This is a genomic window from Pseudomonas sp. Irchel s3h9 (assembly GCF_900187475.1).
In the GTDB taxonomy this organism is placed as follows: domain Bacteria; phylum Pseudomonadota; class Gammaproteobacteria; order Pseudomonadales; family Pseudomonadaceae; genus Aquipseudomonas; species Aquipseudomonas neuropathica.
In genome coordinates this window covers 1-57,671 of record NZ_FYDH01000016.1, presented here as the reverse complement: position 1 = coordinate 57,671, position 57,671 = coordinate 1, and the positions used below count along the sequence as shown (strand labels likewise).

Annotated in this window: 52 protein-coding genes (1 of these 52 running past the window's edge); 18 read left to right on the top strand and 34 right to left on the bottom strand. The window is 59.7% G+C overall.

Annotated elements, in window-relative coordinates; translation table 11 throughout:
• On the top strand, positions 1 to 681 hold the 3' portion of the coding sequence (locus CKW26_RS23715) for an OmpA family protein (RefSeq protein WP_038357819.1). Its footprint begins 108 nt before the window's first position; 681 of the gene's 789 nt are visible here — the last part of the coding sequence; the start codon falls outside the window, past its left edge; it ends in the stop codon at positions 679 to 681.
• Positions 682 to 1,042: 361 nt separating this feature from the next.
• Here CKW26_RS23715 and CKW26_RS23710 read toward each other — a convergent pair whose 3' ends face one another.
• The 15 genes from CKW26_RS23710 to CKW26_RS23635 all read right to left on the bottom strand — a co-directional run bounded on the left by CKW26_RS23710 (position 1,043) and on the right by CKW26_RS23635 (position 18,092).
• On the bottom strand, positions 1,043 to 1,372 hold the full coding sequence (locus tag CKW26_RS23710) for a hypothetical protein (protein WP_095050376.1): 330 nt from the start codon (positions 1,370 to 1,372) through the stop codon (positions 1,043 to 1,045).
• Positions 1,369 to 2,274, bottom strand: coding sequence for an alpha/beta hydrolase (locus CKW26_RS23705; protein WP_095050375.1), 906 nt, complete (start codon positions 2,272 to 2,274; stop codon positions 1,369 to 1,371). The genes CKW26_RS23710 and CKW26_RS23705 overlap by 4 nt, the downstream gene beginning before the upstream one ends.
• Positions 2,275 to 2,421: 147 nt before the next feature.
• Positions 2,422 to 3,672 carry a flavohemoglobin expression-modulating QEGLA motif protein gene (locus tag CKW26_RS23695; protein WP_175559644.1) on the bottom strand — a complete coding sequence of 417 codons (1,251 nt, stop codon included), beginning with the start codon at positions 3,670 to 3,672 and terminating at the stop codon, positions 2,422 to 2,424.
• A gap of 60 nt (positions 3,673 to 3,732) precedes the next feature.
• Positions 3,733 to 4,287 (bottom strand): hypothetical protein, encoded by a 555-nt coding sequence (locus CKW26_RS23690; protein WP_095050373.1) that lies wholly within the window; start codon positions 4,285 to 4,287, stop codon positions 3,733 to 3,735.
• A gap of 157 nt (positions 4,288 to 4,444) precedes the next feature.
• Positions 4,445 to 5,158, bottom strand: a complete 714-nt coding sequence (locus tag CKW26_RS23685; RefSeq protein ID WP_095050372.1) for a TetR/AcrR family transcriptional regulator — start codon at positions 5,156 to 5,158, stop codon at positions 4,445 to 4,447.
• Between the two features lie 105 nt (positions 5,159 to 5,263).
• Complete coding sequence (lysS, locus tag CKW26_RS23680; RefSeq protein ID WP_095050371.1) at positions 5,264 to 6,766, bottom strand: lysine--tRNA ligase; 1,503 nt, start codon at positions 6,764 to 6,766, stop codon at positions 5,264 to 5,266.
• 114 nt (positions 6,767 to 6,880) lie between these two features.
• Positions 6,881 to 7,976, bottom strand: a protein-coding gene (gene prfB, locus CKW26_RS23675) for a peptide chain release factor 2 (protein WP_102900567.1) whose coding sequence is annotated in 2 segments (ribosomal slippage) — positions 6,881 to 7,903 and positions 7,905 to 7,976 — 1,095 coding nt in all. Because the reading frame shifts where the segments join, the coding sequence is not laid out codon by codon here.
• A gap of 576 nt (positions 7,977 to 8,552) precedes the next feature.
• A complete protein-coding gene (locus tag CKW26_RS23670; RefSeq protein ID WP_095050370.1) occupies positions 8,553 to 9,554 on the bottom strand; it encodes a PleD family two-component system response regulator in 1,002 nt (333 codons plus the stop codon).
• Positions 9,555 to 9,602: 48 nt separating this feature from the next.
• Positions 9,603 to 10,613: a chemotaxis response regulator protein-glutamate methylesterase gene (locus CKW26_RS23665; protein WP_095050369.1), complete on the bottom strand. Its 1,011-nt coding sequence runs from the start codon at positions 10,611 to 10,613 to the stop codon at positions 9,603 to 9,605.
• On the bottom strand, positions 10,610 to 12,898 hold the full coding sequence (locus CKW26_RS23660) for a hybrid sensor histidine kinase/response regulator (protein WP_095050368.1): 2,289 nt from the start codon (positions 12,896 to 12,898) through the stop codon (positions 10,610 to 10,612). Before CKW26_RS23660 ends, CKW26_RS23665 begins: the two co-directional genes overlap by 4 nt.
• Positions 12,895 to 13,578, bottom strand: a complete 684-nt coding sequence (locus tag CKW26_RS23655; RefSeq protein WP_095050367.1) for a chemotaxis protein CheW — start codon at positions 13,576 to 13,578, stop codon at positions 12,895 to 12,897. Before CKW26_RS23655 ends, CKW26_RS23660 begins: the two co-directional genes overlap by 4 nt.
• Positions 13,575 to 14,846, bottom strand: a complete 1,272-nt coding sequence (locus tag CKW26_RS23650) for a CheR family methyltransferase (RefSeq protein ID WP_095050366.1) — start codon at positions 14,844 to 14,846, stop codon at positions 13,575 to 13,577. Before CKW26_RS23650 ends, CKW26_RS23655 begins: the two co-directional genes overlap by 4 nt.
• Complete coding sequence (locus CKW26_RS23645) at positions 14,843 to 15,379, bottom strand: chemotaxis protein CheW (protein WP_095050365.1); 537 nt, start codon at positions 15,377 to 15,379, stop codon at positions 14,843 to 14,845. Before CKW26_RS23645 ends, CKW26_RS23650 begins: the two co-directional genes overlap by 4 nt.
• Entirely contained in the window at positions 15,379 to 17,001 is a 1,623-nt protein-coding gene (locus CKW26_RS23640) for a methyl-accepting chemotaxis protein (RefSeq protein ID WP_095050364.1), read from the bottom strand. The genes CKW26_RS23645 and CKW26_RS23640 overlap by 1 nt, the downstream gene beginning before the upstream one ends.
• A 368-nt stretch (positions 17,002 to 17,369) precedes the next feature.
• Positions 17,370 to 18,092, bottom strand: coding sequence for a tellurite resistance TerB family protein (locus tag CKW26_RS23635; protein WP_095050363.1), 723 nt, complete (start codon positions 18,090 to 18,092; stop codon positions 17,370 to 17,372).
• Between the two features lie 177 nt (positions 18,093 to 18,269).
• Here CKW26_RS23635 and CKW26_RS23630 point away from each other — a divergent pair, with 177 nt between their 5' ends.
• From CKW26_RS23630 to CKW26_RS23590, 9 genes are all read left to right on the top strand, one after another.
• A complete protein-coding gene (locus CKW26_RS23630) occupies positions 18,270 to 19,184 on the top strand; it encodes a LysR family transcriptional regulator (RefSeq protein WP_053117503.1) in 915 nt (304 codons plus the stop codon).
• Positions 19,185 to 19,315: 131 nt separating this feature from the next.
• Complete coding sequence (locus CKW26_RS23625) at positions 19,316 to 20,773, top strand: gamma-aminobutyraldehyde dehydrogenase (protein WP_095050362.1); 1,458 nt, start codon at positions 19,316 to 19,318, stop codon at positions 20,771 to 20,773.
• Positions 20,774 to 20,856: 83 nt separating this feature from the next.
• Positions 20,857 to 22,008, top strand: a complete 1,152-nt coding sequence (gene ydcS / locus CKW26_RS23620) for a putative ABC transporter substrate-binding protein YdcS (protein WP_095050361.1) — start codon at positions 20,857 to 20,859, stop codon at positions 22,006 to 22,008.
• 364 nt (positions 22,009 to 22,372) lie between these two features.
• Positions 22,373 to 23,410 (top strand): ABC transporter ATP-binding protein, encoded by a 1,038-nt coding sequence (locus CKW26_RS23615; protein WP_095050360.1) that lies wholly within the window; start codon positions 22,373 to 22,375, stop codon positions 23,408 to 23,410.
• A gap of 1 nt (position 23,411) precedes the next feature.
• Positions 23,412 to 24,347, top strand: a complete 936-nt coding sequence (locus CKW26_RS23610; RefSeq protein ID WP_095050359.1) for an ABC transporter permease — start codon at positions 23,412 to 23,414, stop codon at positions 24,345 to 24,347.
• Entirely contained in the window at positions 24,337 to 25,164 is an 828-nt protein-coding gene (locus CKW26_RS23605) for an ABC transporter permease (protein ID WP_095050358.1), read from the top strand. Before CKW26_RS23610 ends, CKW26_RS23605 begins: the two co-directional genes overlap by 11 nt.
• Positions 25,165 to 25,324: 160 nt before the next feature.
• On the top strand, positions 25,325 to 26,749 hold the full coding sequence (locus CKW26_RS23600; protein ID WP_095050357.1) for a gamma-aminobutyraldehyde dehydrogenase: 1,425 nt from the start codon (positions 25,325 to 25,327) through the stop codon (positions 26,747 to 26,749).
• Between the two features lie 225 nt (positions 26,750 to 26,974).
• The gene (locus CKW26_RS23595; RefSeq protein WP_095050356.1) at positions 26,975 to 28,459 is read left to right on the top strand and encodes an APC family permease; all 1,485 of its coding nucleotides are present in this window, start codon (positions 26,975 to 26,977) and stop codon (positions 28,457 to 28,459) included.
• A 598-nt stretch (positions 28,460 to 29,057) separates the two neighbouring features.
• Positions 29,058 to 29,564, top strand: coding sequence for a Bro-N domain-containing protein (locus CKW26_RS23590; protein WP_095050355.1), 507 nt, complete (start codon positions 29,058 to 29,060; stop codon positions 29,562 to 29,564).
• 49 nt (positions 29,565 to 29,613) lie between these two features.
• On the opposite strand, the gene CKW26_RS23585 is transcribed toward CKW26_RS23590, so the two are convergent.
• Positions 29,614 to 29,799 carry a hypothetical protein gene (locus CKW26_RS23585; RefSeq protein ID WP_007908956.1) on the bottom strand — a complete coding sequence of 62 codons (186 nt, stop codon included), beginning with the start codon at positions 29,797 to 29,799 and terminating at the stop codon, positions 29,614 to 29,616.
• Between the two features lie 392 nt (positions 29,800 to 30,191).
• Between CKW26_RS23585 and CKW26_RS23580 the strand changes: the two genes are divergently transcribed.
• Positions 30,192 to 31,820, top strand: a complete 1,629-nt coding sequence (locus tag CKW26_RS23580) for a glucan biosynthesis protein D (protein WP_095050354.1) — start codon at positions 30,192 to 30,194, stop codon at positions 31,818 to 31,820.
• Between the two features lie 202 nt (positions 31,821 to 32,022).
• Here the strand turns inward: CKW26_RS23580 and CKW26_RS23575 are convergent, their stop codons facing one another.
• The 3 genes from CKW26_RS23575 to CKW26_RS23565 form a co-directional block, all read right to left on the bottom strand.
• A complete protein-coding gene (locus CKW26_RS23575; protein ID WP_095050353.1) occupies positions 32,023 to 33,129 on the bottom strand; it encodes an NADH:flavin oxidoreductase/NADH oxidase in 1,107 nt (368 codons plus the stop codon).
• Positions 33,130 to 33,420: 291 nt separating this feature from the next.
• Complete coding sequence (gene recJ, locus CKW26_RS23570) at positions 33,421 to 35,130, bottom strand: single-stranded-DNA-specific exonuclease RecJ (protein ID WP_095050352.1); 1,710 nt, start codon at positions 35,128 to 35,130, stop codon at positions 33,421 to 33,423.
• Positions 35,131 to 35,185: 55 nt separating this feature from the next.
• Positions 35,186 to 35,728: a YaeQ family protein gene (locus CKW26_RS23565; protein ID WP_007908961.1), complete on the bottom strand. Its 543-nt coding sequence runs from the start codon at positions 35,726 to 35,728 to the stop codon at positions 35,186 to 35,188.
• Positions 35,729 to 35,874: 146 nt separating this feature from the next.
• On the opposite strand from CKW26_RS23565, the gene CKW26_RS23560 reads away from it, so the two are divergent.
• Positions 35,875 to 37,074: a CaiB/BaiF CoA-transferase family protein gene (locus CKW26_RS23560; RefSeq protein WP_095050351.1), complete on the top strand. Its 1,200-nt coding sequence runs from the start codon at positions 35,875 to 35,877 to the stop codon at positions 37,072 to 37,074.
• The gene (locus tag CKW26_RS23555) at positions 37,001 to 37,981 is read left to right on the top strand and encodes a TIGR02285 family protein (RefSeq protein WP_177409282.1); all 981 of its coding nucleotides are present in this window, start codon (positions 37,001 to 37,003) and stop codon (positions 37,979 to 37,981) included. Before CKW26_RS23560 ends, CKW26_RS23555 begins: the two co-directional genes overlap by 74 nt.
• 176 nt (positions 37,982 to 38,157) lie before the next feature.
• Here the strand turns inward: CKW26_RS23555 and CKW26_RS23550 are convergent, their stop codons facing one another.
• From CKW26_RS23550 to xerD, 7 genes are all read right to left on the bottom strand, one after another.
• A complete protein-coding gene (locus CKW26_RS23550; protein ID WP_093436783.1) occupies positions 38,158 to 38,439 on the bottom strand; it encodes a DUF3509 domain-containing protein in 282 nt (93 codons plus the stop codon).
• 164 nt (positions 38,440 to 38,603) lie between these two features.
• Positions 38,604 to 39,011: a response regulator gene (locus tag CKW26_RS23545; protein ID WP_095050349.1), complete on the bottom strand. Its 408-nt coding sequence runs from the start codon at positions 39,009 to 39,011 to the stop codon at positions 38,604 to 38,606.
• Positions 39,012 to 39,128: 117 nt separating this feature from the next.
• On the bottom strand, positions 39,129 to 40,502 hold the full coding sequence (locus CKW26_RS23540) for a transporter substrate-binding domain-containing protein (protein ID WP_095050348.1): 1,374 nt from the start codon (positions 40,500 to 40,502) through the stop codon (positions 39,129 to 39,131).
• A gap of 120 nt (positions 40,503 to 40,622) precedes the next feature.
• Entirely contained in the window at positions 40,623 to 42,032 is a 1,410-nt protein-coding gene (gene thrC / locus CKW26_RS23535; protein ID WP_093436796.1) for a threonine synthase, read from the bottom strand.
• Between the two features lie 66 nt (positions 42,033 to 42,098).
• Entirely contained in the window at positions 42,099 to 43,403 is a 1,305-nt protein-coding gene (locus CKW26_RS23530) for a homoserine dehydrogenase (RefSeq protein WP_095050347.1), read from the bottom strand.
• A gap of 131 nt (positions 43,404 to 43,534) precedes the next feature.
• Positions 43,535 to 44,266: a bifunctional protein-disulfide isomerase/oxidoreductase DsbC gene (dsbC, locus tag CKW26_RS23525; protein ID WP_095050346.1), complete on the bottom strand. Its 732-nt coding sequence runs from the start codon at positions 44,264 to 44,266 to the stop codon at positions 43,535 to 43,537.
• A 242-nt stretch (positions 44,267 to 44,508) separates the two neighbouring features.
• Positions 44,509 to 45,405, bottom strand: a complete 897-nt coding sequence (xerD, locus tag CKW26_RS23520) for a site-specific tyrosine recombinase XerD (protein WP_095050345.1) — start codon at positions 45,403 to 45,405, stop codon at positions 44,509 to 44,511.
• Between the two features lie 107 nt (positions 45,406 to 45,512).
• On the opposite strand from xerD, the gene CKW26_RS23515 reads away from it, so the two are divergent.
• Entirely contained in the window at positions 45,513 to 47,321 is a 1,809-nt protein-coding gene (locus CKW26_RS23515; RefSeq protein WP_095050344.1) for a sodium:proton antiporter, read from the top strand.
• A 119-nt stretch (positions 47,322 to 47,440) separates the two neighbouring features.
• On the opposite strand, the gene CKW26_RS23510 is transcribed toward CKW26_RS23515, so the two are convergent.
• From CKW26_RS23510 to ffh, 6 genes are all read right to left on the bottom strand, one after another.
• Positions 47,441 to 47,854, bottom strand: coding sequence for an acyl-CoA thioesterase (locus CKW26_RS23510; protein ID WP_093436815.1), 414 nt, complete (start codon positions 47,852 to 47,854; stop codon positions 47,441 to 47,443).
• Positions 47,855 to 47,945: 91 nt separating this feature from the next.
• A complete protein-coding gene (gene rplS / locus CKW26_RS23505) occupies positions 47,946 to 48,296 on the bottom strand; it encodes a 50S ribosomal protein L19 (RefSeq protein ID WP_003175895.1) in 351 nt (116 codons plus the stop codon).
• Positions 48,297 to 48,341: 45 nt separating this feature from the next.
• Positions 48,342 to 49,094 (bottom strand): tRNA (guanosine(37)-N1)-methyltransferase TrmD, encoded by a 753-nt coding sequence (trmD, locus tag CKW26_RS23500; RefSeq protein ID WP_095050343.1) that lies wholly within the window; start codon positions 49,092 to 49,094, stop codon positions 48,342 to 48,344.
• 2 nt (positions 49,095 to 49,096) lie between these two features.
• A complete protein-coding gene (rimM, locus tag CKW26_RS23495) occupies positions 49,097 to 49,633 on the bottom strand; it encodes a ribosome maturation factor RimM (RefSeq protein WP_093436819.1) in 537 nt (178 codons plus the stop codon).
• Between the two features lie 5 nt (positions 49,634 to 49,638).
• Complete coding sequence (gene rpsP / locus CKW26_RS23490) at positions 49,639 to 49,890, bottom strand: 30S ribosomal protein S16 (RefSeq protein ID WP_016986371.1); 252 nt, start codon at positions 49,888 to 49,890, stop codon at positions 49,639 to 49,641.
• Between the two features lie 311 nt (positions 49,891 to 50,201).
• Positions 50,202 to 51,578, bottom strand: a complete 1,377-nt coding sequence (ffh, locus tag CKW26_RS23485; protein ID WP_007908988.1) for a signal recognition particle protein — start codon at positions 51,576 to 51,578, stop codon at positions 50,202 to 50,204.
• A gap of 210 nt (positions 51,579 to 51,788) precedes the next feature.
• Between ffh and CKW26_RS23480 the strand changes: the two genes are divergently transcribed.
• From CKW26_RS23480 to CKW26_RS23465, 3 genes are all read left to right on the top strand, one after another.
• The gene (locus tag CKW26_RS23480; protein WP_095050342.1) at positions 51,789 to 52,601 is read left to right on the top strand and encodes an inner membrane protein YpjD; all 813 of its coding nucleotides are present in this window, start codon (positions 51,789 to 51,791) and stop codon (positions 52,599 to 52,601) included.
• Between the two features lie 12 nt (positions 52,602 to 52,613).
• A complete protein-coding gene (locus tag CKW26_RS23475) occupies positions 52,614 to 53,855 on the top strand; it encodes a transporter associated domain-containing protein (protein WP_095050341.1) in 1,242 nt (413 codons plus the stop codon).
• Between the two features lie 315 nt (positions 53,856 to 54,170).
• Positions 54,171 to 55,487, top strand: coding sequence for an MFS transporter (locus CKW26_RS23465; RefSeq protein ID WP_095050339.1), 1,317 nt, complete (start codon positions 54,171 to 54,173; stop codon positions 55,485 to 55,487).
• Between the two features lie 120 nt (positions 55,488 to 55,607).
• Here CKW26_RS23465 and purT read toward each other — a convergent pair whose 3' ends face one another.
• Together purT and CKW26_RS23455 are read right to left on the bottom strand one after the other, a co-directional pair.
• The gene (purT, locus tag CKW26_RS23460) at positions 55,608 to 56,789 is read right to left on the bottom strand and encodes a formate-dependent phosphoribosylglycinamide formyltransferase (RefSeq protein ID WP_093436840.1); all 1,182 of its coding nucleotides are present in this window, start codon (positions 56,787 to 56,789) and stop codon (positions 55,608 to 55,610) included.
• Between the two features lie 100 nt (positions 56,790 to 56,889).
• Positions 56,890 to 57,357 (bottom strand): VUT family protein, encoded by a 468-nt coding sequence (locus CKW26_RS23455; protein ID WP_095050338.1) that lies wholly within the window; start codon positions 57,355 to 57,357, stop codon positions 56,890 to 56,892.
• 166 nt (positions 57,358 to 57,523) lie between these two features.
• Between CKW26_RS23455 and CKW26_RS23450 the strand changes: the two genes are divergently transcribed.
• A partial coding sequence (locus CKW26_RS23450; RefSeq protein WP_141231873.1) for a transposase occupies positions 57,524 to 57,671 on the top strand: 148 nt, incomplete at its 3' end.

Here is a 57,671-nt window from a genome sequence, read left to right as displayed (position 1 = left end):
GGCCTGCAAGCCAACCCACAGGCGAGCAAAGTCGCGGCGCTGGAAACCAAAGACGCCAGCGATTATCTGGACAAAGCCGACAAGGCCTACCTGGACAAGCAAGACGCGGCCAAGGTTGACCAACTGGCCTACCTGACCAACCAGCGTGTGGAAGTGGCCAAGCAGACCATCGCCCTGCGCACCGCTGAAAACAATCTGAAGAACGCCGCCGCCCAACGTGCCCAGGCGCGTCTGGATGCCCGTGATCAACAGATCAAACAGCTGCAGGACAGCCTGAATGCCAAGCAGACCGATCGCGGTACGCTGGTGACTTTCGGTGACGTGCTGTTCGCCACCGACCGTGCCGACCTCAAGTCCAGCGGTCTGGTCAACATCAACAAACTGGCGCAGTTCCTTCAGGAAAACCCGGATCGCAAAGTGATCGTCGAGGGTTATACCGACAGCACCGGGACCGCCAGCCACAACCAGTCGCTGTCCGAGCGTCGCGCCAACTCCGTGCGCACCGCACTGGTGAAAATGGGCGTTGATCCAGCGCGCATCGTCACCCAAGGCTACGGCAAGGAATACCCGGTTGCCGAGAACGGCAGCGTGTCTGGCCGTGCGATGAACCGTCGTGTGGAAGTAACCATTTCCAACGACAACCAGCCAGTGATGCCACGTTCGGCTGTTAGCTCGAACTAAGCGTCACGCGGTAATGCAAAAGCCCCGCCTGAGTGATCAGGCGGGGCTTTTTTTGTGGGGACTGAAATCGCAGCCCCTCACCCCAGCCCTCTCCCGAGGGAGAGGGAGCCGATTTGTGGTGCTTTCAGAATTTGTGTTCGACACGATGGATCAGGCTGGTTTTTTTTGTGCGGACTGAAATCGCAGCCCCTCACCCCAGCCCTCTCCCGAGGGAGAGGGAGCCGATTCGCGGTGCGTTCAGAATTTGGTTCGACACGATGGATCAGGTCGGCGTAACTCGAATGACACCTCGGTCAGTCCCCTCTCCCTCTGGGCGGTCCGACGTTTCGGGAGGGTTAGGGTGAGGGCTGGTCCTGCAGAATCACTGCTCAAGCTTCTGCGGGGTTTCTTCGCCCATGCAGCGCACGGCTTTTTTCTGTGCGTTGATCAGCACACCGGTCAGACCTTTCTGCTCGGTATCGAACAACACCAGCACCCCATCAATGCACTGCGCCACCTGCGCCGCCGGGTCCAGCGAGACTTTGTAGTCTTCACCCGGAACAGTCTTGAGCATGGTGAATTCGTTGAGCAGCAACGCATCCTCGGGTTTGGCGAAGTGCAGGTAGCCGTAGTACCACAGCGCCCCGACGGTGCCGAGGATGCTGCAGATACCGGTGATGATCAACGGGATGGCGTTACGTTCTTCACTCATTGCGGACTCTCATCTTCAGAATTCGGGGGTTGCGGATAATTGGGGATTTCGCCGAGGCGGCGCAGGCCGTTGAAGTGCTCGGGGTCGTCGAGATAGCGCAGCATGACTTGGCGCCAGACCGGGTCGCCGAATGTCTGCACATGACCGCCACGGGTCAGTTGCAGCACGCGCGGTGGCGGCGCAGCTTGATACAGACGGATGCCGTTGGACAGCGGCACCAGTGGATCGTCGATGCTGTGGAAGATCAGTTTCGGCACACCGTTGAGTTGCGGCATCGAGTTGATCGCGCTGTCGCTGTCCGGCACCAGCCAGGACAATGGCACCTGGAACGGCCAGGTCAGCCACGAGGTGCTCAGCGCATACTGGCCGACGCTGCGGTAACTGGCGGGCACGCCGTCGAGCACCAAGGCCTTGAGCTGTTTTTGCCGCTCGGGATGCTGCACCAGCCAATGCACCGCCATCGAACCGCCGAGGCTTTGGCCGAGCAGGATCAGCGGTTTGCCTTTGACTTCCGGCGCCTTGTCGAGCCAGGCGAATGCGGCGTCGATGTCCTGATAGATCGCCGGCAGGCTCGGTTTGCCCTCGGACAAGCCATAACCGCGATAGTCAACCAGCAGCACTTGATAGCCGTTTTTCGGCAGCCACCAACTGCCGCCCAGGTGCATCGGCAGATTGCCGCCATTGCCGTGCAAGTGCAGCACGGTGCCTTTGACCTCTACGCCGGGTTTGGCCGGCAGCCACCAGGCGTTGAGCTTCAAGCCATCCGCCGTGACCAGCGTGACGGTGCGGTATTCGAGCTTGGCTTTTTCCGGGGTGAAGATCTGGCCCGGCTCAGGGTAGAACAACAGCGAACTACAACCGCCGAGGGTCAGGAGCAGGCAAATGATGCCGAGGATTCTCATCCGGTGAAACCTCGCAAAAATTCAGGTTCAGATCGTTCCCACGCTCTGCGTGGGAATGCATCCCGTGACGCTCTGCGTCACAGTGGACGCGGAGCGTCCATGGCGGCATTCCCACGCGGAGCGTGGGAACGATCGGTCTGTAGTGGGCTAGAGGATATTGGAGTAATCCGCTTCGATCCGGTCCAGGCTCAAATGGTTGAGGAAGTTGGAGAAGCACATCCACGCCGACAACGCATTCAAATCGCGGAACTGGTCCGGCAGATACTTCGGCGGCACCACCAATCCTTCATCCACCAACTGGCGCAAGGTACGCATGTCTTCCAGCGTGGTCTTGCCGCAGAACAACAACGGAATCTGCTCAAGCTTGCCCTTACGCACGGCCAACTGAATGTAGTTGTAAACCATGATAAAGCCCTTGAGGTAGGACAAGTCTTTGGTGAATGGCAGCCCCGTCGGCGTCGATCCACGGAAAACCCGACTGGCATTGCCGTAACTTTCCGCCATCTCGAAGCCCTGCTCACGGAAGAATTCGAAAACCTGCAGGAAGTCCGCGCCCTCCTCGACCATGTGAATGGCGCGGGTGCGGTTGGTCAGTTTGCGCAGGCGGCTCGGGTAGGAGGCGAAGGTGATGATTTCCATCAGGATCGCCAGGCCTTCCTGGGTCACCGTCGACGACGGTGGGCCTTTGGACAGGAAGGTGCAGATCGGCTGGTTCAAACCGTTGAGCGTGGTGCCCACGTGGACCAGGCCTTCGTGGACTTCCAGCGCGCGCACGTCACGGTCGTTGAACATCGCGTCGGTGCGGATCTTGATGTAGTCCGCACCGGCCGCCGCGTCAGCAACAATACCGTCGGACTCGAACACGCGGATGGTTTCTTCGGCCTCGCCGAACACCTTGTTCAAACGGGTCTGCAGCAAGTGCACAGCGTCTTTGGCGGTGAGGATTTTCGGTTCATCCTTCAAATCGCCACGGCCATCGATGTTATTCAGGTAGTCGGACATCATCAGGCCGAGGTCGGCCAGGGTCGGGTCACCGGCGTGGAACGCATCGGACGCGGCGCCATACAACTCTTGGGAGATCAGACCGAAATCTTCGGTGCCGCGCGCTTCGAGCATGCGCACCACCATGCGGTATTCCTTGCACATGCGCCGCATGATCTGCCCGACCGGGTTGAACTGGCCAAGCTGGCGGGTGATGTCGCGCTCGATGTTCTGGAATTCCAGTTTGACTTTGCTCGAATCAAAACTCAGCGGCCGATTGAGGTAATAGTCGCGATCCACCGCCGGCATTTCCTTGCCTTTGGCCTTGAGGAACCCTTTGCGAATGTTCTCGTCCCACTTGACCGCGTCGAGCACACGGATCGGCGTCTGCGCCAGCACAATGCGATCGGACAACATGCGTATCGTCTGCTGGTAATCGTCCACCCGAAACTCCTGTAGAAAACCTGACGTAATGAATTATTGGGCGCGGGCCTGGCGCTGGTAGCGCACGGCTTCAACGAAGACGTCGGAATTGGCCGGATCGTCGAGGTAAGCAAAGACCTTGTCGAGATTACTGTCGACTTGCACGCCGTCGCCATCGTCGGTCTGGAAGGCCTGACCGTCGAGGGCTTTTTGTTTGATCGCCTGGTTGATCTGCTCGAGATCGAGGTTGTAGACCACCAGTTCGTGTTTGTCGGTGAGTTCGAAGCCGGCGATGGTGAAGTGGCCACCGTACTGCGCCGGGACTTTCGCCGACAGATACCAGCGGTTGCCATGGCGCGACACGGTGAAGGGATAGGCTTCGCGTTCGCGGGGTTTGGCCTTGAAGTAAGTGACAGCCTGATAGCGGTCGTTGCCCAGGCGCGTCAACTCAAGGTTCATCGGCTCGCCCCAGGCGTTGGTGCTCGACCATTTGCCGAGCAGGCCCTTGGGCGCCGGGTCACTGGCGGTCAGCGGCTCCTTGAAAGTCACCAGACAGCCACTGAGCAGCAGGAACGACAAGGCGATCAGCACGCCACGCCAGGCTTTCATTCAATACTCCCTATGAACATTGGCCGCCCTCATGGTGATCGATCGTTCCCACGCTCTGCGTGGGAATGTATCCACTGACGCTCTGCGTCATGTCGACGAAGGGACGCGGAGCGTCCCCGGCGGCATTCCCACGCAGAGCATGGGAACGATCTTGTGGTCAGACCGACGCAAGCACCAGGTGCATATAGCGCGTCAGAATGCCGAGCATGTCCTCTTCGGCCAAAGGCTCGGCGTCGTTGAGCAGGCCCTGATATTCCATCCGACCGATAATCGCCGTCAACACCTTGGCATCCTGTTGCGGTTCACGCGAGCCCAACACCTGGAACAACTGGCAGGTGCCCTGCAACAGAATCTGCTGATGCGAGCGCACCAGAATCGCCAGACGCGGGTTGAGCAGCGCTTCCTGACGGAACGCCTGCTCGGCCATCAAATGCTCACGACGGTTAACCAACTGACGATGCACGTAATCGGCCATCAACCGTGCAATGTCATCGGCTAGTTGCGAGCGCGATTCGGGGCTGCCGTCACCGCTGACAACCATGTCACGCAGCAGACCTTCATTGTTGACCCATAGCTTGGCCATGTACGCCGCGCTGCGTTCAACGTATTGAGCGAAGGTATCGGTGAGCAGGTCATCGATGTCCTTGAAGTAGTAGGTGGTCGCCGACAACGGCACACCAGCCTCGGCGGCCACTGCACGGTGACGCACGGCACGCACGCCGTCGCGCACGACAATCCTCATCGCCGCGTCGAGAATGTCCTGCCGACGCTGCTCACTGCCCTGTCGGCTGGCCTTGCGACCCTGGTACTGAACACTTTCAGCGACCGCAGTGGCGATACCCGCTGCACCCTCTTGAGCTATTGCACCCATCACGACAGAACTTCCTCTGCTATTGCAAAATTAACCAATTGATACATTTGTACCAGACAGGCAATAAAAAGCCGCCTGTTTTAGGCGGCTTTTTAACTGAAACGTTTACGCTTGCGGTCGCATGTGCGGGAACAGGATCACATCGCGAATCGACGGCGAGTTGGTCAGCAACATCACCAGACGGTCGATACCGATACCTTCACCGGCCGTTGGCGGCATGCCGTACTCCAGCGCGCGAACGAAGTCGGCGTCGTAGTGCATGGCTTCGTCGTCGCCGGCGTCCTTGTCGGCCACCTGCGCCATGAAGCGCTCGGCCTGGTCTTCCGCGTCGTTCAACTCGGAGTAGGCGTTGGCGATTTCACGGCCGCCAATGAACAGCTCGAAGCGGTCGGTGACGTTCGGGTTGTCATCGTTGCGACGGGCCAGCGGCGACACTTCAAACGGGTACTGGGTGATGAAGTGCGGCTGTTCCAGTTTGTGCTCGACCAGTTCTTCGAAAATCATCACTTGCAGCTTGCCCAGACCTTCGAAGCCCAGCACCTTGGCGCCGGCCTTCTTGGCGATGGCGCGGGCCTTGTCGATGTCGTTCAGATCATCGGCGGTCAGCTCAGGGTTGTACTTGAGGATCGAGTCGAACACCGACAGACGTACGAACGGCTCGCCGAAGTGGAACACCTTGTCGCCGTACGGCACGTCGGTGCTACCCAGTACCAACTGCGCCAGTTCGCGGAACAGTTCTTCGGTCAGGTCCATGTTGTCTTCGTAGTCGGCGTACGCCTGGTAGAACTCCAACATGGTGAATTCCGGGTTGTGACGAGTCGAAACGCCTTCGTTACGGAAGTTGCGGTTGATCTCGAACACTTTCTCGAAACCACCGACCACCAGACGCTTCAGGTACAGCTCCGGCGCGATACGCAGGAACATTTCCATGTCCAGCGCGTTGTGGTGGGTTTCGAACGGCTTGGCCGCAGCGCCGCCCGGAATGGTCTGCAGCATCGGCGTTTCGACTTCGAGGAAGTCGCGCTTCATCAGGAAGCTACGGATGTGCGCGATCACTTGCGAACGTACGCGGAAGGTCTGACGCACTTCGTCGTTGACGATCAGGTCAACGTAGCGCTGGCGGTAGCGCTGTTCGGTGTCGGTCAGGCCGTGGTGCTTGTCCGGCAGCGGACGCAGCGATTTGGTCAGTAGACGCACGCTGGTCATTTCAACGTACAGGTCACCCTTGCCGGAACGCGCCAGGGTGCCTTCGGCGGCAATGATGTCGCCCATGTCCCAGGTTTTCACCGCGGCCAGGGTGTCTTCCGACAGGGTTTTACGGTTGACGTAGACCTGAATGCGACCGGTCATGTCCTGGATCACCATGAACGACCCACGGTTGAGCATGATGCGACCGGCAACCTTGACCGGGATTGCAGCCCCTGCGAGCTCTTCCTTGGTCTTGTCCGCGTACTGTTTCTGCAGTGCGTCGCAGTAGTTTTCGCGGCGGAAGTCGTTCGGGAAGGCGTTGCCCTTGGCGCGCTCGGCAGCCAGCTTTTCCTTGCGCAGGGCGATCAGGGAGTTTTCTTCCTGTTGCAGGGCTTGCGGGTCGAGTTGTTGGTCGCTCATGTCTTTAGATATTCCATCAGGTTCGTTGCCCCCGGGCCTTGCGGCCCGGGGATCGCCAGCAGGGCTGGCTCCTACAGGGATCGTACTGAATCAGCCGATGCTGTATTGCGTCTTTTACAGGCCCGATTTCAGGCTGGCATACAGATATTCGTCGATATCGCCGTCGAGTACCTTGTCGCAGTCGCTGCGTTCGATGTTGGTGCGCAGATCCTTGATCCGCGACGCATCGAGCACGTACGAGCGAATCTGGTGACCCCAGCCGATGTCCGACTTGGTGTCTTCCAGCGCTTGCGACGCGGCGTTGCGTTTCTGCATTTCCTGCTCGTACAACTTGGCCCGCAGCATTTTCATGGCGGTGTCCTTGTTGGCGTGCTGGGAACGTTCGTTCTGGCAGCTGACCACGGTGTTGGTCGGTACGTGAGTGATACGTACGGCCGAGTCGGTGGTGTTTACGTGCTGACCACCGGCACCGGAGGAACGATAGGTGTCGATCCGCAGGTCTGCCGGGTTGATTTCGATTTCCACCTTGTCATCGATCTCTGGCGAGACGAAAACCGCGGAGAACGAGGTGTGACGACGGTTGCCGGAGTCGAACGGGCTCTTGCGCACCAGACGGTGTACGCCGATCTCGGTACGCAGCCAGCCAAAGGCGTATTCGCCCTTGATGTGCACGGTCGCGCCTTTGATACCGGCGACTTCACCGGCCGACAGTTCCATGATGGTCGCGTCGAAACCGCGTTTATCCGCCCAGCGCAGGTACATGCGCAGCAGGATGTTGGCCCAGTCCTGGGCTTCGGTGCCGCCGGAACCGGCCTGGATGTCCAGGTACGCGTTGTTCGGGTCCATTTCATGGCTGAACATGCGGCGGAATTCCAGCTTGGCCAGATTTTCCTCGAGACGGGCCAGCTCGGCGACGACATCGCCCACTGCGCCTTCGTCGTTTTCTTCGACGGCCATGTCCAGCAGGTCGCGGCAATCGGCCAGACCGCCGTTCAGTTCGTCGAGGGTATCGACGATCTGCGCCAGCGCAGCGCGCTCGCGACCCAGTTCCTGGGCGTATTCAGGTTTGTTCCAGACGCTCGGATCTTCAAGCTCGCGATTGACTTCGGTCAGACGCTCATGCTTTTGATCGTAGTCAAAGATACCCCCGAATAGTTTCGGAGCGCTCGGACAGGTCCTTGATGGTGTTCAGGATCGGGTTGATTTCCATGACGGGCAGCACTCGTTGGCGAACTTTTGAAAGCCGGCGAGTATAACGTAATCAGGCTGTGACGGCAGCCCGTCTGGCGGGTGTGGGGATCATTAAAGCCTTTGCCCTCACCCTAACCCTCTCCCAGAGGTAGAGGGGACTGATTGGGGGATGTTCGGGAGGTACACCGACGTGAAAGGGCTTTGCCGAATCCATGATCGCCAAGGATTTCAGGCGGAAATTGGCGCATGGGCCTGCCCCTCACCCTAGCCCTCTCCCGGAGGGAGAGGGGACTGATTGGGGGATATTCGGGAGGTACGCCGACGTGAAAGGGCTTTGCCGAATCCATGATCGCCAAGGATTTCAGGCGGAAATTGGCGCATGGGCCTGCCCCTCACCCTAGCCCTCTCCCGGAGGGAGAGGGGACTGATTGGGGGTGTTCGGGAGATACGCCGACGTGAAAGGGCTTAGCTGAATCCGGAACTGCCAAGCTTGAAGATCCATAATCGATTCGTTCGATCAGGTCGATGTACAGCGCCAGACACCTCCGTCGGCCCCCTCTCCCTCGGGGAGAGGGCTGGGGTGAGGGGAAAGCCGTTACTCGATCCCAACCTGATTACGCCCACTGTTCTTCGCCAGATACAACCCACGATCCGCCGCCGAAATCAGCAACCGACAATCACTACCCGCCTGCGGCACCATGGTCGCCAGGCCAATACTGATGGTCAGGCTCGCCCCTTCCGCCGGGGTGTTGTGCGGGATTTTCAAGGATGCCACGGTCTGGCGCAGTTTCTCCGCGACCAGCCGCGCGCCGCCCGGCGAGGTGTTCGGCAGCACCAGCACAAACTCCTCACCGCCATAACGCGCCGGCAAATCCGACGGTCGTGCGCTGGCCTCGCGGATCGCCGTAGCGACCTTGCGTAACGCTTCGTCGCCTTCAACGTGACCAAAGCTGTCGTTGTAGGACTTGAAGTAATCGACGTCGATCATCAACAGCGACAATTGAGTCTGATCCCGCAGCGAGCGGCGCCACTCCAGTTCCAGGTACTCGTCGAAGTGGCGGCGGTTGGACAGCCCGGTCAGGCCGTCGGAGTTCATCAGCCGTTGCAGCACCAGATTGGTGTCGAGCAATTGCTGCTGGCTGACCCGCAGCGCGCGGTACGCGGCATCCCGCTGCAGCAAGGTCATGTACGAGCGCGAGTGATAGCGGATGCGCGCCACCAGTTCGATGGTATCCGGCAGTTTCACCAGATAATCGTTGGCCCCGGCCGAAAACGCCGCGCTCTTGATCAGCGGGTCTTCCTTGGTCGACAGAACGATGATCGGGATGTCTTTGGTCGCCGGGTGATTGCGGTATTCGCGCACCAGGCTCAGGCCATCGAGGCCGGGCATCACCAGGTCCTGGAGAATCACCGTCGGTTTGATCCGCACCGCCTGGGCAATGGCCTGCTGCGGGTCGGAGCAGAAGTGGAAGTCGATGTTTTCTTGATTCGACAGCCCACGGCGCACCGCTTCGCCGATCATCGCTTGATCGTCCACCAACAACACCATGGCGGCGTTTTCGTCGGTTTTAATGTCGTCGATCTGTAAGTCATTCATGGGCGGTCACCTGAGTACTGCGGGGGCCAGGATTGCGGATAAACCTGTTCATTTGGGAAAAACCTCCAGCAATCGTGGCGCTATCTTTTCCAGTGCACGGATTTCAACCGCGGCATCAATCGCCGCGGCGGCTTTGGGCATGCCGTACACCGCACTGCTTTGCTGATCCTGCGCGATGGTCAGGTAACCCTGCTGGCGCATGAGCTTAAGCCCTTGCGCGCCGTCGCGTCCCATCCCGGTCAATAAAACCCCGATCGCGTCGCCATTCCAATAACTGGCGACACTGTCGAAAAACACATCGATCGAGGGGCGGTAGATCTCGTTGACCGGCTCGGCGGTGTAGGCCAGCGTGCCGTTTTTCAATAAGCGAATATGGTGATTGGTGCCGGCCAGCAGCACCGCGCCGGCCTGCGGCGGTTCGCCCTCGCGGGCCAGACGCACATCGAGGCCGCTGGCGCTGGCCAGCCATTCGGCCATACCGGCGGCGAACACCTGATCGACGTGCTGCACCAGCACAATTGCCGCCGAGAAGTCACGGGGCAGGCCTTTGAGCAAGACTTCCAGCGCTGCCGGGCCGCCCGCAGACGATCCGATCGCCACCAGCCGCTTGCACGAAGCGGAGCTGCGCTGGGGTGTAGGCGCCGGGCGTGAGCGTTGCGGCTTGTCGCCGATCAGCCAGCCAATATTGAGGATTTTACGCAGCAACGGCGCCGCCGCTTCCTGCGCATTGCCGGCGCCGAGAGCCGGGGTATCGACCACGTCCAGCGCGCCGTGCCCCATGGCTTCGAAGACCCGGTGCACGTTCTGCTGGCGATCGACCGTCACAATGACGATCGCGCACGGGGTTTCGGCCATGATCCGGCGCGTGGCTTCGACGCCGTCCATCACCGGCATGATCAGGTCCATCAGGATCAGGTCCGGAGTATTTTCAGCGCACAGTTGCACTGCCTCGGCACCGTTGCGGGCGACCCAGACCACCTGATGCGCCGGCTCGAAGGCCAGCGCCCGGCGCAGGGCCTCCACCGCCATGGGCATGTCGTTGACGATGGCGATCTTCATGCCCGCGCTCCTCCAATAAGCTCGACCACTGCGTCGAGCAGGGCGTCGTCATGAAAACTGGCTTTGGCTAAATAATAGTCGGCGCCGGCATCGAGGCCACGGCGGCGGTCCTCTTCCCGATCCTTGTATGACACAACCATTACCGGCAGCGATTGCAGGCGGTTGTCGCGGCGCAGCAGGGTGACCAGCTCGATGCCGTCCATGCGCGGCATGTCGATGTCGGTGATCAGCAAATCGAAGTCCTCCGAACGCAGCGCGTTCCAACCGTCCATGCCGTCCACCGCCACCGCGACGTCGTAGCCGCGATTGAGCAGCAGTTTGCGTTGCAGTTCGCGCACGGTCAGCGAGTCGTCGACCACCAACACCCGCTTGCGCGCCGCCTCGGCGGCTTGATTGCCATGACGCGCGATGCGCTCAAGGCGCCCGGTATTGAGCAGTTTGTCCACCGAGCGCAGCATGTCTTCGACGTCGACAATCAACACCACCGAACCGTCGTCAAGCAAAGCGCCGGCGGAGATGTCCTGCACTTTGCCCAGACGCTCATCGAGTGGCAAGACCACCAGCGTGCGCTCGCCAATGAAGCGCTCCACGGCAACGCCATAAACCGCATCACGCTCGCGGATCACCACGACTTTAAGGGTTTCGCCGGTGTTCTGGCTGGCCGGGCGGTTGAGCAACTGGCTGGCCGCAACCAGCCCGACGTGCTGGCCTTCGTGCCAGAAATGCTGACGGCCTTCGACCTGCACGATGTCCTCCGGCGCCAGATCGCACATGCGTTCGATGTGCGCCAGTGGGAAGGCGTAGGCCTCTTCGCCAACTTCCACCACCAGACTGCGTACCACCGACAAGGTCAGCGGTACCTCCAGATGAAAGCGACTGCCCTCGCCCGCCGTCTGCTCCAGCACCACCGCACCGCGCAACTGGCGAACCATGTGTTGAACAGCATCGAGGCCGACGCCCCGCCCGGACACTTCGGTGACCGTGTCGCGCAGGCTGAAACCGGGGAGAAACAGGAACGTCAGCAGTTCTTCCTCGCTCAACTGCGCCGCCGTTTCCGCTGGGGATAGCTGCCGCTCGACAATGCTGCGGCGGACCTTTTCCAGATCGACGCCATTGCCGTCATCGCTCAATTCCAGCACCAGCAGGCCGGCCTGATGCGAGGCGCGCAGGCGGATCAGGCCCTCTTCTGATTTGCCTTTAAGCAGACGCTGCTCAGGGGTTTCAATACCGTGATCGACGGCGTTGCGCAGCAAATGGGTGAGCGGCGCTTCGAGTTTTTCCAAGACATCGCGATCGACCTGGGTTTTCTCGCCTTCGATCTCCAGCCGCACCTGCTTGCCGAGGCTGCGGCCCAGATCGCGGACCATGCGCACCTGACCGGTCAGCACGTCCGCAAAGGGCCGCATGCGGCAGGCTAACGCCGTGTCATAGAGCACTTGTGCGCGCTGGCTGGCCTGCCAGGCGAACTCGTCGAGTTCGGCGTTTTTCTCGCTCAGCAATTGCTGGGATTCGGCGAGCAAACGCCGCGCGTCTTCCAAGGCTTCGAGCGCTTCAAGGCTCAGCGCGTGTTCCTTGAGGTGCACGTTGAGATTTTCCAGCGCACGCAAGCCGTTGTTCTGCATGCGTTTGAGGCGCTGCATGGTCGCCAGATGCGGTTTGAGGCGCTGGGTTTCCACCAGCGACTTGCTCGATAGATCGAGCAAACTGTTCAGCCGTTCAGCGGTGACCCGCAGCACCCGCTCGCCACCTTCGGTGGTGCGTTTGCTTTTGCGTGGCGCCGATTCAGAGGTTTCGACCGGGGCTTCGATGATCGGCGCTGGCGTCAGTTCAAATACGGGCGGCGCTTCAAGTTGCAACTCGGCCATCGGCGGCGCAACGAACGCTGCCAGCGGCGTCGACGGATCGAGCAAACCCGCCATCAACGCCACATAAGTTTCAATATCGCTCGGCTGCGGCGCATTGGCCGGTGTAGCGATGCGCATCAGCAAATCGGTGCCCTGCAACAGCGCATCGATATGTTCGGGCCGCAGCAACAAGCGCCCTTCCTGCGCGCTGACCAGGCAATCTTCCATGACATGGGCGACGCTGACGCCGCTGTCGATGCCAACAATTCGCGCCGCGCCTTTGAGCGAATGCGCCGCGCGCATGCACGATTCCAGTTGATCGGCCTGGGTCGGGTTGCGCTCCAGGGCCAGCAATCCGGCGCTGAGCACTTGGGTCTGGGCTTCGGCTTCGAGGCTGAACAGCTCAAGCAGCGAGGCGTCGCGCATTTGCTCGGGGGTCATGTGAGGCTCCGGGTCACGGCGGACAGCAGCTGTTCTTCATCCAGCCAACGCAGGCTACGACCGCGATACTGCAGAACACCACGGGTGTATTTGGCACTGGCTTGCACGCCGGACTGCGAGGCGGCATCAAGAATGCGCTCGTCGATGGCATGAATACCGTCGACCTCATCCACCGGCACCACCACCGGCCCGCCATGGGCGGCGATGATCAGCATGCGCGGCATGATGCGCGCGCCGGTGGCTGGCGCGGCGTTGCCATCCAGATCGAGCAATTCAACCAGCGACAGGCACGCCACCAACGCGCCGCGCACATTGGCCACACCGAGCAATGCGCGTGAGCGCTGGTGCGGCAACGAGTGAATCGCCTGCAGTGGCGCGACTTCGACGAGACTGCGCGTCGCCAGCCCCAGCCATTCTTCACCGAGCCGGAACATCAGTAGCGAGCGGGTTTTCACGTCGCTTTCCACAGCGATCGCCACCGGGTCGCGTTCGTCCTGCTGCAACGCATAACGGTCGAGCAGGCGCGTGGCGGCGGCGGAATACACCGAACAATTGCGGCAATGAATGTGGTCGTCGAGCAGCGGACAGGACTTGTCGCCATGAATGCCGATGCGGTTCCAGCAATCGTCGATCGCCCGGGCGTCTTCATGGGTGACGTTCAAGGTGTCGGACGGGATCATCGTTTACGCTCACTGTCGGCAGTGCGGCCGCTGCGAGCGGCGCGTTCCTGCAATCGTCTGGCACCCGTTGTATCGCCCTGAGCCTGCAGCAGCGCGGCCAGGTGCATCAACGCTTCGGGATGTTGCGGTTCGAGGTACAACGCTTTGCGGTAGAAACCCTGAGCTTCGAGGGTCAGGCCGGCGACATCGCTGAGCAAGCCGAGCCAGTAAAACACCTGGGCCACCGGTTCGTGGCTGCGCAAATACTGTTCGCAGGCAGCGCGGGCCTCGGCACTTTTGCCTTCGTTGGCCAATGCAGCGATGTTGGCCAGCAGGGTCGCCGCGTCCGGGTTGGCACTTTTGCTGGCGGTCGGCAGTGGCGTTACGGCGGCAAACGGTCGAGTGCGCACCGGTGCTGGCTGCGTGCTGCGAGGCGGTTGGCTGACCGGCACCACGATGGGCTTGGGCGTTGGCAACGGCTCGGGGTGCGGATCGCTATGGCGACTGAACGCGAAGGATTGCGGGATACCGATCGAACGCATGCCCAAACGTCCGAGCAAACTGCCCTCGGCCGGGCCGATAAACAGCACGCCATCGAAATGCGTCAGGCGCTTGAGCACCTCGAACACCAGTTTTTGCGTCGGCTGATCGAAATAGATCAGCAGATTGCGGCAGAACACGAAATCGAACGCCGGCTCGCTGGCCAGCAGCGTCGGATCGAGCACATTGCCGACCTGCAAACGCACCTGCTCACGCACGTCGTCATTGACCCGATGGCCGTCCTGCTCAGGCGTGAAGTGCCGTTCGCGAAAGTCCAGTTCCTGGCCGCGAAACGAATTCTTGCCGTACAGCGCGCGCCGGGCCTTCTCCACCGACAGCGGGCTGACGTCCATGCCATCGACCTTGAACTGATGCGGTTTGAGCCCGGCATCGAGCAAGGCCATGGCAATCGAATAGGGTTCTTCGCCGGTGGAGCATGGCAGGCTGAGGATGCGCAGCGCACGCATGTTATTCAGCTCGGCGAGGCGATTGCGCGCCAGCTTGCCCAGCGTGGCAAACGATTCCGGGTAACGGAAAAACCACGTTTCCGGAACGATCACCGCTTCGATCAGCGCCTGTTGTTCGTCTCGCGAACCTTGCAGCAGTTGCCAATACTCATCGGCATGCGCCGCTTGCGAGAGTGTCGTGCGCTGGCGTACGGCGCGTTCGATGATCGCCGGCCCTACCGACGTCACATCGAGGCCGATGCGTTCCTTGAGAAAGTCGAAAAAACGCTGATCGCTGCTCATGCCTGCGCCTCAAGCTGCGCCGGACTCAGCGGCGGATCGGGGAACAGCAAAGTACGCACGGCGTCATCGAGCAAGTCGTTGACCCGTACCCATTGCACCAATCCCTGGGCATCTTCACGCACCGGGCCGAGGTAAGGCGCCGCGCGGTTGTCGAGGCCGTAAGGCTGAAACTCTTGCGGATGGCAACGCAGGGTGTCGGTGGCCTGTTCGAGAATCAACCCGAGCCATTGCGCGGGTTGCGCTTCATCCGGCCGATAATTGACCAATACCAGACGGGTGCTGGTGCGCGCCTCGGCGGTATGGCCGAAGGTCAGCGCACTGAGGTCGATCACCGGCACCACCGCACCGCGATAGGCAAATACGCCAGCAACCCACTGCGGCGCCCGGGCGATTGGCTTGAGCGGCAGGCGCGGCAGCACTTCCGCCACTTCGGTGGCGCGCAAGGCGTAGCGCTCGCTGCCGATGCGAAACAGCAGGAACAACGCCGGCTTCGCCACCTGCGCGGCGCTGCGTTTGGCGATGATTTCGCTCATCAGACTTTGAATCGCGAAACGCCGCTGCGCAGCCCGACGGCTACCTGGCTCAGTTCGTCGATGGCGAAACTGGCCTGACGCAACGACTCGACGGTCTGGCTGCTGGCGTCGCCCAACTGCACCAGCGCGTGGTTGATCTGCTCGGCACCGGTGGCCTGAGCCTGCATGCCTTCGTTGACCATCAACACCCGCGGCGCCAGCGCCTGCACCTGATGGATGATCTGCGACAGCTGCTCGCCGACCTGCTGCACCTCGGACATGCCACGGCGCACTTCTTCGGAGAACTTGTCCATGCCCATCACCCCGGCTGATACCGCCGACTGGATTTCGCGCACCATCTGTTCGATGTCGTAAGTGGCGACAGCGGTCTGATCCGCCAGGCGTCGCACTTCGGTGGCGACCACGGCAAAACCGCGGCCGTACTCACCGGCCTTCTCGGCTTCAATCGCCGCGTTGAGCGACAACAGGTTGGTCTGGTCGGCAACCTTGACGATAGTCACCACCACCTGATTGATGTTGCCGGCCTTCTCATTGAGGATCGCCAGTTTGGCGTTGACCAGATCGGCCGCACCCATCACCGAGTGCATGGTGTCTTCCATTCGCGCCAGGCCTTGCTGGCCGGAGCCGGCAAGCACCGAGGCCTGATCGGCGGCGGTGGACACTTCGGTCATGGTGCGTACCAGATCGCGCGAGGTAGCGGCGATCTCGCGCGAAGTCGCGCCGATCTCGGTGGTGGTCGCGGCGGTTTCGGTGGCGGTGGCTTGTTGTTGCTTGGAGGTGGCAGCGATTTCGGTCACCGAGGTGGTGACCTGCACCGAAGAACGTTGCGCCTGGGATACCAGCGCAGTCAGCTCGGTCATCATGTCGTTGAAGCCGGTTTCGACGGCGCCGAACTCGTCCTTGCGGTCGAGATTGAGACGCGAACTGAGGTCCCCGGTGCGCATGATTTCGAGAATCTGCACAATGCGGCTCATCGGCGCCATGATCGCGCGCATCAGCAACAGACCGCATAGGCCGGCGGCCAGGACGGCGACCAACAGGGAAATGAACATGCTGACTTTGGCGGCCGCCACGGCATCGTCGATATTGTTCATGGCCTGATCGGCGACTCTCTTGTTCTCGCCGATAATGTCGTTGAGCTTCATGCGCCCGGAATACCAGGCTGGCGTCAGCTTTTCGTGGAACATCCTGACCGCGTCCGCTTCCAGGTTGCGCTTGTGCAGGTCCAGCACGGCATCCTGAATCTGGAGGTAGGCGTCGTGGTACTTCTCGAACGCGGCAAACTCGACACGATCCTCCTCGGTTGCCATGGTCTTGCGATAGTTCCCCATCTGCTCCTGCAAACGCGCCTCGAAAGCCTTGTAGTCGGCCGCGTCCTCGCTGGAAACCCCCTGACCTTCCTTGAGTCCGAGCAGTTCTTGCGTCTGCATGTAACTGTCGACCCAGGCGCCACGGATCATCGAGCTGTAATAGACGCCGGGAATCGCGTCATCACGCACGCTGTTTTCACTGGCCTCGATCTTCAACAGTCGCGAATACGAAACGACGACCATCAGCAACATGATGGCGATAATCACCGCAAAGCTCGCCAAAATGCGTTGGCGCAACGTCCAGTTCTTCACAGTGATTCCTCGTGCCTAGTCGAAATGCGGGGAGTATAGCCGAGGGCGGTGTTTCATTTATAAGACGCTTTGTAACCCTCGGGCCTGTCCGCCTTGGTCGCGGGAGGGCTCTGGGCTGGGACTGTCCGACAATTGCGGGTGGGCGTGCCAGTGGGGTAATGGCAAAAAGAGGCGATAGATCGGCCATGGCGTATGCAGTGAGGCTGAAACAACATCGCGAGCAGGCTCCGTGCACGCCGGAATAACCTGTGGGAGCGAGCCTGCTCGCGAAGAGGCCGGAAGGGTCAACATTGATGTGGTCTGACCCGGTGCTTTCGCGAGCAGGCTCGCTCCCACAGGGGATTTGCGATTGTTGAAGCACGCCGTCTCTACACAGAAGCCAACCGCACCTGCTTCTCCAACTCCACCTTCAACCCCGGCTCCAGCTTCAACTGCCGCGCCAGTTCATCCAGATAGCTCTTCTCCATGAAGTTCTCCTCATCCACCAGCATCACGCTGGCGATGTACATCTCAGCCGCCATCTCCGGCGTGCTCGCGGCGCGGGCCACGTCAGTCGGGTCGAGAGGTTTATTGAGTTCCGCGTGCAGCCAGTGTTGCAGTTCCTGGTCGTTGTCGAGTTTGGTGAATTCGCCTTCGATCAGTTGGCGCTCACGGTCATCGATGTGGCCGTCAGCCTTTGCGGCGGCGACCAGCGCCTTGAGAATGGCTTGGCTGTGTTGCTCGGCTTGCGCGGGTGGAAGGCGATCAAGGGTTTGTGGTTCGCGTTGTGGTGCGGTGCCTTTTTGCGCGTTGTAGTTGCCGTAGGCTTTGTAAGCCAGCACACCGAGCGCCGCGAGGCCACCGTAGATCGCGACTTTCCCGCCGACCTTGCGCACTTTCTTGTTACCGAGCAACAAGCCCATCGCGCCGGCCGCCAATGCGCCACCACCTGCGCCTGAGAGCAAACCGCCAAGGCCACCGGAGCCTGAAGCGCCGCTGAGCAAACCGCCCAAGCCACCGCTGGCCGATTTGTTCTGCGAACCACCGGCCTTGTTCTGCAACAGATCCTGGCCGGACTTGAGTAGTTGATCGAGCAATCCACGGGTGTTCATGTTCCGCCTCCAAAACAGGGGTTATCCGGATCTATAAGGCCTCCAGCCTAGTTCGAAAGTGCCCCAGCCCTGCTTGCGAGTGTGCTTCCAGATGTTGCTCAGTACGCCCAAGCCGTTCGTGAAAATAGATATACACTCAGGCCAATCTATAAAAACCGCCCACTGGGTAGCCTCTTCATGATGACCCTGCGTCAGATCCGTCACTTCATCGCCGTGGCCGAAACCGGCTCGATCTCCGCCGCCGCGCAAACTGCATTCATTTCCCAATCGACTCTGACGCTGGCGATCCAGCAACTGGAAGAGGAAATCGGCGTCAGCCTGTTCAGCCGCCACGCCAAGGGCATGACGCTGACACACCAAGGTCATCAATTCCTACGCCAGGCGCACCTGATTCTGGCGACCGTGGATAACGCCAAACGCAGCCTGCAACAGAGCACTGATCAGGTTGCCGGGCAGTTGATCATCGGCGTGACCAGCCTCGTCGCCGGTTATTACCTGGCGGATCTGCTCACCCGTTTTCAGCGCGCGTATCCCAATGTCGAAATCAGAGTGATGGAAGACGAACGCCCCTACATCGAGCATTTGCTGGTCAGTGGCGAGATCGATGTCGGCGTATTGATCCTCTCCAACCTCGAAGATCGCCACGCTTTGCAGACTGAAGTACTGACTCACTCGCCCCACCGTTTATGGTTGCCAGCCCAGCACCCGCTGCTGGAACACGACAGCATCAACCTCGCCGACGTCGCCCGCGAGCCGTTAATTCAGCTAAACGTCGATGAGATGGATCGCAATGCCCAGCGATTGTGGCGCGGCGCCGGGTTGCAGCCAAAAATCACCTTGAGAACCGCCTCGACCGAAGCGGTGCGAAGTCTGGTCGCCGCCGGTCTGGGCGTATCGATTCAACCCGACATGACTTACCGCCCATGGTCGCTGGAGGGCGACATCATCGAAGCGCGTCCCATCGCCGACCTCAATCAGACCTTGGACGTGGGCCTGGCCTGGCGACGTGGCACTGCGCGCCCCGCTCTTGTCGACCCATTCCTGACCGTAGCCCGTGAGCAACCCCACGGCGGGCGCAAGCCATCTATTTAATCGAATGCTGCCTTCAGTATTTAGTATTTGTCGACCTCGGAGCCGCGCACTAGTCTTGCTGCATCTATAAGACGGTCGGCTCCCGGTTTCAGGGAGCAACAATGGCCACACAAGAAAAGAGATCGCGGAAAATGGCTGGCGCGCAGACCCCGATGTGTACCGCGTTGTTGATTGACGGCGAACTGGTCGCCGGGGAAGGTTTTGTCGAGCCGATTCTCAATCCGGCCACCGGCGAAATCCTCACGCACATCGCCGAAGCCAGCACCGAGCAAGTCGAAGCCGCCATCCTCGCCGCCCACCGCGCATTTGCCGAGTGGTCGCGCACCACGCCTCAGCAACGTTCGAACCTGTTGCTCGAGATCGCCAACGCCGTGGAAAAACACGCCGACCACCTCGCCCGCCTCGAATCGCTGAACTGCGGCAAGCCGTTGCACCTGGCGCGTCAGGACGATTTGACGGCGACCGTCGATGTGTTCCGTTTCTTCGCTGGCGCCGTGCGCTGCCAGACCGGTCAGCTCAGCGGCGAATACCTGCCGGGCTACACCAGCATGGTGCGTCGCGATCCGATTGGCGTGGTCGCCTCGATTGCGCCGTGGAACTACCCGATCATGATGGCCGCGTGGAAAATCGCCCCGGCCCTCGCCGCCGGCAACACGCTGGTGTTCAAACCGTCCGAACACACGCCGCTGTCGATCCTCGCTCTGGCGCCAGCGCTGGCCGAAATCCTCCCGCGCGGGGTCATCAACATCATCTGCGGTGGCGGCGAAGGCGTTGGCAGCCATTTGGTCGGCCACGCTAAAGTGCGCATGGTGTCGCTGACCGGCGATATCGTTACCGGGCAGAAAATCCTGCAAGCCGCCGCGAAAACCCTCAAACGCACGCACCTCGAACTCGGCGGCAAAGCCCCGGTGATCGTCTGCAACGACGCCGACATCCAGGCCGTGGTCGATGGCGTGCGCACTTACGGTTACTACAACGCCGGGCAGGACTGCACCGCTGCCTGTCGGATCTACGCGCAGGCCGGGATTCACGACAAATTGGTCGCCGAACTCGGCGCCGCCGTCAGCAGCCTGCGCTTCGCCGGCAAACGTGATGCCGATAATGAGATCGGCCCGCTGATCAGCACCCGCCAGCGCGACCGCGTCGCCAGTTTCGTCGAGCGCGCCCTCGGCCAGCCGCACATCGAACGCGTGACCGGTGCGGCGGTGCACTCCGGTGCCGGTTTCTACTATCAGCCGACGCTGCTCGCCGGTTGCAAACAGAGCGACGAAATCGTCCAGCGCGAAGTGTTCGGCCCGGTGGTCACGGTGACCCGTTTCGACGAACTCGCCCAAGCCGTCGACTGGGCCAACGACTCCGAATACGGCCTCGCCTCGTCGGTCTGGACACAGAATCTGGACAAGGCCATGCAGGTTGCCGCGCGCTTGCAGTACGGCTGCACCTGGATCAACAGCCATTTCATGCTGGTCAGCGAAATGCCCCACGGCGGGCTGAAGCGCTCCGGTTACGGCAAAGACTTATCCAGTGATTCGCTGCAGGACTACAGCGTGGTGCGGCACATCATGGCCCGCCACGGCCAGCATCTCTGACTACGCTAATAACAAGCCGCCAACGGCATGCTTCACCGCGTTCACAACTGCCCCGACCATAATTTAAAGAAGAGGGTTCAACCATGTTCGTGCACAAGACCGCACTGCTCAGTGCAATCACCACGGCCCTGCTGGCCAGCGCCAGCCTGCAAGCGGCCGAGCCGTTAAAGGCTGTCGGTGCTGGCGAAGGTCAGCTGGATATCGTTGCGTGGCCGGGTTACATCGAACGTGGCGAGAGCGACAAGGCTTACGACTGGGTCACCGGTTTCGAAAAAGAAACCGGCTGCAAGGTCAATGTGAAGACCGCTGCGACCTCGGACGAAATGGTCAGCTTGATGGCCAAGGGCGGTTACGACCTGGTCACCGCGTCGGGTGATGCCTCGCTGCGGTTGATCGTCGGCAAGCGGGTGCAACCGATCAACACTGCCTTGATCGCGAACTGGAACACTCTCGACCCGCGCCTGAAAGATGCGCCGTGGTACGTAGTCAACAAGCAAACTTACGGCACCCCGTACCAGTGGGGCCCGAACGTGCTGATGTACAACACCAACGTGTTCAAGACTGCGCCGAGCAGTTGGAACGTGGTGTTCACCGCTCAGGATCTGCCCGACGGCAAGCCGAACAAGGGCCGCGTGCAGGCGTATGACGGCCCGATCTACATCGCAGATGCGGCGCTGTATCTAAAGTCGACCAAGCCTGAACTGGGTATCAAGGATCCGTATCAACTGACCGAAGATCAGTACAAAGCCGTGCTTGATCTGTTGCGCGCACAGCAGCCGTTGATCCACCGCTACTGGCATGACACCACGGTGCAGATGAGCGACTTCAAAAATGAGGGCGTGGTCGCCTCCAGCGCCTGGCCGTATCAGGTCAACGGCCTGATGAACGAGAAACAGCCGATCGCTTCGACCATTCCGAAAGAAGGCGCTACGGGTTGGGCTGATACCACCATGTTGCACGCCGAGGCCAAGCATCCGAACTGTGCGTACAAGTGGATGGACTGGTCGCTGAAACCGAAAGTCCAAGGCGATGTGGCGGCGTGGTTTGGTTCGTTGCCGGCCGTTCCTGCGGCGTGCAAAGAGAGTGAGTTGCTTGGCGCGGAAGGTTGCAAGACCAACGGCTTCGACCAGTTCGACAAGATCGCCTTCTGGAAAACCCCGCAGGCTGAGGGTGGCAAATTTGTGCCGTATAGCCGCTGGACCCAGGACTACATCGCGATCATGGGCGGCCGCTAGCTCTCAATAACGACGCGGCCTGCCCCCTTTCCCCCTTGGGGGAGAGGGCTGGGGTGAGGGGGTAGCTTTTGCCTTTGCTCTTGATCTCAGAGCAATGACCGAAACCGCCACCCTCACCCCCCGCCCTCTCCCGGAGGGAGAGGGAGCTCAAAGCGGATCGCATTCACCGTTAGATGCCGATCGTTCCCACGCTCTGCGTGGGAATGCATCACCGGACGCTCCGCGTCCATTTGCACGAGGTGACGCAGAGCCTCACAGGCAGCATTACCACGCAGAGCGTGGGAACGATCATTCGAAAGACTGTTTTTTCAAAAGGCTGGGCAGGGCCGCTGCGACGGCCTTCGCCTTTTTGGAGCACCGCACCATGACGCTTGCAGTCCAGTTCACCAACGTTTCCCGGCAGTTCGGCGAGGTGAAGGCCGTTGACCGGGTTTCCATCGATATCGAGGACGGCGAGTTCTTTTCCATGCTTGGCCCTTCCGGCTCGGGCAAAACCACCTGCCTGCGCCTGATTGCCGGTTTCGAACAACCGAGTGCCGGCTCGATCCGTATCCACGGCGCCGAAGCGGCCGGTTTGCCGCCGTATCAACGTGACGTCAACACGGTGTTTCAGGACTACGCGCTGTTCCCGCACATGAATGTCCTCGACAACGTCGCCTACGGTTTGAAGGTCAAAGGCGTCGGCAAAAACGAGCGGCATAAACGCGCCGAAGAAGCCTTGGACATGGTCGCCCTCGGCGGTTACGGCGCACGCAAACCGGTGCAGTTGTCCGGCGGTCAGCGCCAGCGTGTGGCCCTCGCCCGCGCCCTGGTCAATCGCCCGCGTGTGCTGCTACTCGATGAGCCGCTCGGCGCGCTGGATTTGAAACTGCGCGAGCAAATGCAAAGCGAATTGAAGAAGCTGCAACGCCAGCTCGGGATCACCTTCATCTTCGTCACCCACGATCAAACCGAAGCGCTGTCGATGTCCGATCGCGTCGCCGTGTTCAACAAGGGCCGCATCGAGCAGGTCGACACGCCGCGCAATCTGTACATGAAACCGACCACCACTTTCGTGGCCGAATTCGTCGGCACCTCGAACGTGATTCGCGGCGATCTCGCACGCCAAATCAGCGGTCATCCGCAGCCGTTTTCGATTCGTCCGGAACATGTGCGTTTCGCCGAAGGCCCCTTGGCCAGCCATGAAATCGAAGTCAGCGGTTTGCTCCACGACATTCAGTATCAGGGCAGCGCCACGCGTTATGAATTGACCCTGGAAAACGGCCAGACCCTGAGCATCAGCCACGCCAACAACCAGTGGATCGACAGCAGTGCCCAGCATCAGACCGGCCAGCGCCTGAGCGCACGCTGGGCGCGGGAAGCGATGATCCCGCTGCACGACACCGTGACGAGCGGGGTGTGAAATGAGCACGCTCGCGATGACTCAATCGCCGCCGTTGCGCCGGTTTTCCAACCTGCTCTACCGCAAGCCGAACCTGTACTTGTCGATGCTGCTGGTGCCGCCGCTGCTGTGGTTCGGCGCGATCTATCTCGGCTCGTTGCTAGTGCTGTTGTGGCAAGGTTTCTACACCTTCGACGACTTCACTATGGCGGTCACGCCTGACCTGACCCTGGCGAATTTTGCTGCGCTGTTTCAGCCGTCGAACTTCGACATCATCCTGCGCACGTTGAGCATGGCCATCGTTGTGTCGATCGCCAGCGCCATCGTCGCGTTCCCGATCGCCTATTACATGGCGCGCTACACCACGGGCAAGACCAAGGCGTTTTTCTACATCGCAGTGATGATGCCGATGTGGGCCAGTTACATCGTCAAGGCGTATGCGTGGACGTTGCTGCTGGCCAAGGGCGGTGTGGCGCAATGGTTCGTGCAGCACTTGGGGATGGAGCCGGTGTTGCAGTTCATTCTGGGGATTCCCGGCGTCGGTGGCAGCACCTTGTCGACCTCGCATCTGGGGCGATTCATGGTGTTTGTTTATATCTGGCTGCCGTTCATGATTCTGCCGATTCAGGCTTCGCTGGAGCGTCTGCCGCCGTCGCTGTTGCAGGCTTCTGCCGACCTCGGCGCCAAGCCGCGCCAGACCTTTATTCAGGTGATCTTGCCGCTGTCGATTCCGGGCATCGCCGCGGGGTCGATCTTCACGTTTTCGCTGACCCTGGGCGACTTCATCGTGCCGCAACTGGTCGGGCCGCCGGGTTACTTTGTCGGCAGCATGGTGTACGCGCAGCAAGGTGCGATCGGCAATATGCCGATGGCGGCGGCGTTCACGTTGGTGCCGATTGTGTTGATCGCGGTTTACCTGTCGATCGTCAAACGTCTGGGGGCTTTCGATGCGCTCTAATTCAGAAAAGCAGGGGGAGAAAGCCTCTCTAGGTCTGAAAGTCGCTGCTTGGGGCGGGTTGGTATTTCTGCACTTCCCGATCCTGATCATCTTCCTTTACGCCTTCAACACCGAGGAAGCCGCGTTCAGCTTTCCGCCGAAGGGCTTTACGTTGCACTGGTTCAGCGTGGCGTTTTCGCGGCCGGACGTTTTGGAGGCAATCAAGCTTTCGTTACAGATCGCAGCCATCGCCACGTTGATTGCGATGGTCCTCGGCACCTTGGCTTCAGCAGCGTTGTACCGCCGCGATTTCTTCGGCAAACAGGGCATTTCGCTGATGCTGATTTTGCCGATTGCGCTGCCGGGAATCATCACCGGGATCGCCTTGCTGGCGACGTTCAAGACGCTGGGGATCGAGCCAGGGATGTTCACCATCATCGTCGGCCACGCGACCTTCTGCGTGGTGATCGTCTACAACAACGTCATCGCCCGATTGCGCCGCACTTCGCACAGTTTGATCGAGGCCTCGATGGATCTTGGCGCCGATGGCTGGCAGACCTTTCGCTACATCATCCTGCCCAACCTCGGCTCGGCATTGCTGGCCGGCGGCATGTTGGCGTTTGCGCTGTCGTTCGACGAGATCATCGTCACCACGTTTACCGCCGGGCATGAACGCACGTTGCCGTTATGGCTGCTCAACCAACTGAGCCGACCACGGGATGTGCCGGTGACCAATGTCGTCGCCATGCTGGTGATGATGGTGACGATGCTGCCGATCCTCGGTGCTTATTACCTGACGCGTGGTGGCGAGAGTGTCGCCGGCAGCGGTGGCAAATAACCGAATAACTGAAGAAACCGAATCCCGTGTAGGAGCTGCCGAAGGCTGCGATCTTTTGATATTGCTTTGAAGATCAAGATCAAAAGATCGCAGCCTTCGGCAGCTCCTACATGGGTTCGGTTTCGGCAGAACAATAAAAGTGTTAGTGAGGACAACAGACATGCAAACCAAACTCTTGATCAACGGCCAACTGGTCAACGGCGAAGGCCCGGCGCAACCGGTGCTCAATCCTTCGCTCGGCGAAGTCCTGATTGAAATCAACGAAGCCAGCGAAGCCCAGGTCGATGCCGCCGTGCGCGCTGCCGACAACGCGTTCGCCGACTGGTCGCAAACCGCGCCGAAAGACCGCTCGCTGCTGCTGCTCAAACTCGCCGATGCCATCGAAGCCCACGGCGAAGAACTGGCCAAGCTCGAATCCGACAACTGCGGCAAACCCTACAGCGCCGCGCTCAACGACGAGATCCCGGCGATTGCCGACGTGTTCCGTTTCTTCGCCGGCGCCAGCCGTTGCATGAGCGGCTCGGCCGCTGGCGAATACCTGCCCGGCCATACCTCGATGATCCGTCGCGACCCGGTCGGCGTGATTGCCTCCATCGCGCCGTGGAACTACCCGCTGATGATGGTCGCCTGGAAAATCGCCCCGGCGCTGGCGGCCGGTAATACCGTGGTGCTCAAGCCGTCAGAACAAACCCCGCTGACCGCGTTGCGTCTGGCTGAACTCGCGTCGGAAATCTTCCCGGCCGGTGTACTCAATCTGGTGTTTGGTCGCGGTCCTACAGTTGGCAGCCCATTGGTTACGCACCCGAAAGTGCGCATGGTTTCGCTGACCGGTTCGATCGCCACGGGCGCCAACATCATTTCCAGCACCGCCGACAGCGTTAAACGCATGCACATGGAGCTGGGTGGCAAGGCGCCGGTGATCATCTTCGACGACGCTGATATTGATGCGGCGGTGGAAGGGATTCGCACCTTCGGTTTCTACAACGCCGGGCAGGACTGCACCGCCGCTTGCCGGATCTATGCCCAGCAAGGCATTTACGACAAATTCGTCGAGAAGCTCGGCGCGGCGGTCAGCAGCATCAAGTACGGGTTGCAGGATGATCCGTCGACCGAGTTGGGGCCGCTGATTACTGCGCAACATCGTGACCGGGTTGCAGCGTTCGTCGAACGTGCCGTGGCGCAGCCGCACATTCGCTTGATCACTGGCGGCAAGGCCGTGGACGGCAATGGTTTCTTCTTCGAACCGACCGTGTTGGCCGATGCGCAGCAAGACGATGAAATCGTCCGTCGTGAGGTGTTTGGGCCGGTGGTTTCGGTGACCAAGTTCACCGATGAAGCGCAGGCGCTGGAATGGGCCAACGATTCGGACTACGGCCTCGCGTCCTCCGTGTGGACAGCGGATGTAGGACGTGCGCATCGCATGTCGGCGCGTTTGCAGTACGGCTGCACGTGGGTGAATACGCACTTCATGCTCGTCAGCGAAATGCCCCATGGCGGTCAGAAATTGTCCGGTTACGGGAAAGACATGTCCATGTACGGGCTGGAGGACTACACCACGGTTCGGCATGTGATGTTCAAGCACTAAGCCTTTAAAAGCTTCGCGAGCAGGCTCGCTCCCACAGGGGTAAGTATTCCAAATGTGGGAGCGAGCCTGCTCGCGAAGGCGTCACCCCGGTATCAGGAAAGAAACCGGCACTACGCACCACCAGGATTCCACACCTAACAATAACTACCGAACCGGGCGGCGCCCACAAAGCCCCGCCACGGCCTCGGCCATCCGAAATCTGCCGATTTCACGGAGCAATCACACATGAGTTCCTCACCCGATCTCGCCGCAGCCATCGCCGACAGTGATGCCGAACAACTGCGCAAGCTGGGCTACACCTCGAACTTCAATCGCAGCATGAGCCTGTGGGAAAACTTCGCTTTGGGCTTCACTTATCTGTCACCGGTCGTAGGGGTTTATACCCTGTTCGGCCTATGCCTCGCCGCCGGCGGCCCACCGATGTTCTGGGCCTACTTGCTGGTCGGTTGCGGCCAATTGCTGGTGTGCCTGATCTTCGGCGAAGTGGTTTCGCAGTTCCCGATTTCCGGCGGGGTTTACCCTTGGGCACGCCGATTGGTCGGTAAAAAATGGGCGTGGATGGTCGGCTGGATCTACTCCATCGCCCTGTGCGTCACCATCGCCGCCGTTGCGGTCGGCGCTGGCCCGTACCTGGCCGCCATGCTCGGCTTTGAGCCAAGCAACAACACCAACATCGTCATCGCCCTGGTGCTGACCCTGTTCGCCACACTGGTCAACCTCAGCGGCACCAAAGTGCTGGCGCGCATCGCCATGTTCGGCTTTCTCTGCGAACTGGTTGGCGCAGTGATCGTCGGTGTTTACTTGCTGGTATTCGAACGCCATCAACCGCTGAGCGTGCTGTTCAACACCTTCGACATCAGCGTCGACGGTTCGTACCTGCCGGCGTTCCTCACCGCATCGCTGGCGGGGATGTTCCTCTACTACGGCTTCGAGGCCTGCGGCGACGTCGCCGAAGAAACCCCGAACCCGAGCGCAAAAATCCCGGTGGCCATGCGCATGACCATCTACATCGGCGGCATCGCGGCGATGTTCGCCTGCCTGGCGCTGATTCTCGCCGTGCCGGACATGCAAGCGGTGATCAACGGCACCGACAAAGACCCGGTCACCACCATCCTCAACAACGCCTTCGGCCCGGTCGGTTCGAAAGTGGTGATGGGCGTGGTAATGATTTCCTTCATCTCCTGCGTCATCAGCCTGCAAGCCGCGGCAAGCCGTCTGCTGTACTCCTACGCTCGCGATGAAATGGTCATCGGCAGCCGACTGCTGAAAAAGATTTCTCCTACCACCCAAGTACCGGTTGCAGCACTGTTCGTGTCCGGCGTCCTGCCGGCCCTGATCATCGCCCTCGGCTTCTTCCTGCAAGACGCCGTGGCCACCATCGTCAGCTTCGCCGCCATCGGCATCTACCTCGCGTTCCAGATGATCGTCCTGGCCGCGCTGTACGCCCGCAGCAAAGGCTGGAAACCCAGCGGCAAATTCACCCTCGGCGCGTGGGGCTGGCCGGTGAACATTGGCGCGCTGGTGTATGGCGTTGGCGCGATCATCAACATGGCCTGGCCACGTACGCCGGATGCGGCGTGGTATGTGAACTATGCGATGGTGTTGAGCACAGCGATCGTGATTGGCTTGGGCTTGGTTTATATGTGGATTGGCAAGCCGTATGACCATGGCAAGGCGCCGGCTGGGGATGCTTGGAAGGTGAGTCGCTAAGAAGAATCACCCCGGAATCGAGATTTGATTCTGGGGTCTCCTCGAAGCACTGTCATCAATTCATCAGTACGCCATTTGATATCGGCTTTACCTCTAACAGCTTCGAAGCGATCCAGATCGATCACCTTTCTCTTTTTACCCTTCGCTTCATCTTTGCTCACAGAATTGCTTCTCCCTTTTCCCGATTGCTAACTCATAAAGGAAAATCTTCGGTGCAGTGATGGTTTAGCAGCGTAATCTAAAAAAACAGGCATTTCCTACAGACACAGCCTGCCTGAAAAAGCCCCATTTCCTACGATGTGTGGCGAAAGGGTAGACTTGTCGCCGCAAGCGCCTGACCGATAGGCTTTATCCCGTCGCTGTTAATTCAGCGATCCGGGGTCGAAGCCGGAAACTGTCAAAACGGTGCTTGCATGCCCTCCATTGAACTGCGGCTTTTTCACAACTTCAGTTCTGCTTTATGGCGGGCCGTGTGGCGCGGGCCTTCCGGCTTTACCGTTTCGACAGGAAGTAACCCGACTTCGAACGCCACTCGGCTCGCCACCCAATTTTTCGAAGAATTGGTGGCGACTTTCCAACTCGAAACGGAAGTCACTACATGTCTACGCAAATCCAGAATCCACCTTCAACGCACTTCACCCCCACCGTCTTCACCCGCCACAACCGCTTCCTCCACGCCTTCATGCAAGACCACGAAGCCTGGTTCTGCGTGCAAGATCTCGGTCGCTTGATGGGTTACCCCCTGAACGAACGCCTCACCCTGAAACTCGATCCCGATCAGCGTCGCCATGTCCTTCTGCGTCGTGACGGCGAAATCATCGATTGCGCGATGGTCAGCGAGTCCGGCCTGTTCGCGCTGCTCGTCCATCACTTCGTTCCGGAAAACCGTCACCTGCGCCATTGGCTGAGCCATGAAGTCATTCCGATGCTGCGCGAAACCCATTCAAGCCCAGTGGAAAACCATCCGAGCCTGAGTTCGATGCATTGGGCTGGCGTCACCGTGCCGTTGCTGCACTGGCAACAGCAGGCGTGGGTCAAATGGCGGGATGTGCCGGAGTTGATGCACGGCCAGCGGCCGTATCCAGTATTGGGAACGTGTAGCTGATCCGAATAAAAAGGGGCGGACCTTTCAGTCCCCCCCTTTTTATTTCGACTCAAAACCGCGAAACACTCCGCATCGCATCCACCAGATACCTCATCGCAATCCGGTCATTCTCCGAAAGCTCCCGATAACGCTCCACCAGTTTCACTTCGTCAGAGCTGAGCCGACGCCTTTTGCGGCCGCTGCCGAGGCAGGGAAAGATGCCCAGCATGTCGGTGATACCTTGTATTTTTGCCATGGACGATGTCCTTCAATACTTCAAAGAATTGCTAAACCACCACATCGCCCTGCCCCTTACAGCAGCGCCGTGTGCCCTACCGGTCAGCACCGGTCATGCCCATAGAATAGAAATTAAATCGGCGCTGAAAAGCGGTTTTTAGAGTAATTAGTCGAAAAAAGCAGATATGCCGTGTAAATCAGAATGCCCTGTCAGATATTTAACCGACATGTCTTGTTTCATTGACACACTGGCGCGGTGAATCAACGAATTTTGCATTGCGAGCGAACCGTTTAAGCTAGCGGGCATCTGTTAATAGTCCGTTGCGTTTGGCCGAAGGCTTGTCCGAACCGTTATTTCTGATCCAGCACGTGCCAGGAACGGCGCGGGATTGCTCACGACAGGTTGTATTTATGCACCGCAGGAATTTGCTCAAAGCGTCCATGGCCATTGCGGCTTACACCGGTCTTTCGGCCACTGGCCTGCTGGCCACCCGCGCGTGGGCGGCCAATGGCGGCGCCGCCGATGGCGAGGCGCAGGCCTTCGACTTCGAAGCGCTGAAGCGCCAGGCCAAGCAACTCGCTGGCAGCGCCTATCAGGACACCAAACAGGTGCTGCCGCCAACCTTGGCGACCATGACCCCGCAGAACTTCAACGCGATCCGCTACGACGGCGAGCATTCGCTGTGGAAGGAAAACAAGGGCCAACTGGACGTACAGTTCTTCCACGTCGGCATGGGGTTCCGTCAGCCGGTGCGCATGTACAGCGTCGACCCGAAGACCCGCACCGCGCGCGAAGTGCACTTCCGCCCGGCGCTGTTCAACTATGAAAACACTTCGGTCGACACTCAGCAGTTGAAAGGCGATCTGGGTTTTGCCGGGTTCAAACTGTTCAAGGCACCAGAGCTGGATCGTCATGACGTGGTGTCGTTCCTCGGCGCCAGTTATTTCCGCGCGGTGGATGCGACTGGCCAATATGGCCTCTCCGCTCGCGGCCTGGCGATCGACACGTACGCGAAAAAACGCGAAGAATTTCCTGACTTCACCAAGTTCTGGTTCGAGACACCGGACCAGAACGCCACACGTTTTGTGGTCTACGCACTGCTCGACTCGCCGAGCGCCACTGGCGCTTATCGTTTCGACATCGACTGCCAGGCCGAGCGCGTGGTGATGGAAGTCGATGCGCACATCAATGCGCGCACGGCGATCGAGCAATTGGGCATCTCGCCGATGACCAGTATGTTCAGCTGCGGCACCCACGAACGCCGTATGTGCGACACCATTCACCCGCAAATCCACGACTCGGATCGCTTGGCGATGTGGCGCGGCAACGGCGAGTGGATCTGCCGTCCGCTGAACAACCCGGCGACCCTGCAGTTCAACGCGTTTGCGGACAAGGATCCTAAGGGTTTCGGGCTGGTGCAGACTGACCATGAGTTCGCCAACTATCAGGACACCGTCGACTGGTACAGCAAGCGCCCGAGCCTGTGGGTAGAACCGACCACCGCGTGGGGCGAAGGCTCTATCGATCTGCTGGAAATCCCTACCACCGGCGAGACTCTCGACAACATCGTGGCATTCTGGACCCCGAAAAAACCGGTGGCTGCCGGGGATTCGCTGAACTATGGCTACAAGCTCTACTGGAGCGCATTGCCGCCAGTGGGTACGCCGTTGGCACGGGTGCACGCGACCCGTTCCGGCATGGGCGGATTCACCGAAGGCTGGGCACCGGGCGAGCATTACCCGCCAGTGTGGGCGCGTCGTTTTGCCGTGGACTTCACTGGCGGTGGTCTGGATCGACTGCCGCAGGGCACCGGGATCGAGCCCGTGGTGACGTGCTCGAACGGCAAGGTGCAGGACTTCAGCGTCTTGGTGCTGGATGACATCAAGGGCTATCGGATTCTGTTTGACTGGTACCCGACCAATGACAGCGTGGAGCCGGTGGAGCTGCGGTTGTTTATTCGCACCAACGATCGCACGTTGAGCGAGACCTGGTTGTACCAGTATTTCCCGCCGGCGCCGGACAAGCGCAAATACCCTTGATGATTTGAGGCGCCTGCACGGGCCTCATCGCTGGCAAGCCAGCTCCCACAGTGTTTGGTGTTGATCACAATTTTTGTGTACGACGCCAAACCTGTGGGAGCTGGCTTGCCAGCGATGACGGCAGTATTTCAACAAAAGATCAGCAGACAAAACAAAGCCCCGACCATCACTGACCGGGGCTTTTTGCCTTACCGCTACCAACTCAATCGCGTAAATCAGACTCATGAATCGGCTGATCCCGATGAGTCGCGCGCTGATACTGCGCCGGCCACACCGCTTTGCGCCCACCGAGATCATCGTCGGCATGCAGTGGCCAGTAAGGGTCACGCAACAGCTCCCGAGCGAGGAAAATGATGTCAGCCTGACAGGTGCGCCGAATATGCTCGGCCTGCGCCGGTTCGGTAATCATTCCCACGGTGCCGGTGGCGATGCCTGACTCCTTGCGCACACGTTCGGCGAAACGCGTCTGATAACCCGGCCCAACCGGAATTTCCGCGTTGGCCGCCGTCCCGCCCGACGACACATCGATCAGATCCGCGCCGAGGGTGTGCAGACGTCGCGCCAGTTCCACGGTTTCATCCGGGTTCCAGCCGTCTTCCACCCAGTCAGTGGCCGACACGCGAACAAACACCGGTAACTCCTCCGGCCAGACCGCCCTTACCGCTTCAGTCACCTGCAACACCAGACGAATGCGGTTTTCAAACGAACCACCGTACTGATCGCGGCGCTGATTACTCAACGGCGAAAGAAACTGATGCAGCAGATAACCATGCGCCGCGTGCACCTCAACCACACTGAAACCCGCCTTCAACGCACGTTTGGCGGCATCGACAAAGGCCTGAATAACGTCGGCGATCTGCCCTTCATCCAGCTGTTTCGGTTGCGTGTGTTGTGGGTCAAAGGCAATCGGTGACGGCCCTACCGGGGTCCAGCCACCATCATCGGGTTTGACGCTGCCATGCTTGCCGATCCACGGCCGATGAGTGCTGGCCTTGCGCCCGGCGTGGGCCAGTTGAATGCCGGCAACCGCGCCTTGGGACGTGATGAAGCGGGTAATGCGTTGCAGCGGTTCGATCTGTTCATCGTTCCACAGGCCAAGGTCTTCGGCGGTGATCCGCCCGTCGGCCGTGACCGCCGTGGCTTCGGTAAATACCAGACCCGCGCCACCTACCGCGCGACTGCCGAGGTGTACCAGATGCCAGTCGTTAGCGAGGCCGTCGACACTGGAGTATTGGCACATCGGTGACACCGCGATGCGGTTGGGCAGGGTCAGTTGGCGCAGGGTGAAGGGTTCAAGCAGCAGACTCATGGGGCACCTCTCAAATCAGTGGGCAGGCTCCAGGGTTCTGTTTGAATAGTCGACGAGTGACAGGAAAAAGGTGCAGCACCCGCCCCCGCGGGCAAAAAAATCGACAAGACGTCACAAGGCCAATCAAGCAGTGCTTAGAGCCTAGTCGACAACCGGGGATGAGGGAGGGTTCAGAGTGATTCAGTGTGTGAAAGGACACTTTCGCGAGCAGGTCGAATCGTCGTATCGGCGCTCCCACATTTGGAACGCATTCCAATGTAGGAGCTGCCGCAGGCTGCGATCTTTTGATCTTCAGCGCGGTTCGATGTGGGCAATCATCAACTGAACAGTCTCGTTACCCCGAAACTCGTTAACGTCGAGCTTATAAGCCAGTTCAACCCACTGAATCGTCGGGTTCGGCCAGATATCGCGGTCAACGCCAAAGGCAATACCATCCAGCTTCACCGAGCCACATTCGCTCTTCAGCACCACTTTCAGGTGCCGTTCGCCGACCACTCGTTGTTCGACCAACTGGAACACGCCATGAAACAGCGGCTCCGGGAAGTGCTGCCCCCAAGGCCCGGCATGGCGCAAGGCGCGGGCCAGTTCGAGGTGGAATTCTTCAACCGCCAGCGTGCCATCGGTCAGCATGCGCCCGGTCAGGTCTTCTTCGCGAAGTTGCCTACGCACCTCAGCGTCAAAGGCCTCGGCGAAAAGCGGAAAATTCTCCTGCGGCAGGGTCAGACCAGCGGCCATTGCGTGGCCACCATACTTGGCGATCAGGTTTGGATGCTGCGCCGCCACCACGCTCAACGCGTCACGAATGTGGAAGCCCTGTACCGAACGGCCCGAGCCTTTTAGCAAACCATCTCCCGCATCGGCGAAAGCAATGGTCGGACGGAAATAGCGCTCTTTCATCCGCGACGCGAGAATCCCGATCACTCCCTGGTGCCACTCCGGGTCGAACAGGCACAGACCAAACGGCATCGATTCGACCGGCAAGTCCTTGAGCTGCGCCAGCGCCTCGCGCTGCATGCCTTGTTCGATAGATTTGCGATCTTGGTTCATGCCGTCCAGTTGCGCGGCCATTTCCCGGGCCAGGTTGGCGTCGGCAGTGAGCAGGCATTCGATGCCCAGGCTCATGTCATCCAGACGCCCGGCCGCGTTCAGGCGTGGGCCAACGATAAACCCGAGATCGGTGGAGGTAATGCGTGCAGCATCTCGTTTGGCCACTTCAAGGATCGCTTTGATCCCCGGCCGTGCGCGTCCGGCGCGAATCCGCTCGAGGCCCTGATGCACCAGAATCCGATTGTTGGCGTCCAGCGGCACCACGTCGGCGACGCTGCCCAACGCCACCAGGTCAAGCAGTTCGCCGATGTTCGGCTGAGGCTTGTTCTCGTACCAGCCAAGGCTGCGCAGGCGCGCGCGCAACGCCATCAACACATAGAAAATCACCCCGACGCCGGCGAGCGCCTTGCTCGGGAATTCGCATCCGGGCTGGTTCGGGTTGACCAGCGCATCGGCCAGCGGCAGTTCATCGCCGGGCAAGTGGTGGTCGGTGATCAGTACTTTGAGCCCAGCCTTTTTGGCTGCGGCCACGCCTTCGACGCTGGAGATGCCGTTGTCGACGGTGATCAGCAATTGCGGCTCGCGGGTCAGTGCGACCTCGACGATTTCCGGGGTCAGGCCGTAGCCATATTCGAAGCGGTTCGGCACCAGATAGTCGACATGCGCCGCACCGAGCAAGCGCAAACCGAGCATGCCGACAGTGCTGGCGGTCGCCCCGTCCGCGTCGAAGTCGCCGACGATGAGGATGCGCTGGCGTTGCTCCAGCGCCGTCACCAGCAGGTCTACCGCCGCATCGATGCCCTTGAGTTGCTGAAACGGGATCAACCGCGCCAGACTCTTGTCCAGCTCCGCCTCGGACTGCACGCCCCGCGCCGCGTACAAGCGGGTCAGCAAGGGTGGCAGATCACCGAGAAACGGCAGAGTGGCAGGCAGTTGACGAGGTTCGATACGCATGGGGTGACAGAGACTTCTCTTGATTACGTGGGATTATTGCGGTGGTGACGCGGGATCAGCCGCGCTCACCTTGCAGCCATTGCAACTGGACTTCGTGCTGACCCCGGTCGTCAGTGACGAAGATCGTCCCTTCGCTGATCATCACGTCCCACTTGATAACGCGGGGCATGTCCTTGGCCAGGGTTTCCAGCACTTCTTGCGGGACCGCTGCGATGTTGACGTTCTTCAGGTTTTTGATCGCCGGGATCACCTTGGTTTCCCAGACACGCAGGCTGCCGTAGGCCAGCAGGCTGGTGCGCTCAGTGCGACGCGAGCACCAGGTCAGGCGATCAGCGTCAGGCTGGCCAACTTCGATCCAGTGCAGAACACGGTCGTCCAGGCTCTTTTCCCACAGTGCAGGTTCATCCACGTCTGACAGACCACGACCAAACGACAACTGCTCGTTGTACCAGAGCGCGTAGGCCAGCAGCCGCACGGTCATACGCTCTTCGGTTTCCGAAGGGTGACGGGCGATGGTCTGCTTGACGCTCTCGTAGACACTGCGGTCGAGGTCGGTGAGGTTCAGTTCAAATTTGTAGGTAGTGGACGGCTGGGCCATGAACGGGCTTCTTGATACGAGGAAAGTCGGCAAGTCTAACCGATGCGGTAGGCAATCATCGAATTGATGGCGATCAAGCTGCGGCGTCTGACAGCCGGCTATGTTAAAACGCTGTATCTGCTTAGCCTTGTCCTACAGGATTCAGTATGCCGTTCGCCAACAAACCGCTCAGCGGTGTGAAAGTCATTGAATTGGGTACATTGATTGCCGGGCCGTTTGCCTCGCGCATTTGCGGCGAGTTCGGTGCCGAAGTGATCAAGATCGAATCGCCCGACGGCGGGGATCCACTGCGCAAGTGGCGAAAACTGTATGAAGGCACGTCGCTGTGGTGGTTCGTCCAGGCGCGCAATAAAAAGTCGCTGACGCTGAACCTCAAACACCCTGACGGCTTGGCGATCCTGAAAAAACTGCTCAGTGAAGCCGACATCCTCATCGAGAACTTCCGCCCCGGTGTCCTGGAAAAACTGGGCCTGGGTTGGGAAACCCTGCACGCCTTGAACCCGAAACTGGTGATGGTGCGCCTGTCCGGTTTTGGCCAGACCGGGCCGATGAAGGATCAGCCCGGCTTCGGTGCGGTGGGTGAGTCCATGGGCGGCTTGCGCTACATCACCGGTTTCGAGGACCGTCCACCGGTGCGCACCGGAATTTCCATCGGCGATTCGATTGCCGCGCTATGGGGCGTGATCGGCGCGCTAATGGCGCTGCGTCATCGCGAAGTCAATGGTGGCACAGGCCAGGTTGTCGATGTCGCGTTGTACGAAGCGATTTTCGCGATGATGGAAAGCATGGTGCCGGAGTTCGACGTGTTCGGTTTTATCCGCGAGCGCACCGGCAACATCATGCCCGGCATCACGCCCTCCTCTATCCACACCAGTGCCGATGGCAAACACGTGCAGATCGGCGCCAATGGTGACGCGATCTTCAAACGCTTCATGCTGATCATCGGCCGTGAAGACCTGGCCAATGACCCTACGCTGGCCAGCAACGACGGGCGCGACAATCGTCGCGACGAGTTGTACGGCGTGATTGATCGCTGGGTCAATTCGTTGCCGCTGCAAACCGTGCTCGACCTGCTCAATCAGGCCGATGTACCGGCCAGCCGGATCTTCAGCGCCGAGGACATGTTCAGCGATCCGCAGTACCTGGCCCGAGAGATGTTCCTGCAGGCCAAGCTGCCCGGCGGCAAAGATTTCAAGATGCCGGGCATCGTGCCGAAACTCTCAGAGACACCCGGCAGTTCGGAATGGGTCGGACCGCAATTGGGTGAACACAATGCGCAGGTACTTCACGATCTTGGCTACGACGAGAGACAGATCGCCAAGCTGCGCGAAGACGGAGCCATTTAAGCTGAAACGCCGGCAGACATCGCACGCCAACCACGCCCATCAATGGTGGACGTGGCGGCTGTTCGGCTTGTTGTTTCTACTCATGTTGTCGAACGGCGCGCAGGCGAAACCGACGCTGATCTGGTTACTGCGCGACCTGCCGCCACTGACCATTTTCGAAGGCCCGAAAAAAGGCCAGGGTGTCATTGATCACCTCATGCCGATGCTGATTGCCGGCATGCCGCAATACGAACACAAGTTGATGCGAGTCAATCGAGCCCGAGGCATCCAGATGCTTCACGAAGCCTCCTTCACCTGCGACCCGTCGCTGATCTGGAGCAAGGAGCGCGCGCAATGGATCGCGTACTCCATCCCGGCCTTCCGCGCCGTCAGTAATGGGCTGGTGGTGCGTCAGAAAGATCGCGAAGTGTTGGCACCGTTTCTCGTGGAAGGTGAAATCGATCTGGCATCGCTTCTAGCCAATGGCCAAGAGAAAATCGGGGTCGTGGCGGAACGCAGTTACGGTGAAATAGTCGATGACTTGCTGCGTCAGGCCCCCAAGGACGCCCTGACGCCTCATTACGGCAACGAGGCCCTGAACAATCTGCTGCTGATGCAGCGCCTGGGACGATTACAGGTGGTGCTGGGCTATTGGCCAGAAATTCGTTATCAGGCTCATCTGGCGCAAATCGCCGAAGACGAGTTGCTGTTCTATCCGATCCGCGGCACCGGTAAATACCTGTCGGGCTACATCGGCTGCTCCGACACACACCAGGGCCGTCAGGCAATCAGCGAAATAAACCAACTGCTGCGCACCCTTCCCCACGATCAACTGAACCAGTTGTACGCCGACTGGCTGGACCCCGCGATGCGAAGCGACTACCTCGAACAGGCCCGATCGTTCTTCGAGCAACAAGCGGCGCCATGAGCAAATCGCAGACAAAAGAAACCCCGAGAAGTGGGGAGACGACTCGGGGTTAAACGTGGCCTACATAAAGACCAGTAGCAGCAAGCGACAAGCACCGGAGCACAATGCTTGATCCTGCTGTTACCGGGTCTGACTGACAGGGATGCAGGAAGGTTCCCACAAAAAATATTTCATCTTTACAGCGCCGCACGTTTATCCAGCGCAGCGTTGCGCAATGCCGCGATCACACAGGGTTCCAGCCTTCCCTCCGCAATCAGAACGTCGCGGTGCAAGCCGTCAACGACATCGGTCAACTGGCGCTTGTCGGTCAGTTGCGCCTGATTGAATTCGCGTTCCACCACAATGGCGCCGTGACTGTTCTTCAAGGTCACCAGGCATTCGCCATGGGAACCGTTTGGAGACAACGAAACCTGATACGGGCTCAGAGCCTCACCGAGCAATAGACTGATACTTTCCATCTCGATCTCCACTCAATAGTCCGAAAACTGTGTGCCTGGGGCGTGTTCACAATAAATGACCACCGGCCCGAGAAGAAAGTTCTGCATACCGATCGCTCCGCTCCTGGAGTCACCGGTCTGTCAGAGCATGCACGGCGAAGATGACAGAAAAATAACCGTCCCCGTCAAACCTGGAGAGTTGGCGAAGCGGCGCTCAGGTAACTGTCGAGCAAACCGCGCATCAGCACCGCAGACACCGGGGTTTGCAGGCGCCCCAGCAGCCGCAGGCGGTGTTCACACAGCAAAGGCTCTAGATCGTTCAGCAGGCTTGGTGCGACCGTCCCCAGCAGGATCAACGCACGCGCATCATGCCGTGTCGCTAGATGATGAATCAGCGCCAAGCCATCGCCACCCTTGAGTTGCGGATCGCAAATGGCGATGTCGACCGCGCCGCGATGGCCCAGCGAAGACAGCGCAGAGCCCAGCGACGGCGCCGTCAGCACGTCATAGATGCCAATGGCATTGAGCATTTGATGCAATGCCATCAGCTGGAACGGATTGGGTTCAAGTATCAGGACTTTAAGCGAGCGCATAAGCGACCTCTGGAGGCGACAATCGCGGACTCTCACCGCAGTTGTTGTCACTCTAGGGCAGCCGTCCTAAGCCTCCCATCGGAAAAGTAGTCGTGTCTTATAGGACATTTCCCATCTTCATTGCAGACATCGACACCCGCTCTCTGTACGACGCTGGGTGATGTCCGTCCAGCCCCCCAAAAGCCCACGCAGTTTGCCGTCGGCGCTGTAGAACGGCACTGTCCACTGATAGACCTCGCGGTGACCACTCTTGAATTGCAATCGGCGCTTGCTGAAGCGCGACTTGCGGGTACGCAACTGCACCAGGAACTCGTCGTGCAGCATCAGCGCCGTAGCCTGCGGCAGCGCGTCAACCTCGATCAGCAACTTCCCGAGCACCTGATCCAATCGAATCGACAAGGCCTCCTCATAGCTGCGATTGCACATGATCAGCCGCCCTTGCAGGTCACGGACAAACACCGGGTCGGGCATGGAGTCGATCAACGCGTGCTGAAACGCCAGTTGATCGCCCAGATCCTTTTCCGCCGCGCGACGCAGTTTGATCACGGCCGTCAGTCGCCGATTCCATATCAGGAAAAGCAGGCCAAACACGCCGAGTCCGCCCATGCCCCAGCAACCCCATTCGAGCATCTGCTGCCAGACCGACGGCACGGGCACCGGAGCAACACCCTCCAGCCATTTCAGGCGGATCGCCCGTAATTCCGCCGCAGGAAAAGCCTCAAGGGCCTTGTTGAGAATACTCAAGAGCACTGGCATGCCCTTGCGCACGGCCAGGTTATCCGCTTCCCATTTGCCTTCGACCAGACCGCCCACCTTGAGCAACCCCAAAGGATACAGCTGAGCGCCGATTTCGTTCTCGATGGTGGCGTAAGCTTCACCGCTCTCGACCAGTGCCCGCGCCTCGGCGTAGGTCTTGACCGAGCGAATCTCGATCGAAGGGAAGTCACGCCGGATCATGTCTTCCAGCGCATGCCGGGCCGGCAGCACCAACACCCGTTTACTCAACTGCTCAAAAGCCTCCAGCCGGGGCGCGTCAGCGCGGCCGACAAACACCCAGCCCGCACCACCAAATGCGTGGCTGTAATCCAGAAACGCCTTGCGCTCCTCGCTCATGGCCAGGGTCGTACTGATATCCGCCGATCCGCTTTCCAGACGTTCAAGCATGTGATCGGTGGAAAACGACTCCTGATGCACAAACCGCAACCCGGTCATCGCCGTCACGCGCTTGAGTACATCATTATTCAAGCCGCTCCACTGCCCGTGCTCATCCTGGAACAGATACAACGGGTACTGCAACGACGTCACCTTCACCTCCGGGTTGTCTTGAATCCACTGACGCTCGTGCGCAGCCAGTTCGATGGGCTGGACCCTGGAAGTCGCGGCATCGTCTTGCAGCGCCAGTTGCGCCGCCTCGCTGCTGCGCATCAAAGCCAGTAATCCGAACAAGAACAGCCCACTCAGTGCCGGTTTCAAACCTCTATAAAACAGCATTGCCACTTCCTTCGTGATCGACTCACCCGTCCTTCGTGGGTGAAAACCCGAACAGTGTGGCAGCAGAAACAAAAAAGCCCGTCAGGAGACGGGCTTCAAAATGTGACAGCTTTTACCGGCTTAAAGCGGCTTGCCGCGGTTGCCATGCTGACTGACAAAGGCTTGCACGGCTTTCAGCTCGTTTGGCAAAACGGTGCAACGCTCGTTTCGCTCAAACAAATCAGAAAGATGTGCAGGTAGCTCGAGCGCTTTTCCTACACCGGCTTTCTCTACCGCATCCGGGAATTTCACCGGATGTGCGGTGCCGAGAATCACCATCGGGATATCGAGGCTACGACGGCATTCGCGCGCGGCCTTGACGCCGATCGCGGTATGCGGATCCAGCACTTCACCGGTCTGCTCGTAAACTTCGGCGATGGTTTCGCAGGTTTGCGCGTCGTCCACGGCCAGCGAGTCGAACAGTTTGCGGGCTTCGGTCCAGCGCTCCTGCTCGACGCTGAAACCACCACCCTGCTTGAACGTGTCCATCAGACCGGCGATGGCCGCGCCGTTGCGACCGTGCAGGTCGAACAGCAGGCGTTCGAAGTTCGACGAGACCATGATGTCCATCGACGGCGACAGCGTGGCGTGCAGGGTTTCCTTGACGTACTGATTGCCGCTCATGAAGCGGTGCAGGATGTCGTTGCGGTTGGTGGCGACGATCAACTGGTTGATCGGCAGGCCCATGTTGCGCGCCAGGTAACCGGCGAAGATGTCGCCAAAGTTGCCGGTTGGCACCGAGAACGACACCGAACGCGCCGGACCGCCCAACTGCAGGGCCGCGTGGAAGTAGTAGACGATCTGGGCCATGATCCGCGCCCAGTTGATCGAGTTCACCGCCACCAGACGCGTGCCTTTGAGGAAGCTCTGGTCGGCGAAGCTCGCCTTGACCATTTCCTGGCAGTCATCGAAGTTGCCTTCGATGGCGATGTTGTGGATGTTCTCGCCGAAAATCGTGGTCATCTGGCGACGCTGCACTTCGGACACACGGTTATGCGGGTGCAGAATGAAGATGTCGACGTTTTCGCAGTGCTTGCAGCCTTCGATGGCCGCCGAGCCGGTGTCACCCGAGGTGGCGCCGACGATGACCACGCGCTCACCGCGTTTTTCCAGCACGTAGTCGAGCAGACGACCGAGCAGTTGCAGAGCGAAGTCCTTGAACGCCAAAGTCGGGCCGTGGAACAACTCCAGCACCCATTCGTTGCCGTTCAACTGACGCAGCGGCGCCACGGCGCTGTGCGAGAACACACCGTAGGTTTCTTCAAGGATTTTTTTGAAATCGGCATCCGGAATGCTGCCGGTAACGAACGGACGCATCACCCGGAAGGCCAGCTCGTGATACGGCAGGCCGGCCCACGAAGCGATTTCTTCCTGAGTGAAACGTGGCAGGTTTTCCGGAACGTACAGACCGCCGTCGGTGGCGAGACCGGCCAGCAGGACGTCTTCGAAATTCAGGGCCGGTGCCTGGCCGCGGGTACTGATGTAACGCATGACTGACTCCAATGGAGAGTGTTCACGACACCCGCCCCGTGCACGGGACGGGTGCAGGACAACGACTTAGTTCAGGTGCTCGACGCGGATCCGTACAACCGGACCATTCACACCGGCCAGGGCTTCGAGGGCGGCGATCGCATCGTTGATACGTTGCTCGACCACGCGGTGGGTCAGCAGGATCATCGGCACCAGACCGTCGTGCTCTTCAACTTCCTTCTGCATGATCGACTCGATGTTGATGCCGCGCTCCGAGAGGATGCTCGCCACCTGAGCCAGTACACCCGGATGGTCCTTGGCCTGGATGCGCAGGTAGTAGGCGCTTTCGCAGGCTTCGATCGGCAGGATCGGATGGGCCGACAGCGAATCCGGCTGGAAGGCCAGGTGCGGTACGCGGTTTTCCGGGTCGGAAGTCATGGCGCGAACCACGTCAACCAGGTCGGCAATTACCGAAGAGGCGGTTGGCTCCATGCCGGCGCCAGCGCCGTAGAACAGCGTCGAACCAGCCGCATCACCGTTGACCATTACTGCGTTCATCACGCCGTTGACGTTGGCGATCAGGCGATCGGCCGGGATCAGCGTCGGGTGCACGCGCAACTCGATGCCGGCAGCGGTGCTGCGAGCGACACCGAGGTGCTTGATGCGGTAGCCCAGCGCTTCGGCGTAGTTGACGTCGGCGGTGGTCAGTTTGGTGATGCCTTCGGTGTAAGCCTTGTCGAATTGCAGCGGAATGCCGAACGCGATGGAGGCCAGAATCGTCAGTTTGTGCGCGGCGTCGATGCCTTCAACGTCGAAGGTCGGATCGACTTCGGCGTAACCCAGTGCCTGGGCTTCGGCCAGCACGTCTTCGAAGGTACGGCCCTTCTCGCGCATTTCGGTGAGGATGAAGTTACCGGTGCCGTTGATGATCCCGGCCACCCAATTGATGCGGTTGGCGGACAGGCCTTCACGGATCGCCTTGATCACCGGAATGCCACCGGCCACGGCCGCTTCAAACGCCACGATCACGCCTTTCTCGCGAGCCTTGGCGAAAATTTCATTACCGTGAACGGCAATCAGAGCCTTGTTCGCGGTGACCACATGCTTGCCATTCTCGATGGCCTTGAGTACCAGCTCGCGGGCAACGGTGTAGCCGCCCATCAGCTCTATGACGATGTCGATCTCAGGGTTCGTGGCCACTTCGAAGACATCGTTGGTAATCGCAATACCGGTCGTCTGGAACTGAGGCTTTGGCGTGCGCATGGCAATTTGTGCCACTTCGATTCCACGCCCGGCACGACGAGCAATTTCCTCGGCGTTGCGCTGAAGTACGTTGAAGGTACCGCCACCGACGGTCCCTAACCCACAGATGCCTACTTTGACCGGATTCACTGTGAACTCCCCATAAAACGGCCGACACGGGGTCGGCCGGAAAACAACCGCTTGCTCGCGGCTCTCTATTAATGGCCCGGCGATGCTGCTGCCGGACCATGATCGTCACGGCTGACCGTGACGATGCGAATTTACTTCGCGCCCAGCGCCAGTTTGGCGACTTGTGGCGCAGGCTGGTAGCCCGGAATCACTTGTCCGTCAGCCAAAACGATGGCCGGTGTACCGTTCACGCCGATCGACTGACCGAGGGCAAACTGTTTGGAAACCGGGTTTTCGCACTTGGCGGCCTTGATTTCCTTGCCATCGACCATTTTGTCCATGGCGGCTTTCTTGTCTTTCGAGCACCACACGGCTTGCAGTTGCTCGTCACCCGGCGAGTTCAGACCCTGGCGCGGGAACGCAACGTAACGCACTTCGATGCCGCGCTTGTTCAGCTCCGGCACTTCCGCGTGCAGCTTGTGGCAGTACGGGCAGGTGGTGTCGGTGAACACGGTGATGTGCGATTTGGTTTCGCCCACAGCTGGGTAGACCACGGTTTCGGCCACCGGTATGGCATTGATCAGTTTGGAGATGCCCAGGCGTTCGGTCTTCTCGGTCAGGTTGACCGGTTTGCCGTCCTTGAGCTGGAACAGGTAACCCTGAACGATGTACTGGCCATCGGCGCTGGCGTAGAGCACGCGGCTGCCCTTGAGCTTGACTTCGTACATACCCGGCAACGGGCTGGCGCTGATGCTTTCTACCGGAACCTCGAGTTCGAGTTTTTCCAGGCTTTGACGAATGGCTTTGTCGGCCGCGTCATCGGCGACGGCAAAGGTGCTGACCAACGCAATAGCTGCGGCGGCGAAAATCTGGGTCAGACGCATGAGAACTCCTGAAGGCGGACAAATGGAACGATCAGAACGCCCGTGCCGGAACACCGGGTCATAACCGTCCATCGTGCAAACCGGCAAAGCCTAACACATAAGGTCACGGTGGCCGAATGCGCCTGTCGCCACTCATCACCCCCGCCTTATGTAGGAGCTGCCGAAGGCTGCGATCTTTTGATTCTGTTTTTAAGATCAAAAGATCGCAGCCTTCGGCAGCTCCTACAGGGGGAGGTATGTAGTCAGCCGCGCGGGTGGTGTTTGGCGTGCAGATCCTGCAGGCGCGCGCGCGCGACGTGGGTGTAGATCTGCGTCGTGGAAAGGTCGCTGTGGCCGAGCAACATCTGCACCACGCGCAAATCCGCGCCATGGTTGAGCAAGTGCGTGGCAAACGCATGGCGCAAGGTGTGCGGCGACAGCGACTTGCCGATCCCAGCGACCTCGGCCTGATGCTTGATCCGGTGCCAAAAGGTCTGGCGGGTCATCTGCTCGCCGCGCTGACTGGGGAACAGCACATCGCTGGGCCGGCCACCAAGCAATTCGCCGCGACCGTCACGCATGTAGCGCTCGACCCAGACGATCGCCTCTTCGCCCATGGGCACCAGCCGTTCCTTGCTGCCCTTGCCCATCACCCGCAACACACCTTGACGCAGGTTGACCTGTTCCAGCGTCAGGCTGACCAGTTCTGTCACGCGTAAACCGCAGGCGTACAACACCTCAAGCATGGCGCGGTCACGCTGGCCGATCGCTTCGCTCAAATCCGGGGCCTTCAACAGCGCTTCCACATCGGCTTCTGAGAGCGACTTGGGCAGAGGCCTACCGAGTTGCGGCATGTCGACGCGCAATGTCGGGTCGACGCTGATCATCTTTTCCCGCAGCAAATAGCGATAAAAGCCACGCACCCCGGAAAGAAATCTGGCAGTGGAGCGCGGTTTGTAGTTCTGCTCCAGACGCCAGGCCAAGTGATCAAGGATCAGCTCACGACCGGCATTGATCAGTTCCAGGTTTTTCTCCTGCAACCAGCCATTGAACAGCGCCAGATCACTGCGATAAGCGCCACGGGTGTTATCGGACAGGCCTTTCTCCAGCCATAAAGCGTCGAGGAATTGATCAATCAGTGGATGGTCGATGGCAGGCATGGGCGCTCAAGTCACACAGCCTCAAGACTGTGCGCAAATGTAGAGTGAACTGTAGGAATGGGCGCTAGTCTTTCATAGCCCGCTAATTCAAGGAACAGGGAGCATCAATGAACGAGCAGCAAATTCTCTTGGCATTTGGCGGGATCGGCGCGGCCGCGCTGGGTTGCCAATGGCTGGCCTGGCGCCTGAAGCTGCCGGCGATTCTGTTTCTGTTGTTGACGGGGATTCTGGTCGGCCCGGTGCTGGGCTGGCTTGATCCACAGGAGATGTTCGGGCCGCTGCTGATGCCGCTGGTGTCGCTGGCGGTCGCGCTGATTCTGTTTGAGGGCAGCTTGACCCTGCACCTGTCGGAGTGGAAGGAGATCGGCAGCGTCGTTCATCGCCTGGTGACCATTGGCGCGATCTCGACCTGGATCGTCATCGCGGTCGCCACGCATTTTCTGCTCGGCTTCGACTGGATGCTGGCCATCCTGTTCGGCAGCCTGACACTGGTCACCGGCCCGACCGTCATCGTGCCGATGCTGCGCGTGGTGCGGCCGAAAGCCTCGATCGCCAACATTCTGCGCTGGGAGGGCATTGTCATCGACCCGATCGGCGCCCTCCTCGCCGTGGTGGTTTACAGCTTCATCATTGCCAGCGCCGAAGGGCACGGCCTCAAGCAGAGTCTGTTCACCTTTGGCGGGGTGATTCTCTGCGGCGCGGTGTTCGGCATTGTCGGTGGCTGGCTGCTTGGCACCGTGATCCGCCGGCAATGGCTGCCGGAGTATCTGCATAACCTCGCCTCGCTGGCAGCGGTGCTGGGGATTTTCATTGCCGCCAACGAAGTGATGCATGAATCCGGCCTGCTGGCGGTAACGCTGATGGGCATGTGGCTGGCGAACATGAAAGGTGTGGATGTACGGCACATCCTGCACTTCAAGGAAAACCTCAGCGTGCTGCTGATTTCCGGGTTGTTCATCTTGCTGGCGGCGCGACTGGACTTGTACGCCTTGATCGGTTTGGGGCCGCTGGTGCTGATTCTGCTGTTGGTGATTCAACTGATCGCTCGACCGCTGAACGTGCTGCTCAGCACGGCCGGTTCCAGCCTGAGCTGGCGTGAGCGCGCGTTGCTGTGCTGGATTGCGCCGCGCGGGATCGTTGCAGCGGCGGTGTCGGCGATTTTCGCGATTCGCCTGCACGAGGCCGGGCACGAGGGAGCATTGCTGCTGGTGCCGCTGACGTTTGCGGTGATCATCGGCACTGTGGTCCTGCAAAGTGCGACTGCGCGGCCACTGGCACGACTGCTCAAAGTTGCGGAGCCAGCACCGAGTGGCTTCCTGATCGTCGGTGCCAACGGCCCGGCGCGGGAGCTGGGCAAGTCGCTGCAGCAACTCGGCAGTCGCGTGCTGCTGACCGACTCGAGCTGGGAAAACATTCGTGCGGCACGCATGGAGGGTTTGCCGACCTACTTCGGCAACCCGGCTTCGCAACATGCCGATGCGCATCTGGATCTGGTCGGACTTGGGCATTTGCTCGCGCTGTCGCCGTCGGGTGAACTCAATACCTTGGCGGCGATGCGCTTTCGGCATGATTTCGGCCATCAGCGCCTGTTCGGTCTGGCCAGCGGCCATGAAAGCCGCCGCAGTGACAAGCACCGCGCCAGCCTTGAACATCGTGGCAATCAGTTGGGCAGCGAGGCGTTTACTTACGCGAAACTCGCCAGCCAGATGGGCCAGGGTGCGGAGTTATACAGCACGACGCTGACGGATGGTTTTGGCTGGGAGGATTACCGGGCGCTGCATGGTAATCGTGCGACCTTGCTGTTCATGCGCGATGACAGCGGGTGGGTGCATGTGGTGACGCCGGAGACTGCTGTGAAACCAGGATCCGGGTGGACGCTGCTGGCGTTGATTCAGCCTGAGGCCAGCGGCGCCTGAGCTGACGCCTTCGCGAGCAGGCTCGCTCCCACAGGTTCTGTGCCGGACACAAATGTTGTGTTCACCCCCGATCACTGTGGGAGCGAGCCTGCTCGCGAATGGCGCGACTCGGTATCAGATCAAGCCGCAAAACCCGGCAGCACCGGCACTGGCCGCTTGTCATCATCAATAGCAACAAAGCTGAACTGCCCATGAATCGCCTTCTCGCGGCCATCGCAGCTCATGCTTTCGACGAACACTTCCACCTCGACCTTGAGGCTGGTGTTGCCGACCTTGATCACCTTCCCCACCAACTCAACGATCGAGCCCGCTGGGATCGCGTGGTTGAAGTCGATACGGTCAGTCGACACGGTCACCAGCGGCAAGCGGCAGAAACGCGTGGCGGTGATGAAGGACACTTCATCCATCCATGCCAGCGCTGTGCCGCCGAACAAGGTGTTGTGGTGGTTGGTGGTCGGCGGGAAGACGGCTTTGGTTACGCGAGTTACCGAGAGTTCGGTACGGCGCTGGATTTCCTGGTCGCGGGGAGTCATGGTTCTGGCCTGAAACGAAGGTACGGTGAATAAATTGCAGGCAACAAAAAAGCAGCCCGTAGGCTGCTTTTTTCTGCATCGGAAGCTGGACTTAAGCCAGTTTTTCCTTGATGCGAGCTGCTTTACCCGACAGGTCGCGCAGGTAGTACAGCTTGGCTTTACGTACGTCACCGCGACGTTTAACAGCCATGCTGTCGATCTGCGGGGAGTAGGTCTGGAAAGTACGTTCTACGCCAACACCGTTGGAGATTTTACGAACGGTGAACGCACTGTTCACGCCGCGGTTACGCTTGGCGATTACAACGCCTTCGAACGCTTGCAGACGGGAACGATCGCCTTCCTTCACTTTCACCTGAACGACAATAGTGTCGCCTGGGGCGAAGGTAGGGATTTCTTTGGTCATCTGCTCTGCTTCGAGTGCAAGGATGATTTTGTTGGTCATGCTGTGCTCCTAAGGTAAATCGTTCGATCTACCATCGATACGTTGTTAACTATCGTCCCGCTCGCGGATGTATTCCTCGAGCAGCTTCTTCTCTTCTCCAGAAAGCGAGCGGCTTTCCAGAAGATCGGCGCGTCGTTCAAAGGTCCTACCAAGGGACTGCTGTAAACGCCAACGCCGGATATGCGCGTGATTGCCACTCAGCAACACGTCGGGAACACGCTGATCCGCATACACCTCAGGTCGGGTGTAGTGCGGGCAATCCAGCAGACCATCCGTAAAGGAATCTTCCTCAGCGGAATCCGCATGCCCTAAAGCTCCAGGCAGCAGTCGTGTAACCGCATCGATCAGGACCATGGCCGGCAGCTCGCCGCCAGACAGTACATAGTCGCCAATCGACCACTCTTCATCGACATGAGCCTCAATAAAGCGCTCGTCAATGCCTTCATAGCGGCCGGCAATCAGGATCAATGCATCCGATTGTGCCAGCTCGCATACCGCCGACTGAGTCAGTTGACGGCCTTGGGGGGACAGGTAAATCACCTTCGCCGCCTCCCCGGCTGCTGCCTTGGCCTGAACCAGAGCATCTTCCAGGGGCTTGATCTTCATCACCATGCCCGGACCACCGCCAAACGGGCGATCGTCCACAGTGTGATGCCGATCCGTCGTGTAATCTCGCGGATTCCAACAGGTCAGCTGCAAGAGCCCCTGTTTGACCGCACGACTGGTGATGCCGTAGTCGCCGATGGCGGAAAACATCTCGGGAAACAAACTGATCACTTCTACGCGCAAATTAGCCACGTTTAGAAGTCCGCGTCCCAATCCACCTTCATCTCGCCCGCGGCCAGGTCGACAGCCAACACACATTGCTCCGTATAGGGCAACAGGCGTTCGCGATCATCCAGGCTGCCAGCGCAAGGCTTGACGACCATTACATCATTGGCGCCGGTTTCCAGAAGATGATCGATTTTCCCGAGCAATTGCCCAAGGGTGTCGATGACCTTCAGACCTTCCAGCTGGTACCAGTAGTACTCGCCTTCGGTCAATTCAGCGAACAGATTGCGCGGCACGCAGATCTCATAACCGGCCAGAAGACGAGCTTCTTCACGATCATCAAGACCCTTGAGCTTTGCGACCAGGAACTTATCGTTCCCGCGTCCACTGACCAGCTCGACCTGTTTCACATTGCCTTCGCGCTTGAGCGTCCAGGTTTTGTACTGCAACAGGTTTTCAGTCGGATCAGTAAAGGAATAAACCTTCACTTCGCCGCGAACGCCATGAACAGAATAAATTTTGCCAATAACGATCAAATCATCGGCAACAGCAGGCGTCGCGTTCATATTGCTCAGGCCGCAGCCTTGGCAGATTCCTTCAACAACTGAGCAACGCGCTCAGAAGGTTGTGCACCAACGCTCAGCCAGTAGGCTACGCGCTCTTGGTTCACGGACAGACGGGTTTCCTGACCACGTGCAACAGGGTTGAAGAAACCAACCTGTTCTTTGTGGGAGCCGTCACGCGGGTTACGCGAGTCGGTTACGGTCAGGTGGTAAAACGGGCGCTTTTTGGAGCCGCCAAGGGCAAGACGGATTGTTAGCATGTGAACATCGTTCCTGTAGTCGGTGCTGCAAATCTAAATGCACAGCGGGCATGGGTGCCCGAAAGGCCGCATATTCTAAGGAATATCCGGACTTTTGCAAATGACTTTTTCCGGCGCCTATGGCATGCCGTGCAGATCTGCATATAGAGCCGTCGATGAAAACGGCCAGTCAGCTCCCGCCGAGTGCGGGTTTGCTGTTGATCCCGCATCCTTGCGGGGCCTACGCCGGTGCGACGACCGGCGAGATTCCAGTATCCCGTCTCACCCATTTCACTCACTTTTGGCGAGTGAAATAGGTGAGACGGGACACCTTACATTTTTGGCATGCCGCCGCCGGGCAGCATTCCGCCCATGCCGCGCATCATTTTCGCCATACCGCCCTTCGCGGAGAATTTCTTCATCATCTTCTGCATCTGCTTGTGCTGCTTGATCAAGCGACCGATGTCCTGCACCTGGGTGCCGGAACCCATGGCGATCCGACGCTTGCGCGAACCGCTGATCAGCTCAGGGTCGCGGCGCTCGGCCGGGGTCATGGAGTTGATGATGGCTTCCATCTGCTTGAACTGCTTCTCTGCGGCGTTCTGGGCATTGCCCATTTGCGACAGGTTGACGCCGCCGATGCTCGGCAGTTTGTCCATGAGCCCGCCGAGGCCGCCCATGTTCTTCATTTGTTGCAACTGATCGCGGAAGTCTTCGAGGTCGAAGCCCTTGCCCTTCTTCAGCTTCTTGGCCAGTTTGTCGGCCTTGTCCTTGTCGAGCGTCGCTTCAGCCTGTTCGATCAGGCTGAGCACGTCGCCCATGCCGAGGATCCGCGAGGCGATACGCTCAGGGTGGAACGGATCGAGCGCTTCGCTCTTCTCGCCCATACCGATGAACTTGATCGGCTTGCCGGTGATGGCGCGTACCGACAGGGCGGCACCGCCACGGGCGTCGCCGTCGACCTTGGTCAGGATCACACCGGTCAGCGGCAGTGCATCACCGAAGGCCTTGGCCGTGTTGGCCGCATCCTGACCGGTCATGGCGTCAACCACGAACAGGGTTTCGACCGGGTTGATCGCGGCGTGCAACGCCTTGATCTCGCCCATCATCTCTTCGTCGATATGCAGACGACCGGCGGTATCGACGATGACCACGTCGATGAATTTCAGTTTTGCTTCTTTAATAGCTGCGGTGGCGATGTCGACCGGTTTCTGGCTCAGGTCGGACGGGAAGAACGTCACGCCGATGTCGTTGGCCAGGGTTTCCAGCTGCTTGATCGCCGCAGGACGGTAGACGTCCGCCGACACGACCATGACCGACTTCTTCTTGCGCTCTTTAAGGAAGCGCGCCAGTTTGCCAGCGGTGGTGGTTTTACCCGCACCTTGCAAACCGGCCATCAGAATCACGGCGGGCGGCACAGCGCTCAGGTTCAGATCTTCGTTGGCCGCGCCCATCAGGCTTTCGAGTTCAGCCTGGACGATCTTCACGAACGCCTGGCCCGGCGTCAGGCTGCGCGACACCTCGGTGCCGACAGCGCGCTCCTTGACCGAATTGACGAAGTCCTTGACCACCGGCAGAGCGACGTCGGCTTCGAGCAACGCCATGCGCACTTCACGCAGGGTGTCTTTGATGTTGTCCTCGGTCAGCTTCGCCTTGCCGGTGACATGGCGCAGCGTCTGCGAGAGACGGTCGGTTAAGTTTTCAAACATTGCGCGATCCTTTCAGGCCCTGTGTAGACCGGGATAATGGCGGCCCAGACCGGAATCAACATGTGCTCGGCGAGCCTGCGGCGTGGGCAGGTCGCGGATTATAGCGAAGACTGCGGCTGGCGGACACCTCGCTGTCAGCTTCCTGAGTCTTTCGTGCCATGGCGGTTCTATGCCAAACTCAGCCCCTTTCGGGCTTGCCTAACAGGATTTATGCTCCCCTTGTCACCCAGTTTATTGACCACTCTCGCCGCCGCCCTTCTATATGCCGCTGCGACCCTTTATCAGAGCACTCGTCTGGCCACCGGCGCCAAGGCGAACAAGCGCCTGCTGGTTACCCTCGGCGTCTTCGCCGTGTTGGCCCACGGCGCCAGCCTGCTCACTCACTTGCTGACCCCGATCGGTCTAGGCCTGGACTTCTTCAGCGCCTCGAGCCTGATTGCCGCGGCAGTGATCGCGCTGACACTGATTGCCTGCTCGCGAATCCCGGTGGAAAACCTGCTGGTGCTGCTATTTCCGCTGGGCGCGATCACCGTGCTGCTGGCGCAATTCGCGCCGACCGGCACCGTGCAGATCATCGACGAAGAGCCGGGCATCCTCGCGCACATTCTGTTGTCGATCCTCGCCTACGGCATGTTCACCATCGCGGTGTTCCAGGCCTTGTTGCTGCTGGTGCAAGACCACCAACTCAAACACAAGCACCCGTCCGGGCTGATCAAGAATTTCCCACCGCTGCAAACCATGGAAAGCCTGCTGTTCGGTTTCCTCTGGGCCGGCTGGACACTGCTGTCGCTGTCGCTGATTTCCGGCTGGCTGTTCGTTGAGAACCTGTTCGCCCAGCATCTGGTGCACAAGACCCTGCTGGCGTGCCTGGCCTGGATCGTCTTCAGCGTGTTGTTGTGGGGCCGCAATCGCCTCGGCTGGCGCGGTCACAAGGCGATTCGCTGGACCCTCGCCGGTTTCTGCCTGCTGATGTTGGCGTACTTCGGCAGCAAACTGGTTCGTGAATACATCCTGCACATCTGACGGGCGGCATAAATGGACGGTTTGCCCCTTGGGCCGATGCTCGCGGTATTTGTCCTGCTGATTTTATGGTCAGGGTTGTTTACCGCCGTCGAAATCGCGCAGCAACACCTGCTCGCGCAACGCACCGCCTCGCGCGCCAGCGATAAGCCGCTGGCGAAGCTGAGCTTCCCGCTCGACAGCCTCATTCTCTGCAATACCCTGTGCCGCGCTCTCGCGGTCGTCATCGCGACACTGCTGGCGATTTTCCTCTGCGAAGAAAACGGCCCTTGGGCTGCGTGCCTCGGTGCCGGCGCAATTCTGCTGGTGTTTGCCGATTACTTCCCGCGCACCGTCGCCCAGCGTTATCCCGATGCGGTGCTGGCGTTTGGCAATACCTTGCTGACCGTGCCACTGAAGATTGTCTATCCGTTTGCCTGGTTGTTCAGCCGTATCAGCGGTTTGCTGATGACTCCATTTGCACGCAAGGTTCAGGTCGTGCAGCAAAGCGAAGATGACTCGCCTGCCGATCGGTACGACGATCCAGAACACCCGGTCCGGGCGCACCCGGTCTCAGGCATTCATGCGCTGGACAATATTACGGTCAACGACATTCTGGTGCCGCGCAGTGACGTCGACGGCATCAACCTCGATGACTCGATCGAAGAAATCATCGAACAACTGCGGCATAACAAGCGCACACGCCTGCCGGTGTTCCATAGCGACATCAATCAGGTTGAAGCGGTGCTCAACACCCGGCAGATCCGGCACCTGCTGAACAACGGTGATCTGACGCGCGAAGCGCTGCTGGCCGCTAGTTACGAACCGTACTTCGTGCCGGAAAGCACGCCGCTGCAACTGCAACTGCTGAACTTCCACAAGCAGCAGCGGCGCCTGGGCATGGTCGTGGATGAGTACGGCGAAGTGCTCGGCATCGTCACGCTGGAAGACATTCTCGAAGAAATCGTCGGCGAGTTTGAAAGCGAGCACAGTCTGGATAATCCGCATATTCATCCACAGGGCGATGGCCGCATGGTCATTGACGGTGCCGCGTCGATCCGCGAGCTGAACAAGTGCCTGGGTTGGCATTTGCCGAGCGATGGGCCGAAAACGCTGAATGGGTTGGTGACTGAAGCGCTGGAGACGATTCCCGAGAGTGCGGTTTGCTTGAAGATCGGGCGCTATCGGCTGGAGATTCTCGAGACCGAGGAGAACCGGGTGAGCAAGGTGCTGATTTGGCATACCTCGTCTGTGCCTGCTTTGCTGCCTGCCCGATAAAAGATCAAAGATCAAAGATCAAAAGATCGCAGCCTTCGGCAGCTCCTACATTTGAAATGCGTTCCCATGTAGGAGCTGCCGAAGGCTGCGATCTTTGTTCTTGTTTGATCGTTAGCCCCCTTCCTATAATCGAGGCGCTTACCCAAGCCCCGCCGAACCTCGTGCTTACCCCGCACCTGACAGGTTTCGGCCATTTCTGCATTACACCGGCGACTGTTCCTACCTGAAACAGCGACCGCGCCTCATCCCACATCCCTGGGTGCTCGACCATAATAATTCGCTCCAATGGAGCTCATGACTGTCAGGGATCACCGCATGACGACCAGTACCGCTTACAGTGCCACCGCGCCTGCCCAACCGACGAATTCCGCCACCCGCGTGGCGACGGCGAGTTTTATCGGCACCGCGATCGAGTTCTACGACTTCTATGTTTACGCCACCGCCGCCGCTTTGGTGATCGGGCCGGTGTTCTTTCCTCAGACCTCTGGCACCGCGCAGATGCTGTCGGCGTTCCTGACCTTCGGCATCGCCTTCCTCGCCAGACCGCTGGGTTCGGCGCTGTTCGGCCACTTCGGTGACCGTATCGGGCGCAAGTCGACGCTGGTGGCCTCGCTGCTGTTGATGGGCGTGTGTACGACGCTGATCGGCGTGCTGCCAGGTTACGCCACGATTGGCGCCTGGGCGCCGATTCTGCTGTGCGTGCTGCGCTTCGGACAGGGCCTGGGATTGGGCGGTGAATGGGGTGGTGCTGCATTGCTGGCCACGGAAAACGCGCCGAAAGGCAAGCGTGCGTGGTTCGGCATGTTTCCGCAGCTCGGACCTTCGATCGGCTTTCTCGCCGCGAACGGCTTGTTTCTGACCTTGGCCATGACCCTCGATGACGAGCAGTTCCGCAGCTGGGGCTGGCGGATTCCGTTCCTGCTCAGCGCAGCGCTGGTGATGGTCGGTCTGTATGTGCGATTGAAACTGCATGAAACACCGGTGTTTGCCAACGCCATCGCCCGTCAGGAGCGGGTGAAGATACCGCTGGTCGAGCTGTTCAGTCAGTACTGGGCGCCGACATTGCTGGGCGCGGCGGCGATGGTGGTCTGTTATGCGCTGTTCTATATCTCGACGGTGTTCTCACTGAGTTACGGGGTTTCCACACTTGGCTATAGCCGCGAAACCTTCCTCGGGCTGCTGTGTTTTGCCGTGCTGTTCATGGCCGCCGCCACGCCGCTGTCGGCTTGGGCCAGCGACCGTTACGGGCGCAAACCGGTGCTGATCATCGGTGGCGTGCTGGCGATTCTTTCCGGGTTCCTGATGGAGCCGTTGCTGACTCAGGGTTCGACCTGGGGCGTGGCGCTGTTTCTGTGCATCGAGCTGTTCTTGATGGGCGTGACGTTTGCACCGATGGGCGCGCTGTTGCCGGAGCTGTTTCCGACTCACGTGCGTTATACCGGTGCTTCGGCGGCGTATAACCTGGGCGGCATAGTCGGGGCCTCGGCGGCGCCGTTCTTTGCGCAGAAACTGGTGGCGATGGGCGGTTTGAGTTATGTCGGTGGGTATGTGTCGGGGGCGGCGGTGCTGAGTTTGATTGCGGTGCTGTGCCTGAAGGAAACGCGTGGCAACGATCTGAATCAGGTTGCCTGACAGAAGATCAAAAGCTTCGCGAGCAGGCTCGCTCCCACAGGTTTTTGGGGTTGGTCACAGATTCTGTGTTCACCCAATCCCATGTGGGAGCGAGCTTGCTCGCGAATGTCGCGACTCGGTTTAGAGCTCGACCACAACAGCCTGAGCAGCGCGGGTCGCCTTGGCACGAGCGGCTTCGATCGACTCATCTCGCGCCAGCGCCACGCCCATGCGGCGCTGGCCATTCACTTCCGGCTTGCCGAACAGTCGCAGCGCCGTGTCCGGCTCGCTCAACGCCGCGCCGAGGTTGGCGAAAGCGGTCTGAGTCGACTGCCCTTCCACCAGAATCACCGCCGAAGCCGATGGCCCGAACTGACGGATCAGCGGTACCGGCAGGCCCAGAATTGCGCGAGCGTGCAGGGCGAACTGCGACAGATCCTGCGAAATCAGCGTTACCAGACCGGTGTCATGCGGGCGCGGCGAAACTTCGCTGAACCACACCTGATCACCCTTGATGAACAGCTCAACGCCGAACAGACCGCGACCACCCAGCGCTTCAGTTACCGCTTTGGCAACGCGCTCGGATTCAGCCAGGGCAACCGGGCTCATGGCTTGCGGCTGCCAGGATTCCTGATAGTCACCCTTCTCCTGACGGTGACCGACCGGCGCGCAGAACGTAGTGCCGCCGATGTGGCGCACGGTCAGCAGGGTGATCTCGTAATCGAAATCGATGAAACCTTCGATGATCACCCGGCCTTTGCCGGCGCGACCGCCCTCTTGCGCATAATCCCATGCCTTCTGCACGTCATCAGCGCTACGCAGCAGGCTCTGGCCTTTGCCCGACGAGCTCATGACTGGTTTGACGACGCATGGGAAGCCTAGGTCCTGAACGGCTTTGCTGTAGTCCTCGAAGGTGTCGGCAAAGTGGTACGGCGAGGTCGGCAGGTCCAGCTCTTCGGCGGCCAGACGACGGATGCCTTCGCGGTTCATGGTCAGTTGCGCAGCGCGCGCGGTCGGGATCACGGTGAAGCCTTCGGCTTCCAGTTCGACCAGCGTGGCGGTGGCGATCGCTTCGATTTCCGGCACGATGAAGTGCGGTTTCTCGGCTTCGATCACGGCACGCAGGGCAGCGCCGTCGAGCATATTGATCACGTGACTGCGATGGGCAACCTGCATGGCTGGCGCATTGGCGTAGCGATCGACGGCAATCACTTCAACGCCCAGGCGTTGCAGCTCGATCACCACTTCCTTGCCCAACTCACCACAGCCACACAGCAATACGCGGGTCGCGGTTGGCGACAATGGAGTTCCGATACGGGTCATCTCAGGTCCTCAAAGAAGCGGATCATCGAGGAAAGCAACGCTAGACGCGCTTTCCATGGGGAGAAAGCGCGGCATTTTACATGAACCTGAGGCTTTGGCTTCAGCCAGCGACGGCCTGCTTACGCTCGCGCCAGGCCATGATCAGCCAAACGGCAGTGACGCCGGCGAATTTCGAAGCCAGAGCGGTGATGATCACCGGCGGCGTCAACAGGTCGATCATGCCGAAGAAGATGAAGGTATCGAGCGGAATACTCAGCGCCGAACTGATCCACAAGCGATCACGCAAGGGCCGTTTGGTGATGCTGAATACTAGCCAGTCGATGATCTCGGACACCGCAAACGCCGTGGCACTGGCTAATGCGATCGACGGATCGGAGGTGACATAAGACAGCACCAGCGCCGCCAGCATCGCCACCAACGCACCGTGGCCGAAACGGGTTTGCACCATGTCGCGCAACACGAACACCAAGCCGCCCCAGGCCGACCAGATGATGTCCAGGTGTGGCGCGGTGGAGAAGGCGAAGTTGATCAGCACAACGCTGCTGATGTAGGCGATGAGGAAAATCATGGAGGTGACCTGTCAGATTGGCGCACAGATTACTGGACCGGCAGATCAAGAGCTACCCCCTCACCCCAGCCCTCTCCCCCAAGGGGGCGAGGGGGAAAGTGATCTGGCTTAATGATTCTGGACACCCCTAAAGGGCGTTAATCTACGCCCAACGACGAGGTGTGATTTGACCAGACGATATTTTTCGACAGATTTCAAACGGGATGCGGCTTGCCTGGTTTTGGATAAAGACTATTCGGTGAGTGAAGCCTGCGAAGCAATGGGCGTGGGCCCTACAGCTCTGCGTCGCTGGGTTGAGCAACTGCGTGCGGAGC

Coding starts and splice junctions, on each gene's coding strand:
- CKW26_RS23600 (WP_095050357.1), top strand. CDS start 25,325: ATGCAAACCAAACTCTTGATCAACGGCCAACTGGTCAACGGCGAAGGC.
- CKW26_RS23655 (WP_095050367.1), bottom strand. CDS start 13,578: ATGATCCCGTCCGACACCTTGAACGTCACCCATGAAGACGCCCGGGCG.
- lysS (WP_095050371.1), bottom strand. CDS start 6,766: ATGAGCGACCAACAACTCGACCCGCAAGCCCTGCAACAGGAAGAAAAC.
- CKW26_RS23585 (WP_007908956.1), bottom strand. CDS start 29,799: ATGGCAAAAATACAAGGTATCACCGACATGCTGGGCATCTTTCCCTGC.
- CKW26_RS23610 (WP_095050359.1), top strand. CDS start 23,412: ATGAGCACGCTCGCGATGACTCAATCGCCGCCGTTGCGCCGGTTTTCC.
- rpsP (WP_016986371.1), bottom strand. CDS start 49,890: ATGCTAACAATCCGTCTTGCCCTTGGCGGCTCCAAAAAGCGCCCGTTT.
- CKW26_RS23545 (WP_095050349.1), bottom strand. CDS start 39,011: ATGCGCTCGCTTAAAGTCCTGATACTTGAACCCAATCCGTTCCAGCTG.
- CKW26_RS23605 (WP_095050358.1), top strand. CDS start 24,337: ATGCGCTCTAATTCAGAAAAGCAGGGGGAGAAAGCCTCTCTAGGTCTG.
- CKW26_RS23650 (WP_095050366.1), bottom strand. CDS start 14,846: ATGAGCAGCGATCAGCGTTTTTTCGACTTTCTCAAGGAACGCATCGGC.
- CKW26_RS23575 (WP_095050353.1), bottom strand. CDS start 33,129: ATGAGTCTGCTGCTTGAACCCTTCACCCTGCGCCAACTGACCCTGCCC.
- CKW26_RS23705 (WP_095050375.1), bottom strand. CDS start 2,274: ATGAGAATCCTCGGCATCATTTGCCTGCTCCTGACCCTCGGCGGTTGT.
- thrC (WP_093436796.1), bottom strand. CDS start 42,032: ATGCGTTACATCAGTACCCGCGGCCAGGCACCGGCCCTGAATTTCGAA.
- CKW26_RS23660 (WP_095050368.1), bottom strand. CDS start 12,898: ATGACCCCCGAGCAAATGCGCGACGCCTCGCTGCTTGAGCTGTTCAGC.
- CKW26_RS23635 (WP_095050363.1), bottom strand. CDS start 18,092: ATGAACACCCGTGGATTGCTCGATCAACTACTCAAGTCCGGCCAGGAT.
- CKW26_RS23670 (WP_095050370.1), bottom strand. CDS start 9,554: ATGAATGACTTACAGATCGACGACATTAAAACCGACGAAAACGCCGCC.
- CKW26_RS23695 (WP_175559644.1), bottom strand. CDS start 3,672: ATGTTGTCCGATCGCATTGTGCTGGCGCAGACGCCGATCCGTGTGCTC.
- ffh (WP_007908988.1), bottom strand. CDS start 51,578: ATGTTTGAAAACTTAACCGACCGTCTCTCGCAGACGCTGCGCCATGTC.
- CKW26_RS23630 (WP_053117503.1), top strand. CDS start 18,270: ATGATGACCCTGCGTCAGATCCGTCACTTCATCGCCGTGGCCGAAACC.
- CKW26_RS23480 (WP_095050342.1), top strand. CDS start 51,789: ATGCTCCCCTTGTCACCCAGTTTATTGACCACTCTCGCCGCCGCCCTT.
- CKW26_RS23565 (WP_007908961.1), bottom strand. CDS start 35,728: ATGGCCCAGCCGTCCACTACCTACAAATTTGAACTGAACCTCACCGAC.
- CKW26_RS23685 (WP_095050372.1), bottom strand. CDS start 5,158: ATGGGTGCAATAGCTCAAGAGGGTGCAGCGGGTATCGCCACTGCGGTC.
- CKW26_RS23550 (WP_093436783.1), bottom strand. CDS start 38,439: ATGGAAAGTATCAGTCTATTGCTCGGTGAGGCTCTGAGCCCGTATCAG.
- ydcS (WP_095050361.1), top strand. CDS start 20,857: ATGTTCGTGCACAAGACCGCACTGCTCAGTGCAATCACCACGGCCCTG.
- CKW26_RS23475 (WP_095050341.1), top strand. CDS start 52,614: ATGGACGGTTTGCCCCTTGGGCCGATGCTCGCGGTATTTGTCCTGCTG.
- CKW26_RS23665 (WP_095050369.1), bottom strand. CDS start 10,613: ATGAAGATCGCCATCGTCAACGACATGCCCATGGCGGTGGAGGCCCTG.
- CKW26_RS23595 (WP_095050356.1), top strand. CDS start 26,975: ATGAGTTCCTCACCCGATCTCGCCGCAGCCATCGCCGACAGTGATGCC.
- dsbC (WP_095050346.1), bottom strand. CDS start 44,266: ATGCGTCTGACCCAGATTTTCGCCGCCGCAGCTATTGCGTTGGTCAGC.
- CKW26_RS23555 (WP_177409282.1), top strand. CDS start 37,001: ATGCGCAGGTACTTCACGATCTTGGCTACGACGAGAGACAGATCGCCA.
- rimM (WP_093436819.1), bottom strand. CDS start 49,633: ATGAACGCGACGCCTGCTGTTGCCGATGATTTGATCGTTATTGGCAAA.
- CKW26_RS23615 (WP_095050360.1), top strand. CDS start 22,373: ATGACGCTTGCAGTCCAGTTCACCAACGTTTCCCGGCAGTTCGGCGAG.
- recJ (WP_095050352.1), bottom strand. CDS start 35,130: ATGCGTATCGAACCTCGTCAACTGCCTGCCACTCTGCCGTTTCTCGGT.
- CKW26_RS23690 (WP_095050373.1), bottom strand. CDS start 4,287: ATGAAAGCCTGGCGTGGCGTGCTGATCGCCTTGTCGTTCCTGCTGCTC.
- rplS (WP_003175895.1), bottom strand. CDS start 48,296: ATGACCAACAAAATCATCCTTGCACTCGAAGCAGAGCAGATGACCAAA.
- CKW26_RS23580 (WP_095050354.1), top strand. CDS start 30,192: ATGCACCGCAGGAATTTGCTCAAAGCGTCCATGGCCATTGCGGCTTAC.
- CKW26_RS23645 (WP_095050365.1), bottom strand. CDS start 15,379: ATGAGCGAAATCATCGCCAAACGCAGCGCCGCGCAGGTGGCGAAGCCG.
- CKW26_RS23455 (WP_095050338.1), bottom strand. CDS start 57,357: ATGATTTTCCTCATCGCCTACATCAGCAGCGTTGTGCTGATCAACTTC.
- xerD (WP_095050345.1), bottom strand. CDS start 45,405: ATGCCTGCCATCGACCATCCACTGATTGATCAATTCCTCGACGCTTTA.
- CKW26_RS23515 (WP_095050344.1), top strand. CDS start 45,513: ATGAACGAGCAGCAAATTCTCTTGGCATTTGGCGGGATCGGCGCGGCC.
- CKW26_RS23710 (WP_095050376.1), bottom strand. CDS start 1,372: ATGAGTGAAGAACGTAACGCCATCCCGTTGATCATCACCGGTATCTGC.
- CKW26_RS23590 (WP_095050355.1), top strand. CDS start 29,058: ATGTCTACGCAAATCCAGAATCCACCTTCAACGCACTTCACCCCCACC.
- purT (WP_093436840.1), bottom strand. CDS start 56,789: ATGACCCGTATCGGAACTCCATTGTCGCCAACCGCGACCCGCGTATTG.
- CKW26_RS23560 (WP_095050351.1), top strand. CDS start 35,875: ATGCCGTTCGCCAACAAACCGCTCAGCGGTGTGAAAGTCATTGAATTG.
- CKW26_RS23540 (WP_095050348.1), bottom strand. CDS start 40,502: ATGCTGTTTTATAGAGGTTTGAAACCGGCACTGAGTGGGCTGTTCTTG.
- CKW26_RS23625 (WP_095050362.1), top strand. CDS start 19,316: ATGGCTGGCGCGCAGACCCCGATGTGTACCGCGTTGTTGATTGACGGC.
- CKW26_RS23465 (WP_095050339.1), top strand. CDS start 54,171: ATGACGACCAGTACCGCTTACAGTGCCACCGCGCCTGCCCAACCGACG.
- CKW26_RS23510 (WP_093436815.1), bottom strand. CDS start 47,854: ATGACTCCCCGCGACCAGGAAATCCAGCGCCGTACCGAACTCTCGGTA.